Annotated in this window: 53 protein-coding genes, 7 pseudogenes and 1 other annotated feature (2 of these 61 running past the window's edge); of the genes and pseudogenes, 34 read left to right on the forward strand and 26 right to left on the reverse strand. The window is 67.0% G+C overall.

Going from position 1 to position 55,975, the window contains the following annotated elements:
- Positions 1–1,620 carry the 3' portion of a hypothetical protein gene (locus C8271_RS01685; protein ID WP_106505853.1) on the forward strand. It extends 312 nt beyond the left edge of the window, so 1,620 of the gene's 1,932 nt are visible here — the last part of the coding sequence; the start codon falls outside the window, past its left edge; the stop codon is at positions 1,618–1,620.
- Positions 1,621–1,645: 25 nt separating this feature from the next.
- On the opposite strand, the gene C8271_RS01690 is transcribed toward C8271_RS01685, so the two are convergent.
- The 3 genes from C8271_RS01690 to C8271_RS01700 all read right to left on the reverse strand — a co-directional run bounded on the left by C8271_RS01690 (position 1,646) and on the right by C8271_RS01700 (position 5,759).
- On the reverse strand, positions 1,646–3,001 hold the full coding sequence (locus C8271_RS01690; protein ID WP_106507798.1) for a pyridoxal phosphate-dependent decarboxylase family protein: 1,356 nt from the start codon (positions 2,999–3,001) through the stop codon (positions 1,646–1,648).
- Between the two features lie 244 nt (positions 3,002–3,245).
- Positions 3,246–5,057 (reverse strand): AMP-dependent synthetase/ligase, encoded by a 1,812-nt coding sequence (locus C8271_RS01695; RefSeq protein WP_106505854.1) that lies wholly within the window; start codon positions 5,055–5,057, stop codon positions 3,246–3,248.
- Between the two features lie 324 nt (positions 5,058–5,381).
- Positions 5,382–5,759, reverse strand: coding sequence for a hypothetical protein (locus tag C8271_RS01700; protein WP_106505855.1), 378 nt, complete (start codon positions 5,757–5,759; stop codon positions 5,382–5,384).
- A 1,127-nt stretch (positions 5,760–6,886) separates the two neighbouring features.
- Between C8271_RS01700 and C8271_RS01715 the strand changes: the two genes are divergently transcribed.
- The gene (locus C8271_RS01715; protein ID WP_106505858.1) at positions 6,887–8,194 is read left to right on the forward strand and encodes an ISL3 family transposase; all 1,308 of its coding nucleotides are present in this window, start codon (positions 6,887–6,889) and stop codon (positions 8,192–8,194) included.
- Positions 8,191–8,562: a transposase gene (locus C8271_RS01720; protein WP_106505859.1), complete on the forward strand. Its 372-nt coding sequence runs from the start codon at positions 8,191–8,193 to the stop codon at positions 8,560–8,562. Before C8271_RS01715 ends, C8271_RS01720 begins: the two co-directional genes overlap by 4 nt.
- A gap of 56 nt (positions 8,563–8,618) precedes the next feature.
- On the opposite strand, the gene C8271_RS01725 is transcribed toward C8271_RS01720, so the two are convergent.
- Positions 8,619–10,187, reverse strand: a complete 1,569-nt coding sequence (locus C8271_RS01725) for a peptide MFS transporter (protein ID WP_281260352.1) — start codon at positions 10,185–10,187, stop codon at positions 8,619–8,621.
- 76 nt (positions 10,188–10,263) lie between these two features.
- A complete protein-coding gene (locus tag C8271_RS01730) occupies positions 10,264–11,580 on the reverse strand; it encodes a calcium:cation antiporter (RefSeq protein WP_245920741.1) in 1,317 nt (438 codons plus the stop codon).
- Between the two features lie 211 nt (positions 11,581–11,791).
- Between C8271_RS01730 and dnaB the strand changes: the two genes are divergently transcribed.
- The gene (dnaB, locus tag C8271_RS01735; RefSeq protein WP_170957764.1) at positions 11,792–13,168 is read left to right on the forward strand and encodes a replicative DNA helicase; all 1,377 of its coding nucleotides are present in this window, start codon (positions 11,792–11,794) and stop codon (positions 13,166–13,168) included.
- A 28-nt stretch (positions 13,169–13,196) separates the two neighbouring features.
- Here the strand turns inward: dnaB and C8271_RS14260 are convergent, their stop codons facing one another.
- Positions 13,197–13,328 carry a hypothetical protein gene (locus tag C8271_RS14260; RefSeq protein WP_281260353.1) on the reverse strand — a complete coding sequence of 44 codons (132 nt, stop codon included), beginning with the start codon at positions 13,326–13,328 and terminating at the stop codon, positions 13,197–13,199.
- Between the two features lie 158 nt (positions 13,329–13,486).
- On the opposite strand from C8271_RS14260, the pseudogene C8271_RS01745 reads away from it, so the two are divergent.
- Positions 13,487–14,016, forward strand: a pseudogene (locus C8271_RS01745) (transposase); the annotation flags it as partial.
- 547 nt (positions 14,017–14,563) lie between these two features.
- Here the strand turns inward: C8271_RS01745 and C8271_RS01755 are convergent.
- The 4 genes from C8271_RS01755 to C8271_RS01775 form a co-directional block, all read right to left on the reverse strand.
- Complete coding sequence (locus C8271_RS01755) at positions 14,564–15,043, reverse strand: hypothetical protein (protein WP_106505863.1); 480 nt, start codon at positions 15,041–15,043, stop codon at positions 14,564–14,566.
- Positions 15,036–15,317 carry a hypothetical protein gene (locus tag C8271_RS01760; RefSeq protein WP_106505864.1) on the reverse strand — a complete coding sequence of 94 codons (282 nt, stop codon included), beginning with the start codon at positions 15,315–15,317 and terminating at the stop codon, positions 15,036–15,038. The genes C8271_RS01755 and C8271_RS01760 overlap by 8 nt, the downstream gene beginning before the upstream one ends.
- A gap of 1 nt (position 15,318) precedes the next feature.
- A complete protein-coding gene (locus C8271_RS01765) occupies positions 15,319–16,026 on the reverse strand; it encodes a C2 family cysteine protease (RefSeq protein WP_138774501.1) in 708 nt (235 codons plus the stop codon).
- Positions 16,027–16,785: 759 nt separating this feature from the next.
- Complete coding sequence (locus tag C8271_RS01775; protein WP_106505867.1) at positions 16,786–17,475, reverse strand: hypothetical protein; 690 nt, start codon at positions 17,473–17,475, stop codon at positions 16,786–16,788.
- 110 nt (positions 17,476–17,585) lie between these two features.
- On the opposite strand from C8271_RS01775, the pseudogene C8271_RS14400 reads away from it, so the two are divergent.
- The 7 genes and pseudogenes from C8271_RS14400 to C8271_RS01805 all read left to right on the forward strand — a co-directional run.
- Positions 17,586–17,711, forward strand: a pseudogene (locus C8271_RS14400) (MerR family transcriptional regulator); the annotation flags it as partial.
- A 42-nt stretch (positions 17,712–17,753) separates the two neighbouring features.
- Positions 17,754–17,911 (forward strand): annotated as a pseudogene (locus C8271_RS14405) (IS3-like element IS3501 family transposase); the annotation flags it as partial.
- Positions 17,810–17,912, forward strand: a sequence feature (AL1L pseudoknot). (Overlaps the previous pseudogene by 102 nt.)
- A 248-nt stretch (positions 17,913–18,160) precedes the next feature.
- Entirely contained in the window at positions 18,161–18,397 is a 237-nt protein-coding gene (locus tag C8271_RS01785; RefSeq protein WP_138774502.1) for a helix-turn-helix domain-containing protein, read from the forward strand.
- A 100-nt stretch (positions 18,398–18,497) separates the two neighbouring features.
- Positions 18,498–19,085: a YdhK family protein gene (locus tag C8271_RS01790; RefSeq protein ID WP_106505870.1), complete on the forward strand. Its 588-nt coding sequence runs from the start codon at positions 18,498–18,500 to the stop codon at positions 19,083–19,085.
- 86 nt (positions 19,086–19,171) lie between these two features.
- Positions 19,172–19,735, forward strand: coding sequence for a CueP family metal-binding protein (locus C8271_RS01795; RefSeq protein WP_106505871.1), 564 nt, complete (start codon positions 19,172–19,174; stop codon positions 19,733–19,735).
- Positions 19,736–20,032: 297 nt separating this feature from the next.
- Positions 20,033–20,284, forward strand: a complete 252-nt coding sequence (locus tag C8271_RS14050; protein ID WP_245920743.1) for a TlpA disulfide reductase family protein — start codon at positions 20,033–20,035, stop codon at positions 20,282–20,284.
- 123 nt (positions 20,285–20,407) lie between these two features.
- The gene (locus C8271_RS01805; protein WP_106505872.1) at positions 20,408–21,022 is read left to right on the forward strand and encodes a cytochrome c biogenesis CcdA family protein; all 615 of its coding nucleotides are present in this window, start codon (positions 20,408–20,410) and stop codon (positions 21,020–21,022) included.
- 18 nt (positions 21,023–21,040) lie between these two features.
- Here C8271_RS01805 and C8271_RS01810 read toward each other — a convergent pair whose 3' ends face one another.
- The 4 genes from C8271_RS01810 to C8271_RS01825 form a co-directional block, all read right to left on the reverse strand.
- Complete coding sequence (locus C8271_RS01810) at positions 21,041–22,057, reverse strand: sensor histidine kinase (RefSeq protein WP_245921160.1); 1,017 nt, start codon at positions 22,055–22,057, stop codon at positions 21,041–21,043.
- Between the two features lie 131 nt (positions 22,058–22,188).
- The gene (locus C8271_RS01815) at positions 22,189–22,902 is read right to left on the reverse strand and encodes a response regulator transcription factor (protein ID WP_106505873.1); all 714 of its coding nucleotides are present in this window, start codon (positions 22,900–22,902) and stop codon (positions 22,189–22,191) included.
- The gene (locus tag C8271_RS01820; protein WP_106505874.1) at positions 22,892–25,309 is read right to left on the reverse strand and encodes a heavy metal translocating P-type ATPase; all 2,418 of its coding nucleotides are present in this window, start codon (positions 25,307–25,309) and stop codon (positions 22,892–22,894) included. The genes C8271_RS01815 and C8271_RS01820 overlap by 11 nt, the downstream gene beginning before the upstream one ends.
- Before the next feature lie 50 nt (positions 25,310–25,359).
- Positions 25,360–25,683 (reverse strand): cation transporter, encoded by a 324-nt coding sequence (locus tag C8271_RS01825; RefSeq protein WP_017824292.1) that lies wholly within the window; start codon positions 25,681–25,683, stop codon positions 25,360–25,362.
- A gap of 539 nt (positions 25,684–26,222) precedes the next feature.
- Here C8271_RS01825 and C8271_RS01830 point away from each other — a divergent pair.
- From C8271_RS01830 to C8271_RS01875, 9 genes and pseudogenes are all read left to right on the forward strand, one after another.
- On the forward strand, positions 26,223–27,611 hold the full coding sequence (locus C8271_RS01830) for an IS256 family transposase (protein ID WP_245920746.1): 1,389 nt from the start codon (positions 26,223–26,225) through the stop codon (positions 27,609–27,611).
- Positions 27,612–27,663: 52 nt separating this feature from the next.
- Positions 27,664–27,879, forward strand: a pseudogene (locus tag C8271_RS01840) (metal ABC transporter solute-binding protein, Zn/Mn family); the annotation flags it as partial.
- Positions 27,880–27,883: 4 nt separating this feature from the next.
- Positions 27,884–28,630 (forward strand): metal ABC transporter ATP-binding protein, encoded by a 747-nt coding sequence (locus C8271_RS01845; RefSeq protein ID WP_106505876.1) that lies wholly within the window; start codon positions 27,884–27,886, stop codon positions 28,628–28,630.
- On the forward strand, positions 28,627–29,460 hold the full coding sequence (locus C8271_RS01850; protein ID WP_106505877.1) for a metal ABC transporter permease: 834 nt from the start codon (positions 28,627–28,629) through the stop codon (positions 29,458–29,460). Before C8271_RS01845 ends, C8271_RS01850 begins: the two co-directional genes overlap by 4 nt.
- A 141-nt stretch (positions 29,461–29,601) precedes the next feature.
- The gene (locus tag C8271_RS01855; protein ID WP_212591313.1) at positions 29,602–30,486 is read left to right on the forward strand and encodes a class I SAM-dependent methyltransferase; all 885 of its coding nucleotides are present in this window, start codon (positions 29,602–29,604) and stop codon (positions 30,484–30,486) included.
- Between the two features lie 3 nt (positions 30,487–30,489).
- Positions 30,490–32,049 carry an ABC transporter substrate-binding protein gene (locus C8271_RS01860; RefSeq protein ID WP_106505878.1) on the forward strand — a complete coding sequence of 520 codons (1,560 nt, stop codon included), beginning with the start codon at positions 30,490–30,492 and terminating at the stop codon, positions 32,047–32,049.
- Positions 32,046–32,960, forward strand: coding sequence for an ABC transporter permease (locus C8271_RS01865; protein WP_106505879.1), 915 nt, complete (start codon positions 32,046–32,048; stop codon positions 32,958–32,960). The genes C8271_RS01860 and C8271_RS01865 overlap by 4 nt, the downstream gene beginning before the upstream one ends.
- On the forward strand, positions 32,957–35,248 hold the full coding sequence (locus C8271_RS01870; protein WP_106505880.1) for an ATP-binding cassette domain-containing protein: 2,292 nt from the start codon (positions 32,957–32,959) through the stop codon (positions 35,246–35,248). The genes C8271_RS01865 and C8271_RS01870 overlap by 4 nt, the downstream gene beginning before the upstream one ends.
- On the forward strand, positions 35,235–35,921 hold the full coding sequence (locus tag C8271_RS01875) for a metal-dependent transcriptional regulator (RefSeq protein WP_106505881.1): 687 nt from the start codon (positions 35,235–35,237) through the stop codon (positions 35,919–35,921). Before C8271_RS01870 ends, C8271_RS01875 begins: the two co-directional genes overlap by 14 nt.
- On the opposite strand, the gene C8271_RS01880 is transcribed toward C8271_RS01875, so the two are convergent.
- Positions 35,918–36,841 (reverse strand): NAD-dependent epimerase/dehydratase family protein, encoded by a 924-nt coding sequence (locus tag C8271_RS01880; RefSeq protein WP_106505882.1) that lies wholly within the window; start codon positions 36,839–36,841, stop codon positions 35,918–35,920. The genes C8271_RS01875 and C8271_RS01880 overlap by 4 nt on opposite strands.
- Before the next feature lie 150 nt (positions 36,842–36,991).
- On the opposite strand from C8271_RS01880, the gene C8271_RS01885 reads away from it, so the two are divergent.
- Positions 36,992–37,714, forward strand: a complete 723-nt coding sequence (locus C8271_RS01885) for a TetR/AcrR family transcriptional regulator (RefSeq protein WP_106505883.1) — start codon at positions 36,992–36,994, stop codon at positions 37,712–37,714.
- Between the two features lie 2 nt (positions 37,715–37,716).
- Complete coding sequence (locus tag C8271_RS01890) at positions 37,717–38,244, forward strand: GNAT family N-acetyltransferase (protein WP_106505884.1); 528 nt, start codon at positions 37,717–37,719, stop codon at positions 38,242–38,244.
- Positions 38,245–38,613: 369 nt separating this feature from the next.
- Here C8271_RS01890 and C8271_RS01895 read toward each other — a convergent pair.
- A pseudogene (locus C8271_RS01895) lies at positions 38,614–39,114 on the reverse strand (transposase); the annotation flags it as partial.
- A 184-nt stretch (positions 39,115–39,298) separates the two neighbouring features.
- On the opposite strand from C8271_RS01895, the gene C8271_RS01900 reads away from it, so the two are divergent.
- Positions 39,299–39,787, forward strand: coding sequence for an EXLDI protein (locus C8271_RS01900; RefSeq protein ID WP_106505885.1), 489 nt, complete (start codon positions 39,299–39,301; stop codon positions 39,785–39,787).
- 26 nt (positions 39,788–39,813) lie between these two features.
- A complete protein-coding gene (locus tag C8271_RS01905) occupies positions 39,814–41,049 on the forward strand; it encodes an MFS transporter (RefSeq protein WP_106505886.1) in 1,236 nt (411 codons plus the stop codon).
- On the opposite strand, the gene C8271_RS01910 is transcribed toward C8271_RS01905, so the two are convergent.
- The 4 genes from C8271_RS01910 to C8271_RS01925 form a co-directional block, all read right to left on the reverse strand.
- Complete coding sequence (locus tag C8271_RS01910; protein ID WP_106505887.1) at positions 41,046–42,170, reverse strand: glycosyltransferase family 4 protein; 1,125 nt, start codon at positions 42,168–42,170, stop codon at positions 41,046–41,048. The two genes, C8271_RS01905 and C8271_RS01910, sit on opposite strands and share 4 nt — an antisense overlap.
- A gap of 6 nt (positions 42,171–42,176) precedes the next feature.
- Positions 42,177–43,502, reverse strand: coding sequence for a glycosyltransferase family 4 protein (locus C8271_RS01915; protein ID WP_170957765.1), 1,326 nt, complete (start codon positions 43,500–43,502; stop codon positions 42,177–42,179).
- Positions 43,503–43,612: 110 nt separating this feature from the next.
- Positions 43,613–44,224: a hypothetical protein gene (locus C8271_RS01920; RefSeq protein ID WP_106505889.1), complete on the reverse strand. Its 612-nt coding sequence runs from the start codon at positions 44,222–44,224 to the stop codon at positions 43,613–43,615.
- Position 44,225: 1 nt separating this feature from the next.
- Entirely contained in the window at positions 44,226–44,780 is a 555-nt protein-coding gene (locus C8271_RS01925) for a hypothetical protein (RefSeq protein WP_138774503.1), read from the reverse strand.
- A gap of 211 nt (positions 44,781–44,991) precedes the next feature.
- Here C8271_RS01925 and C8271_RS14410 point away from each other — a divergent pair.
- Positions 44,992–45,222 (forward strand): annotated as a pseudogene (locus tag C8271_RS14410) (transposase); the annotation flags it as partial.
- An 87-nt stretch (positions 45,223–45,309) separates the two neighbouring features.
- Here the strand turns inward: C8271_RS14410 and C8271_RS14055 are convergent.
- Positions 45,310–45,546 (reverse strand): annotated as a pseudogene (locus C8271_RS14055) (transposase); the annotation flags it as partial.
- Between the two features lie 68 nt (positions 45,547–45,614).
- Positions 45,615–45,854 carry a type II toxin-antitoxin system Phd/YefM family antitoxin gene (locus C8271_RS01940; protein WP_106507802.1) on the reverse strand — a complete coding sequence of 80 codons (240 nt, stop codon included), beginning with the start codon at positions 45,852–45,854 and terminating at the stop codon, positions 45,615–45,617.
- A 196-nt stretch (positions 45,855–46,050) separates the two neighbouring features.
- On the opposite strand from C8271_RS01940, the gene C8271_RS01945 reads away from it, so the two are divergent.
- Both C8271_RS01945 and C8271_RS01950 read left to right on the forward strand, forming a co-directional pair.
- Positions 46,051–46,245 carry a CsbD family protein gene (locus C8271_RS01945; protein WP_106505891.1) on the forward strand — a complete coding sequence of 65 codons (195 nt, stop codon included), beginning with the start codon at positions 46,051–46,053 and terminating at the stop codon, positions 46,243–46,245.
- A 62-nt stretch (positions 46,246–46,307) separates the two neighbouring features.
- Positions 46,308–46,946 carry a DUF421 domain-containing protein gene (locus C8271_RS01950; protein WP_106505892.1) on the forward strand — a complete coding sequence of 213 codons (639 nt, stop codon included), beginning with the start codon at positions 46,308–46,310 and terminating at the stop codon, positions 46,944–46,946.
- 14 nt (positions 46,947–46,960) lie between these two features.
- Here the strand turns inward: C8271_RS01950 and C8271_RS01955 are convergent, their stop codons facing one another.
- The 3 genes from C8271_RS01955 to C8271_RS01965 form a co-directional block, all read right to left on the reverse strand.
- Positions 46,961–47,689, reverse strand: coding sequence for an HNH endonuclease family protein (locus C8271_RS01955; RefSeq protein WP_106505893.1), 729 nt, complete (start codon positions 47,687–47,689; stop codon positions 46,961–46,963).
- A gap of 179 nt (positions 47,690–47,868) precedes the next feature.
- Entirely contained in the window at positions 47,869–48,792 is a 924-nt protein-coding gene (locus C8271_RS01960; RefSeq protein ID WP_106505894.1) for a hypothetical protein, read from the reverse strand.
- 108 nt (positions 48,793–48,900) lie between these two features.
- The gene (locus tag C8271_RS01965; protein WP_106505895.1) at positions 48,901–49,746 is read right to left on the reverse strand and encodes a hypothetical protein; all 846 of its coding nucleotides are present in this window, start codon (positions 49,744–49,746) and stop codon (positions 48,901–48,903) included.
- A 395-nt stretch (positions 49,747–50,141) separates the two neighbouring features.
- Between C8271_RS01965 and C8271_RS01970 the strand changes: the two genes are divergently transcribed.
- Both C8271_RS01970 and C8271_RS01975 read left to right on the forward strand, forming a co-directional pair.
- A complete protein-coding gene (locus C8271_RS01970; protein ID WP_138774504.1) occupies positions 50,142–51,140 on the forward strand; it encodes a peptidoglycan-binding protein in 999 nt (332 codons plus the stop codon).
- A gap of 143 nt (positions 51,141–51,283) precedes the next feature.
- Positions 51,284–52,099: a serine hydrolase gene (locus tag C8271_RS01975; protein WP_106505897.1), complete on the forward strand. Its 816-nt coding sequence runs from the start codon at positions 51,284–51,286 to the stop codon at positions 52,097–52,099.
- Here the strand turns inward: C8271_RS01975 and C8271_RS01980 are convergent.
- Positions 52,083–53,285: an NAD(P)/FAD-dependent oxidoreductase gene (locus tag C8271_RS01980; protein WP_106505898.1), complete on the reverse strand. Its 1,203-nt coding sequence runs from the start codon at positions 53,283–53,285 to the stop codon at positions 52,083–52,085. The genes C8271_RS01975 and C8271_RS01980 overlap by 17 nt on opposite strands.
- A gap of 152 nt (positions 53,286–53,437) precedes the next feature.
- Here C8271_RS01980 and C8271_RS01985 point away from each other — a divergent pair, with 152 nt between their 5' ends.
- The 4 genes from C8271_RS01985 to C8271_RS02000 all read left to right on the forward strand — a co-directional run.
- The gene (locus C8271_RS01985) at positions 53,438–54,253 is read left to right on the forward strand and encodes a GntR family transcriptional regulator (RefSeq protein ID WP_106505899.1); all 816 of its coding nucleotides are present in this window, start codon (positions 53,438–53,440) and stop codon (positions 54,251–54,253) included.
- 37 nt (positions 54,254–54,290) lie between these two features.
- Positions 54,291–54,668, forward strand: a complete 378-nt coding sequence (locus C8271_RS01990; protein ID WP_106505900.1) for a rhodanese-like domain-containing protein — start codon at positions 54,291–54,293, stop codon at positions 54,666–54,668.
- A complete protein-coding gene (locus C8271_RS01995; protein WP_106505901.1) occupies positions 54,668–55,561 on the forward strand; it encodes a sulfite exporter TauE/SafE family protein in 894 nt (297 codons plus the stop codon). The genes C8271_RS01990 and C8271_RS01995 overlap by 1 nt, the downstream gene beginning before the upstream one ends.
- Before the next feature lie 152 nt (positions 55,562–55,713).
- Positions 55,714–55,975, forward strand: the start of a protein-coding gene (locus C8271_RS02000) for an MBL fold metallo-hydrolase (RefSeq protein ID WP_106505902.1). The gene runs 1,190 nt beyond the window's last position; the window shows 262 of its 1,452 coding nt (coding positions 1–262); its start codon is at positions 55,714–55,716; its stop codon lies off the right edge, out of view.

Here is a 55,975-nt window from a genome sequence, read left to right on the forward strand (position 1 = left end):
GCAGCCCTGGTGAGCGCCCTCAAAGCAGCGGGATACCGGCAGCAGGCTGCCGCGAGCGCACACGTGCTGGGTGCGCTGCTGCTCGGCCCGTCGGCGCCATCTCCCGGCGGGCACCGACGGGAATCGTCCGCGATCTGCCCAGACTGCGAGGCTGTGGTCGCCGGCCTCGCAGTCGACCTGCCGCAGCCGGGCGCTGACCTGGCCGCGGACATACAGGTGCTCACGCAAGCACGTGAGGCCGCGCCCCGCGTCCGCGACGACCTCATCGAGGATCCGACAGCGCAGCTGCTTGTGCGGCGCGCCCAGCTGCTCGAGATCGCCGGCGCACCGCAGGCCGCCGTCACCGACGCCCTCGATGCGCTCGAGCTGGTGGAGGAAGCCCGGGCGGAACAGGGACTGGCGCCAGCGGATCAAGGAGCCACGGCTAACGGGCAGGTGAGGGCCGACGAACGCATGGACGATGAGGTGACCACGGCAGACGGAGAGCGCCTCGCGGTCAGCGCCCAGTGCGTGCTCGCCCGCACCCTGGTGGCCACCCATCCTGCGCTCGCGGCCCATCACGCCGTCGATGCTCTGCTCGGTCTGCGCCAGGTGGATGATCCGACGCTCCGCGTCGGCCTCATCACTGACCTGCTGCGGGCCCTCATGGCCGCGGGGCTCACCGAGCAGGCTACTTTCACGGCCGGTCGGCTGCTGTCCCTGCAGCGCAGAGTGCCGCGGGAAGCCCAACGGACCGCACCGTTGCTGGTCGTGGCCGCACAGCGCCGCGCCGTCGGCCGCTTCGACGCGGCCATGGTGCCGCTTGAACAGGCGCGACGAATCGCCCGATCGCACCGTGACCGGGAAGGCACGATGGAGGCGGCGCGGCTTGCAGCAGCGATCCACGAGGCCACCGGACACCGCGACGAGGCCATCACCGAGCTGCGTCAGGTGGCTGGTGATGCGCGCTGGCTCGCCGACGATCTCGCGACTCCTCCCGCTCGCCGCGCCGAGCTGGTGCGCGATGAGCTGAACGCTCAGGCGCTGCTCATGCGGTATGCGCTCGACCGAGCCGACCGTCCCTGTGCCGACGCCGCAGCCGCCGCGATCCTGCGGCGTACCCGTGACGACGGCGGGCGGCCGGTCGCGCCCGCGCAGGTGCTGTGGGATCACCGGGTCGATGCCCTCATCGGGCAGATGCTGGCGCTCACCCTCCGCCCGGAGCCAGCCGTCGGCCCCGATGCGCAGACCCGTTCGGATGCCGGCGCGGGTATCGATGGTGACGCATCTTCCAGCGCTGCTCACCCCTGCGCTGATGCCGACGTCACCGGTGACGCTGACAGCGACACTGCGGATGCGGCCGCGGGCATAGCCTGGCAGGAGTACACACAGCGACGCCGGGCCGTGCGCGAGGCGATCGCGCAGGTGCCCGACGGGCATGAGGACCGTGCCCGCTACTGGAGCGCGTACCTGGAGGACCACCACGCCCACCTGCTCGCAGAGCACGGCCAATACCGGCGTGCCCAGCGCGCTGCCGAACGAGCACGCCGCGCCCTCGACGAGCTCGACGGTGATCACACCGCCGAGCGCGCACGGCTGGACGCTTTGCTCGAGCGCCTCCGTGACGAGCAGGCCACCTGACGCACCAGACAACTGGTCCGGAGGCTCAGGAACCGTCGGCCGCCTGCATCGTCTCCTGCAGCACCGAGATCACCAGCTCCGGATCCGTATCCGGGTTCAGGAAAGCAAGGCGCAGCGCCGGGGCGCCATGCAGTGACGTGGGGACGCACAGGATCGTGCCGTCCTTCGCCAGACGCTGCGACCAGCGGGAGTAAGCGGCACCATCCCAGCCGGGTCTGCGGAACACCACCACGCTCAGCTCCGGCTCCAACAGCAGCTCGAGATGCTCGGCCGCATCGATCGCGCGGGCCACCTGCCGGGCGATCTCCAGGCAGCGCTCCACGGCATCGCGATAGCGGTCGGTGCCGTGCGTGGCCAAGGAGTACCACAGCGGTAGGCCGCGGGTGCGGCGCGAGAGATGCGAGGCCAGGTCCGACGGGTTCGACTCGCCGCGGTCGATCTGATCGAGATAGGCGGCATGCTGCGCGTGCGCCGCCATCGCAGGTCGCGGATCCCGGTACAGCAGGGCGCAGCAGTCATACGGCGCGAACAGCCACTTGTGCGGATCCACGATGAAGGAGTCTGCCTGCTCGATGCCGTCGAAGCGGTGCCGGGCCGACGGTGCAAGCAGCGCGGCACCACCATAGGCTCCGTCCACATGCACCCAGGCGTTGAACTCGTGAGCGGCCTCCACCACAGAGGCGATGTCGTCGACGATCCCCGCGTTGGTGGTGCCGCCGGAGGCCACCACGGCGCAGATCCGGCGATCAGCCTCCAGAGCTGGGCGCAGCGCCTCCCCGGTGAGATGCCCGTGCTCGTCGATCGGGATCGTCACCACGTCCATGTCCAGCATCCGCGCGGCGGAGGCCACCGAGGAGTGAGCAGTGGACGCGCAGGCCAGCGCCCATCCGCCCGTCGGCCGGCCGCCCTGTTCATGCCGGGCCCGCTCCCTCGCCGTGGCGAGCGCCGACAGGTTCCCGCTGGTTCCGCCCGCGACGAACACACCGGCAGCGTCGGCGGGCCAGCCCAGCAGATCAGCGAGCCAGCGCAGCACCTGGTTCTCCGCGAAGATTGCGCCAGCGCCGGTCTCCCACAGGCCGCCGAACACGTTCGCGGCACTGACCGCCGTGTCGAAGGCGACCGCCGCGCGAGTGGGGGCGCTGGGAATGTACGCAAGGTTCATCGGGTCATCGGCGGCGCGTGTGGCCGGCAGCAGTACCTGCTCGTACAGCTCCATAGCGCGCGCGGAGCCGATACCGCCCGGCGTGATCGTCTGCCCGACGTCACGGGCGAGGGCTTCCGCGCTGCGGGCGGTGGCCTTCGGGTCGGAGGCGATCGTGGTGTGCGCGGCGGCCCACTGTAGGGCGGCACTGACCGCGTCGGTCTCATCGCCCCAGATCATTGACGGGCTGCGGTGGCGCTGCAGGGCATCGGAGGCTTCGGTGAATGCCTCGCGCTCCTGCTGGGTGCGCTGCTGCTCATGCTCCGGCGCCGGGGTTCCGGAGCTCTGTGCGGGATCGTGCTCGGTGGTCTGATCGGACTGCTGAGGATGCTGCGTGCTCACCCCAGCATGGTGCCACGGCGCGCAGCTCGTCCCGCACCCAAAGCGGCCGACGGCCCCGCCGGGCAGTCACCGCGTGCGCGGTCTACTTCTTGCGTAGCTCGTCGATCCGCTTCCCGAGTGCGGTGCGTCGCAGCTTCTGGGTGGGCGTCATCAGGCCCGAGGACTGCGCCAGATCAGTCAGCATCACACGGAAGGAACGCACCTGCTCAGCGCTCGGCACGAGCGCATTGGCCGCCTCCACTGCCTCCGCGATCGAGGCACGCACGTCCTCCGACGTGACCTCCTGCAGCACGTCGCTGGGGCGTGGCACCTGCCAGTTCGGCGTCACCGCCTTCGCCCACTCCTCCACGCGCTCCGCATCGATGAGGATCACGGCCTCGGGGTGCGGCAGCCCATCGCCGAGCACCACGGCATGCCCCACCACCGGATGGCGCTCCACCACGCCTTCCCAGGCGGCCGGGTTGATCGTCTTCCCGCCGGAGGTGATGACGACGTCCTTGGAGCGGCCGGTGAGGACGATGCGGCCCTCGGCGTCGAGCTCGGCGAGATCGCCCGTGCGGAACCAGCCATCGGTGAACGCCTGCTCGTTCTCCTCGGGATCGGTGTAGCCGGCAAAGATACCGGGGCCGCGGGCCAGCAGCTCGCCCTCCTCATCGACGGCGACGCTCATGCCCGGCATGGGCAGGCCGACGGTTCCGGGCCGCAGGTCATCCAGGCGGTTGCCGCTCAACGGTGCGGTCGACTCGGTCAGCCCGTACCCCTCGACGAGCGGGATGCCGATGCCCAGGAAGAAGCGGGCGGTGTCCGGGTCGAGTCGGGCCGCACCACACATGAGGTACTCGAGGTTGCCACCGAGCACCGCCCGCAACCTGCGGTAGAACAGCAGCTCGTACACGGCGTGCATGACGCGCAGCCCCACAGTGCGCGGCCTGCCGCGTGTCCCCCAGGCGATCGCGACCTCGGCGGCTTGCCGCCACGGGCCGCCCAAACGCTTCTCTTCGGCGGCATCGCCACCGCTCTGGCGGATCTTCTCCAGCACCATCGGTACCACCATGAGGAAGGTGGGCTTCAGCTCGGTGAGCGCACCCACTGCATCCTTCGGGCGAGCGATGTGAGCAAAGCGCATGCCGCGGGCCAGACACATCCACTGCAGCGCGCGCGCCAGCACATGCCCGAGCGGCAGGAACAGCACGGTCGAACCGTTCTCGTGCAGCGCATCGCTGTAAGCCTCGCCCACGTTGAGGATCTGGTGCACCAGGTTCCGGTGGATGATGCGGGCGCCCTTGGGGCGGCCCGTCGTCCCGGAGGTGTAGACGATCGTGGCGAGGTCATCGAGATCCGCGGCCGAGCGGTGCTGTTCGAGGAGCGCGTCATCCACGTCGGCCCCGGCGGCGGCGAGTGCCGTGAGATCGCTGCCCTCATGTGTATCCATGCTCCACACCGCGGGGGCATCATCGCCGCGGTGCTCGGCAAGGAGCTCGCGCACGGTGGCTGCCAGCTCCACGGTGCCGACGACCGCTGCCCGCACGTCGGCGTCCGCGATGATTGCCCGCATCTGCGATGCAGGTGCTGAGTCGAACATCGGCACCACGACGGCACCGGCGTACAGGCTGGCGATATCGGCGAGCGTCCACTCGACCCGGGTGGGGCCCACGATCGCGATCCGGTCACCTGGCCGGATCCCGGCGGCGATCAGGCCCTTCGCAAGGGCGGTGGCCTGCGCGTGGAGCTCGCGGGCGGTCAGGGTGCGCCAGGCTCCATCCTCGATGACCTGCACGGCGGGATGGTTCGGCTTCGATACCACGCGCTGCTCGAACAGATCGGTGAGGTTGCGGTGGCGGCTGGCCGGGATGAGTTCGGGGATGGCGCTGATGGCGTCGGGGGAGGGCGGCATAGGACCAGGGTATGCGCTCGGGCGCCTGGCCAGCGGGGGTATCACCGAAGTCGCCGGTGCGTGGGGCGTACAACTGGGAAGACGGCAACGGCATCCAACACGACTGGGCCGGCCGAACACACTCCTGACCCCGCCACGACACACCCCGGCCATACACACATTTGGGCCAATAACCTGGATCGAACGGCGCAGGTAGACCCCCTCTGTCGATGGCAAGGGCGGAGCGCCTGCGACAGCCCTTCAACATCCAGAGAGTCGGGAGGGTCAGGCTGGCTCTCAACCAGCCCGACCCTCCCGACGTTTCCTATCTGCTGCAGATGGCAATCACTTAAACGGGTTGCAATACGCAACAGGAGGCCAATCTGGCATTTTGATGTCCATCGTTCCATCAGAGTTGGTACAAATCGCCGTCCCGGCCGCCACGAGAGTAAGAACCTGCCCAATCAGAGGGATAGCGGAGATTCCGATCCGCTTCGCAATGGCCTTGCCGGCGCTAAGCCCAGCCCCTCCACCAAGACCTGCCCACTTTTGCACCTGAGCGGTCGCGTAACTATCGAAATGATAGTTCTTGACGAATCCTCCGGTGACAACGATGTGCCCGTTCCACCACTTGGTCTCCATGGTCGTGGCGCCGTTGCTGGGTCCCGGGGGAGGCCCCTGCTCTTTCGCTGTTTCATAGGTCTTCTCGTAGGACAGCGACATGGGGTCAACCCCATCCTTTGCGCCCTTCGCGGCGCCTTCAGCGTTAAGCTCATCGACCGTCTCTGCAACGTATAACCGCAGTTCAGTGCTAACCTCTCCCCCCCTTCCAGCGCGTCGGGTCGTACGCTACTTTCTCAGCCCTCACGGAGACTGTCCCACGCACGTACTCTTCCAGCTCCTTGACGGACTGCTCCGCGCCAGAGCTGCCTGCCGACGCTACCGAGGCCGTCATGCTGCGGCTGGTGCTCTCGTCAGCTTGCGCAGCACCGACACCGGCCCACGTCGCAGCAAGCAGCGTGATAGGAACCAATGTGAACGTCATCTTTTTCTTCATTTCAACCACCCTGGATCACGAGAGATGAACCGTGGGTGTGATACCCTGCACCGAGTCGAAGGAGATGTAAAGCGACACCTTTTGGGGCTCTTTCTATAATGATCTGCATAATGGCCGCCTCGCAAGCTGCCTCTGCACGCATGGAGTCGGGGAGGGCGAAGGAGTTCATTTCCATGTACCTCCCCGCCTTGGTCGCCGCCATACTTAGCGCAATCCTGGGATTTTGGTGGGGTGTCCTACTTTCAGTCGCTGCCCTGGTTCTCGTAGCACTCGTACCGCGGCGCAACACCCCCTCTTCCTGATACCGCGTGCGCGCGTCATGGTCTGGCGCCACCGCCCTGCATCGCTTCCGGCGTTCCGACGAAAGAGGAACAACGCGCGCTGGAAGCAGGGGCCGAGGGGTGGCATGGTCGCGGCCGTCAAGGAGGGACGACGCGCGGCTGGGACGGGCCACGGCCATCGGCGCGCAGCGCCGATCTGAAGCGTCCTGGGTTTTGTCCGAGTCTCAGCTAGGAGAATCGGAGCATGCCCAAGAAGTTCAGTGGCTCTTCGCGAACGAGGGTGTAGTCGGGTGAGCGCGTGGGTGGCCGGGTAGGGGTCGAGGTCTCCCGGATGATGGAAGTTCTTCACGCTCGCCATCCCGAAAGACCTCGACGTGCTCCACTCTACTTTCGCGACCNTGGCTCTTCGCGAACGAGGGTGTAGTCGGGTGAGCGCGTGGGTGGCCGGGTAGGGGTCGAGGTCTCCCGGATGATGGAAGTTCTTCACGCTCGCCATCCCGAAAGACCTCGACGTGCTCCACTCTACTTTCGCGACCCCTGACCTGACGACGTTCTGCCGCCTGGATGAACTCGGACTCGAAGCGGTCGGCCAGCTGATCGAGCGGGACCGGGCGATGATCGAGTGTCGGCCGGTCGAGGTGGACCCCTGGTGTCGGAAGTGCGGGGCGGAGGGCGTGTCGCGGGACACGGTGACGCGTCGACTCGCGCATGAGCCGTTCGGGCATAGGCCGACAACGCTTCTGGTCCGGGTCCGCCGCTACCGGTGCGCGCATTGCCGACGGACGTGGCGGCAGGACATGACTCGCGCCGCCGCGCCGCGAGCGAAGATCTCCCGCCTTGGCGTGGAGTGGGCGCTGCGGGGCATCGTCAGCGACCACCTCTCCGTGACCCGTGTCGCCGCGGGTCTCGGGGTTTCCTGGAGCGCCGCGAACACTGCGGTGCTCGCGGAGGGCAAGCGTCGACTCATCGACGATCCTGGTCGGTTCGACGGGGTCACCACGATCGGCGTCGACGAGCACGTCTGGCGGCACACCCGCCTCGGTGACACGTACGTCACCGTGATCATCGACCTCACCCCGGCCCGCGACAAGACCGGCCCCGCGCGGCTGCTGGACATGGTCGAGGGTCGTTCGAAGGCGGTGTTCAAGCAATGGCTCGCGGCGCGCCCGCCCGAGTGGAGCAAGCGGATCGAAGTCGTCGCGATGGACGGGTTCGCAGGCTTCAAGACGGCCGCCGCCGAAGAACTCCCCGACGCCGTCCCGGTCATGGACCCCTTCCACGTTGTCCGCCTCGCCGGCGACACGTTGGACCAATGCCGACGCCGAGTGCAGCAGGACACGGTCGGGCATCGCGGCCGCGCCGGTGACCCGCTCTACAAAGCGCGCCGCACCCTGCACACCGGCGCGGACCTGCTCACCGAGAAACAGACCGCCCGCCTGGAGGCTGTGTTCGCGATCGAAGAGCACGTCGAAGTCGAAGCGACCTGGGGTATCTACCAGCGCATCGTCGCCGCCTACCGGGAACCCGACAAGAAGAAGGCCAAACAGATGATGCACGCCGCGATCGATGCGATCACCACCGGCGTCCCCGCCGCGCTCGTAGAGATCCGCCGGCTCGGCCGCACCATGGGCCAGCGTGCCACCGACATCCTCGCGTTCTTCGATCGCCCCGGCACATCGAACGGGCCAACAGAGGCGATCAACGGCCGACTCGAACACCTCCGCGGCTCCGCGCTCGGCTTCAGGAACCTCACGAACTACGTCGCGCGCAGCCTGCTCGAAGCCGGAGGCTTCAGACCCCACCTACACCCTCGTTCGTGAAGAGCCAGTTCAGTCCTCAGCTGCGTGAGCGTGCGGTGCGTATGGTCTACGACCGTCAGGCCCGCGAGGGCGGTCCGCGCGCAGCATCGATTCGTGCGGTCGCCCCGCAGCTCGGTGTCGGCACCGAGACGCTGCGGATCTGGTGCAACCGTTACGGCCCCACCGAACCAGCCGGCCCGGGGGAGCCGCTCGAGGAGGAGAACCGTCGCCTCAAGCGTGAGCTTGCCGAAGCCCGGCGCGCCTACTCAGGGCGATTGATCCGGCAATGGGCGACTGGTACGCCGGCATCAGTCGGATCCCCGAGGTCTACCGATAGAGACCGTGAGACTGGCGTGGAGGCGCTATCGCCGGAGTTCAGGAGGATCTGAGCGCTCACGGCTCCAGTCCTGCCTCACCACTCACAAGGCGGTAGCTGGGACCAGCCTCAGCGCACCCCGCGCATGCCCTTCGAGATGGGCTTCGCAATCAGCAGCATCAGCACGCCGATGCCGATCGTGACAGCGCCCAGGGTGCCGAAGTAGGCGGTCTCGGACTCCTCGGAGTAGAAGCCCGACAGCGTGCCAGACAGCGCGGTGCCCAGGGCAAGTGACAGGTTGAACAACGCCATCATCAGCACCGGGAATCGCTCCGGTGCGAGCCGGGTGGCCAGCGAAAGGCCGACGGGCGAGAGCGACAGCTCACCCCAGGTGGCCACCAGCATGATCAGCGCCACCCACAGCACCGGCACGGACGCGACCCCCGCCATCGGCAGGAACAGCAGGAAGGCCGAGCCCATCAAGATGATGCCGATGCCGAACTTGACCGGCGTGATCGGATTGCGTGACCCGAGCTTGGTCCACATCCAGGCGAACACAGGCGCGAACACGATGATGAAGAACGGGTTGAAAGACTGTGCCCAGCTCACCGGCATCTCCCACTGCACCAAGCCGAAGATGTTGATCACGCGGTCCAGACGCTGATCGGAGTAGACGGCGAGCACCGTGAACTGCTGCTGGAACAGTGCCATGAACGCGGCGGTGCCCAGGAACAGCGGGATGAAGGAGACCACGCGGGAGCGCTCGTCGCTGTCCACCTGCTTGTTGGTCAGCAGGAACACGAAGATCACCACGGCGGAGGCGATCGCGAGCAGCGCCACCACGTCGGCGAGATTGCCGGAGCTCACCACGCCGGTGACCACCAGCAGCGCGAACACGGCGATGGCCACGAGCAGTGCCAGTCCCCAGCGCAGCAGGGTGGAACGATCCACGGGGTTGGGCACACCGTGGGCGTGCTCAGGCAGGTTCTTGCGGGTGAGCATGTACTGCACGAGGCCGACGGCCATGCCGATCGCGGCCAGGCCGAAGCCGAAGTGGAAGCCCAGCTCCTTCTGCGCGACGCCGGTGAGAAGGGGGCCGAGCAGGCCGCCGATGTTCACACCCATGTAGAAGATGGAGAAACCCGCATCGCGACGCGGATCGTTGCGGTCGTACAGCGTGCCCACCAGGGTCGAGACCGTGGATTTCAAGCCACCGGAGCCGATCGCCACCAGGACCAGGCCCACGGCCAGGCCGGGCACGCCCGGTACGAGGGCTAGGGCAATGTGGCCCAGCATGATCAGCACGCCGGAGTAGAACGTGGTCTTCTCTGCGCCCAGAATGCGGTCGGAGACGATCGCGCCCAGGATCGAGAACAGGTACACCGAACCGCCGTAGCCGCCCACGATGCCGGTGGCGACGGTCCGGTCGATCCCCAGACCACCGTTGGTCATGGCGTAGTACATGTAGATCGCGAGGATGCCCTGCATCCCGTAGAAGCTGAAGCGCTCCCATGTCTCGACGAAGAACAGGTTCGCCAGTGGCGCCGGGTGGCCGAAGAACGTGCGGCCGGTGGGGTTGTGCTCGTCGGTCGGTTGCGTAGCGGACTGCGACGGGCTGGCGTCGTGGGAGGACGTGGCGGCGTCGGGCGACGGGGTGTTGTCGCTCGAGGCAGCGGGGGCGGGGTCGGCGCGGTTCACGCCGCCCCACTGTCCTCTTCTTCTCATGACGATGCAAAGGCTGTGCATGAATATGTGAGGGAGCTGTCGCTCTGACTCACGCGAACAGCGTCAGCGCATATGTAGCGAACAGTCCCAGATGCACCGCCCCGTGGACGGCGGTGGCGCGTGGCCCCAGGAAGGTCAGCGCCGAGACGGCGAGTGTCACCGCGAGCAGACTGAGGTTTACGGCGGACTCAGCGAACACAACATGCTGACCGGTCAGAGCAGAGATCAGCAGAACCACGGGAATGGTGGTGCCGGTGGTTCCCACCATGGCGCCGTGGCACAGGTTCACCACCCGTTGCGTCTCCCCGTCGAGGGCGGCGCGCAGCGAGGTCAGCGTCTCCGGTGTGAACACGATCATCGCCACGAGCACACCGGCGAGCGCCACGGGGGCACCTGAGCGTTCGAGCACGTCGTCGACAAGTGCCGCCATGGCATGCCCCATGAGGACGATCGGCAGCACGGTCGCGATCAGCACAGCGGTGCGCAGCAAGATCTCGGTGCGGTGTTCTGACCAGGGTTGCGGTAGTGCGTGGTCCGAGCTGGCCGTGGTCTCGGTGTCGCGGGCTCCTGCCCTGGTGCCAGCAGCCTCTGCCTCGGCGCTGCCGCCGCGTGCCTGTGCGCTGCGCATTCCCGCGCAGGCATGCCCGTCGGCCGATCCGACGGCGACTTCCTGGAAGTCGCTGGCCCGCGGCCCGAGCTGCTGCGACAGGAAGAACGCATACAGCCCCAGCGTCAGCACCACCACCACGATCTCCTGGGGTGGGGTATAGGCGCCGCCACTGCCCACCAGCCCCGGCAGGCCGAAAGCGAGTAGGCAGAACGTTGTTGCGAGCACCAGGTAGGTGGTCACGCCGGTGCGATTGGCGGCCAGCGCGCCGTACCGCAGCCCGCCCAGCAGCAGGCTGAGCCCCACCACCAGGTTCAGGATGATCATGGTGACCGCCATGATCGAGTCGCGTGCGATTGTCGTGTGATCCCCAGGGTCGAGCATCATGGCGGCGATCAGCGCCACTTCGATCGCACCGATGGAGATGGTGAGCACGAGCGTGCCGTACGGGTCGCCGAGTCGGGCGGCGAGCTGCTCGGCTTGGTGCACCACGCCGAAGGCGCACACCAGAATGATGCCGACGATCCCGGCCAATAGCGCAAGCACGAGCCCGATCGGCAGCGAGGACGTGTCGCGTGGCAGGAGCAGGGATAGCGCGAGTACCGCGCCCGAGCCGAGCGTGAGCCGGCCCAGCGCATCACGCGTGAGCACGGAGCGCACGCCGCCCGGAGCGGGGGCGGGGCTGGAAGCCGACGATCCGGCGGACGATGCTGACGCCGACGATGGAGCAGAGGGCGGGCCAGGCGTGGGGGACGGCACGGCAGTCTCCTGGAGCGGGGCCGTCCCCGGATGTGATGGCGCGTGCCGGGTCGTCCCGGAGCGGTGCCCGCGCTGCGGCACCAGACCAGGGTACCGGGCGCATTCGCTGGCCCCGATGAGCCTTCCCTGTCCCAGGGCGGGACCTCAGAGGCGCGGCGTTGGCTCCCTGGGCTCCGGCGCGTTTGTCGGCCCCTCTTCTTACACTGACCTGGTGACCACGAGCGACGCCTTTGAAGCCGGATCTGACCGCACACTGGAACGCACCCCGCCGCAGGACCTCAACGCGGAACGCGGCGTGCTGGGCGGCATGATGCTGTCCAAGGACGCCATCGCGGATGTGGTGGAGAAGGTGCGCGGCATCGACTTCTACCGTCCCGCCCACGAGCTCATCTATGAGGCGATCATCGACCTGTATGGCCGCGGTGAACCGGCCGACCTGGTGACGGTCTCCGATGAGCTCACCAAGCGCGGTGAGCTGCAGCGGGTGGGTGGCGGCGCCTATCTGGCGGACCTCATCGACATGGTCCCCACCGCCGCGAACGCCGGGTACTACGCAGACATCGTGGTCGAGCGCGCCACCCTGCGGCGCCTGGTGGAGGCCGGTACGCGTATCGTCCAGCTCGGCTATGCCGCCGACGGAGGTGAGATCGAGGAGGTCATCAACGAGGCACAGGCGCAGGTGTACGCCGTCACCGAGCGTGGGCAGGCTGAGGACTTCGTGCCGCTGGGCGAGGTGATCGAAGGCACGATCAACCAGATCGAGGCCACCCAGAATCGTGGCGGCCAGGTCACGGGAATCCCCACGGGCTTCGCGGAGTTCGACGAGCTCACCCAGGGTCTGCATCCAGGCCAGATGGTGATCTTCGCGGGCCGCCCCGCGATGGGCAAGACAACGCTCGGCATGGATGTGCTGCGCTCCGCGTCGGTGCACAACGGCCAGACCTCGGTCATCTTCTCTTTAGAGATGGACAAGCACGAGATCACGATGCGTCTGCTCGCAGCGGAAGCGAAGGTGCCGATGAACCGGATGCGTGACGGTTCCATGGATGACCGTGACTGGCAGGCGATGGCGCGGGCCATGTCCCGGATCGCCGATGCGCCGCTGTTCATGGATGACTCGGCGAATATGTCCCTGATGGAGATCCGCGCGAAGTGTCGGCGCCTGAAGCAGAAGCACGACCTAAAGCTCGTGGTGATCGACTACCTGCAGCTGATGAGCTCGGGCAAACGCGTCGAGTCCCGTCAGCAGGAGGTGTCCGAGTTCTCGCGTGCCCTGAAGCTGCTGGCCAAGGAGCTGGAGGTGCCGGTGATCGCCATTTCGCAGCTGAACCGTGGCAACGAGCAGCGCCAGGACAAGAAGCCGATGATGAGTGACCTGCGCGAGTCCGGCTCGATCGAGCAGGATGCTGACCTCATCGTGCTGATCCATCGCGAGGACTACTACGAGAAGGAGTCCGCCCGCGCGGGCGAGGCGGACCTGATCGTGGCCAAGCACCGCAACGGCGCCACCAAGACGATCCCCGTCGCGTTCGAAGGCCACTACTCGCGTTTCCAAGACATGGCGGGGACCGGTGGGTTCAGCGGGTGAGGCCCCGAGCTCACCTGCCACCCGGCGCTTACTTCGGCGCGTGATGCCCATCCCGGTCCTCGGTGCGTTTCGCGCGGTAGCGCTCTACCGCTACTCCGGCAATGAAGGCAAGAGAAAGGAACGGGATGGCCAGCGGAAGGCTGGTGAGAATCTCAGACATGAGAGCACTCCTTCGGACGAGCGTCAGTTGACAGAGACGCACACACGCTGAGGCCAACCACTCTGCTTCTCAGCCTGGGCTGACCCCGTTTCGTAGGTCCAGTCGTTATGAGAGTTGTCCCGTTGCCTGCGGTCGTGGGCAGGGAGACTGGTCAGATCATGTCGAACAGCAGGAAGCGTCACACTCTGGAGCAGGTTGTCCGTCAGCTTGGGTAGGCCGACAGGATGCTCGCCGACGGCAGCGACATCGCCGCGGTGTGTCGGGAGCTGGGGTGTGCGAGCAGACGTACTACCGGTGGCGGAACCAGTACGGCGGACTGAAGGCCGACGACGCAAAGCGCTTGAAGGAGTTGGAGAAGCACAACGTGACCCTGATGCGTCTGCTGGCGGAAGCGGAGCTGGCGAAGGCCGTGCTCAAGGAGCTGGCTGAGGGAAACTTCTCAGCCCGCACAGGCGCCGCGCCGCCGTTGATCACCTCTAGCGCAGGTGCGGGTGAGCGAACGGATGACGTGCCGTGCAAGCGCGTCGGGTCCTCGACCGTCGACGCGCCGAACGTGGTGTGGGCGGTGGACTTCCAGTTCGACGCCGATGCGCACGGATGATTGATCACGATCTGCTCGATCGTGGACGAACACGCCCGGGAGTGCATCGGCGGCTTCGTGGAGCGCTCGATGACCGTCGACCGACTCCGTCGAGCGCCACAGGTACCACGAGACGTTCGCGATGGCGATCAGCGCGAGCATCAACCCGCGGGCGATGTCGGGGGCGAGGGAGCGGGCCGGCACAGCAGGCGCGGCAGACACGGTGGCATCGGGCGTTCCTGCGGCGCCGGGGGTTGTGGCGGCGGCGTTGCTCGATGCGGCGGGCCGACGGCGGCGGTGTCGTCGGCGGGGCGGGAGCGGAAGCGAAGGTCACGGTGGGGGCCTTCCGGGATGGCGGTCGGGATGGTGATCGACGTCGGGGCCACGCTAGTGCGGTGCTCGCCGTGCGTCCCACGACGAAAGTCAGGGGCCCGGGGTCCGTTCAGCGAGGGAGTCTCGCAGGGACGAGCTATAGGGGTGCCGGCGCATGAATCGCACGCGTCTCGCGCGCAGAGGTAGAGCCTGCCCTCATCAGTCCGGTGCTCCGTGATGTCGGTCAGCCACAGTTCGTCGATGCTATCGGCGGAGAGGTCGCGCTTCACGAGATCGTCGTGGACTGCTGACCTGGGGCGATGCCCTGGTCAGCTGAGACCGCTCAGCCGCAGTCGCTGCCGTTCAGCCGCGCGCCGGTGATGCTGAAGATCCCCTGGTCGGCGAGTTCGAACTCGGCGCCGTGCTGGTCGGTGGCGTGTCGGACCAGCCAGGCGCCCTTGCGCTTCTCCCTGCCGAGCGGGGAGAAGCTCCATTCCTCGAGCACCGGATCGAGCGCTGCGGTCCAGGGCTCCCAGTCCATGCCCTGACCGGACTCCGGGTAGAGGCTGGAGTCCGCCTCCCAGCGGCCTGGGTGGTACTTCTCCGCACAGGGCTCGACGGGCTGCAGGGCGGTCGCGCCACCCTCCCAGTCCAGATCGCGCACGGTGTCCATCGCGGCCATGAGGGCGTCGACCACCTGGGTGTAGTGGGCCACGGCGTCGGCGGCGTCGATCGGCTCGGTGCGCAGGCCGCAGCCGGTGAGCGTGGCCAGGGGGAGCGCGGCGAGCAGGGTGCGGCGGGGGAGGCGGGCGCGGTCACTCATCGGCGGCGTCGATCTCCTCGATCTCCAGGACGACAGCGCCGCGTCGTACGCGGGTGGAGGCGATCACGTCGCGGGCGGCCATGCGGTGGGCGCCTCCGAGCATGCACCATTCGCCGATGCGCAGCTCCACGCGGCACATCTGCGGGGCGTCCGATGTGGTGAACCACAGTTCGGCGACGGGGCCGGAGCCGTCGTCGACGGTGCTGACCACCGTGATGGAGACGTCGTCGTCGACGAGGCGCCCTGCCTGCATGATCGGGTGGGTGCCGTGCATATCAACCCTCTCCGATACCGGTCATGAAGATGTCGAAGGGGAACCCCGGGTCGTCAGGCTTCACCCGAACCTCGTAGCCGGGGGCGGGTCTGTCACCGGGGCCCGGGCCGTGCGGGTTGGTCAGGATGATCTCGCCGGTGCTCTCGTCGTAGCCGGAGACGTGGTAGACGTGGGCGCTGACGAGCTCGCTGCTGTTGGGGCCGATCGGCTTGATCGGGTCGGTCATGACGGTGACGGGCCGGCCCTCGTCGATCGCCTGCTTGAACTCCTCGAAGGACGGCTGCCCGAGGGTGTCCGACTCACGGGCGCGCTGACCGGTGATGATCTCGAGACCTTTGGCGGGGGTGTCCGCGGAGACGGCGGATGCGCGGCCGTCCACGGAGTTGATCATGGCCTGCTCGTAGATGGACAGCACTCCCGGTTCGCCGTTTTTCGCATTCCGAGCGCCGTTGACCCCGAGGTCCGACGGGGCGACGGAGATGTCCCTCCACTCGCCGTCGACGTAGAGCCGTACGGTCCATCCGTCGGAACCTGGCGGGCTGCCTTTGGGGGTGATGTTGTCGGACAGCAGCTTCGGGTCGGTCTGTTGGACAGCCATCAGGCCTGCGAGGAACCAGCAGTCGCCGAGTGCCCCCCTGGTCCATGACCTCTTCCATGATCGCTTTCTTGGAAGTGTCGATGCTCGAGGGATCCCAGTCGGGATGCTCATCTGTGTACCGGGCACCCAGGATGTTCTCCGGGTTGCCGGCACGGACCGGGTCCCTCCAGAGATCGGAGATGCGTTCGCCCCCGTTGATGATGTCGCTCCAGTCGATGAACTCTCCGCCGACGAGACCGTCGTAGCGGCCGGAGTCGACGTGCCCGTTCGGGTCGGAGACGGCGTCCTGCTCGGCCGCGTTCGTCGCGAGGATCTCGGCGGAGCTGTGCAGCGCGTCCACGGCGGTGTTCCACTGCTCGCAGACACTCCGGAAGGCGTCCTGGAACTGGTCGGCGTCCGGGCCGCGCCAGGTGACACCGGCGACGAGTCCCTGCATGCGCTCCATCGTGCTGAGCGCCAGCTCACCGTTGCGCTGGGAGGCGCGGGCCTGCTCGATCAGTTGGTCGGTGTTCGCCCCATAGAACGTCATCGTCTCCCCCTCGTCGTCTCTTCACCATTCAAACAGGCGGTGGCCTGGACGACGATGGGGAGGTGTCCCCTGGAGGCAGGCGCCCGCTGTGCAGGGATGGTACGGCGTGCGCGGCCACGGGGCAGGTCTCGCCGATGGTCGTGCTCGTCTTCAGCATCGACTCGAAGGTGGTGAGCAGCAGCCCGCAGATCGCCGGGAGGATGATCGCCACCTACTGGCTGGATGTGGTGTTCAGCGAGGGAGAGGCCACCGAGAAGCATGCGCTGGTGCCGGCGGTGCGGCGGATGCGTCAGCGGGGCTTCGCCGTTGACTTCCGCGCCGGCGGGGTCCACCCCGCTCGGTCAGCGGGCGGCGCTGCCGCGGGCCTGCTCGGTGTCACGGTTGAGTGCGCTGTTCAGCGCCCACAGACCACCGTAGAGGACCGCGGAGACCGGCCACACCGCCCATGCCTGGCCCCAGCCGTTGAACCCCAGGCCCCAGATCAGGAAGACGGCGAGCGTGATGGACCACCACAGCGCGGCGACGACCCGGATGGCAGTGCTCCTGCTGTGGTCGAGGTCGTCCTGGGGGTCATGCGCGGGGTGCAGGTGCTCGGCGGCGCGTCCGCCGGCGTTCGGGGCGATCCAGCAGAACAGGCCCAGCGCGATCACGGCCAGGGTGCCGGCGGCCCCGAACAGGATCAGCTGATCCGCACCCAGCAGCGTCGGCCCTCCGGCGTCGGTCCGCGTCCTCTCCTCGGCCAGGAGTGCGGGCAGGAACACGCACAGCGGCGAGAGGATGAACAGCGCCAGTGCCGCTGCCTTGTTCCATGTGCTGCTACCGGCGGAGCGCAGCTGCCCGGCATACCGCCTCACGGCGCTGGTCGCCGTGACCTCGCCCTGCTCGATGTCCTCGAAGGCACGCATCCTCGCGCCGCGGAGCATGGCGATCAGCACGCCGGCCGCCACGATCGCGAGCAGGAGGGCCAGGCCGATGGCCACCGCGGTGTCCTCCGTCAGGAATCCGCCCTCGGCCGCTCCCAGCAGGAGCAAGCAGCACGGTGGGGGAGTGAGGCGTCCAGGGTTTCGTTCCGAGTCTCAGCAAGGAGAATCGGAGCATGCCCAAGAAGTTCAGTCCTCAGCTGCGTGACCGCGCCGTGCGGATGGTCTACGACCGTCAAGCCCGCGAGGGCGGTCCCCGTGCAGCATCGATCCGTGCGGTCGCCCCGCAGCTCGGTGTCGGCGAGGAGACGCTACGGATCTGGCGCAACCGCTACGGCCCCACCGAACCAGCCGGCCCGGGAGAGCCGCTCGAGGAGGAGAATCGTCGGCTCAAGCGTGAGCTTGCCGAAGCCCGGCGCGCTCACGAGATCCTGAAAGCCGCCTCTGCGTTTTTCGCAGCGGAACTCGACCGCCCCACAACGAAATGATCGCGTTCATCGATATGCATCGCGAGCAGTTCGGGGTCGAGGCCATCTGTCGCATCCTCGGTGCGACAGAATGTGGGTTCATCACCTCCCGCGGATACCGCGCCTCCAAGGTCAGGCCGGCCTCCGCGCGTAGCGTTCGGGACGAGATCCTCGTCGAGGTGGCCTGACCCCCTTTTGTAGGTCCAGTCATTGTGGGAGTTGTCCTGTTGCTCGAGGCTTCGGGCAGAGAGACTGTCGCGCGTCAGACTTAGTGGCAGGGCCGTTATGTAGGTCCTGAAGGAGAGTCAGACACGGGTAGACCACCCTCGATTCCGGCGGAGAAGACCCGGATAGTGCTGAGCGTGCTGGCCGGCGAGATGTCCATCGCCGAAGCGGCACGCAAGGAGAAAGTCAGTGAGCAGTCCATCGGACGGTGGAAGGCCGAGTTCCTGGAAGCCAGCAAGGCCGCCCTGGTGGACGGCAGGTCCGGACCATCCTCCCGAGAGGAACAGCTGGAGGCTGAGGTCGCCGAGCTGACCCACTCGTTTGGAGGCAATGCGGAATGACTGGTCAACGTTGTGCTCAAGAAGTCAAGATCTGACCTTGAGGAGACCTTGATCTAGGGGTCATAGGCTGGTACAAAGCATCCCCTGACTAGGAGAAATCATGCGTTCTCGTCGCTCTCTCGGCCGTCTCGCGGCCGTCGTCGTCACCGGTGCGATTGTGCTTGCCGGCTGCACCGACAGCGGGTCTGAGGAGAGTCAGACGCCGGGCGAGTCAGAAGCGTTGGAGGCGTCCGATGGAGGCAGCCACGGCGGCATGGAGCACCCGATGGATGGCGGCCCTGCGCCCGAAGGTATGGCGTCTGCGGAGGATCCCGAGTTCCCGGTCGGCACGGAGGTGACGCTCACGGCGGACCACATGGAGGGCATGGAGGGGGCGACGGCGACGATCTCGGGCGCCTTCGACACCACGACCTACTCGGTCAGCTTCACGCCGACCGATGGCGGTGAGCCGGTCACTGACCACAAGTGGGTGGTTCACGAGGAGCTCGAGGACCCGGGCGAGGCACCGCTGGCGGAGGGCACCGAGGTGGTGATCACCGCCGATCACATGGCGGGTATGGAGGGTGCTGAGGCCACCATCGACAGTGCCACCGAGGAGACCGTGTACATGGTCGATTACGAAGCCGACGGGATGATGATGACGAACCACAAGTGGGTCGTCGAGAGCGAGATCGAGGCCCTCCAGTGAACTCCCCGGCAAGACCGCATAGCGCGTTGGGTCCCTCCGGCGGTGGATCCCGCCGCGGGACCGGCCAGCTGCACCGACGATCACTCTTGATCGGTGTCGGACTGCTCCCGTTCGTGGTCGCTGGCTGTGGGACCCGCGGAGCTGAGGACGCTCCCGTCACGGGAGGTGAGGACCTGCTCCGGGAACATGGGTTCGCTGACGCCGACGCACAGGAGATCATCGACCAGCTTGAAGCGCTCCCGGTGGCTGAGCGACCGCAGAACCTGATCGCCAGCGTCACCGCGAGATCCCTTCAGCTCAGTGACGATGCAGGGCGCGAGGCCGAGTTGCCCCTTCCCGAGGACCAGTTCTACTTGTCGGTGGCCCCGTTTGTCGAGACCACCCACGAGTGCGCCTTCCACAGCCTGACCACGTGCCTTGGAGAACTGCGCAACCGCGAGATCTCCGTGAGCGTGGTCGACAGCAGCTCGGGCGAGGTCCTTGAGGACGGCACTCACACCACGCACGACAACGGGTTCCTCGGTCTCTGGCTACCGCGCGGGATCACCGCGGAGCTCACGTGCACCCTCGAGGACTACACGGGGACCGCGTCCATCTCGACCCAGGCGGAGGATGATCTGACCTGTCTGACTAGTCTCCAGCTGACGTGAGCAGGCGAAGCACCCGGTCCGCCTTCTGGCATTCGGTGGTCGGCCCAACTGGGCGGAGCGTGACATCACGCCTGAGTCGTCGGACCACGCTCCGACTGGGCAGGAGCCTGCTCGTCCTCGCGCCTCTTCTTGCGGCGTGCAGCAGTTCTTCGGACGCCGCGAGGCGAACGCCGGGTACGTCTCCGGCGATGGTGGCGTCGTCGAGATTCCCCGGAGGGACGCGCCGATCCTCTGGAGATTCGGGGAACCACCTACGACGGCGACGACTTCAACTCCACGGCGCTGCGCGGTGCACCCTTGCTGATCAACGTCTGGTATGCGTCGTGTCCGCCGTGCCGGGTCGAAGCACCGGCGCTGAAGGCCGTGCACTCCGAGTACAGCGCCCTGGGAGTGGAATTCGTGGGCGTGAACACGCGCGACAAGGCCGGGCCCGCCGCCGCGTTCGAGGAGACCTTCGGCATCACCTACCCCTCGATCCCCGACACCGACGGGGCGGTGATCGCGTCCATGGACGGCAGCGTCTCGCCCAACGCCGCCCCACGACTTTGATTCTCGATGCTGAAGGACGAGTAGCCGCCCGGATCGCGGGCGCAGCCGATCAGAGCACCCTAGAGAGCCTCTTGGATGCCGTGCTAGCGGAGGCCGCCTGATGGGTGAACTGTTCGCACCACCGTGCTGAGCGGATCCCTGGCCGCAGCCCTGCTGCTGTCGATGGTGGCCGGTCTGGTCGCGTTCCTCTCGCCGTGCGTGCTTCCGGTGGTCCCCGGCTACCTCGGATACATCACCGGGCTCACCGGAGGAAGCGCCGGGCTGCCCCGCACCGGCGATCCCGGGGAACGGCCATGGCGCCTGGTCACCGGCGCTGTGCTGTTCGTCGCCGGGTTCACTGCGGTATTCCTGGTCATCGGAGGATTCGTCGGTGAACTCGGGTCATTGGTGATCCAGTACACCAGCGCGATCAATCGGATCTCCGGAGTGCTGGTGATCCTCATGGGCCTGGTGTTCGTGGGAATCTTCCCCCGCCTGTCCGGTGAGAAACGGATCCGGAAGCGCCCCGATGCCGGACTTACCGGCGCCCCGCTGCTCGGGATCACGTTCATCCTCTTCGCCCTCGTGTTCCGGCGCGCCCTAGGAATCTCCAAGATGCTGTCCCGGCATCGCCGCACGCTTCAGATCGTCGGCGGGTCCGTCCTGATCACCATCGGGCTGCTGTTGGTCTCCGGGGTGTGGGAGCAGTGGATGGCGCTCCTGCAGGTCCAGATCGGCACCTTCACCACGATCGTCTAAGGGTGCTGCTCTCGAGGATCAGCGTTCAACGGTCGCTCGAGGAAGCCGGATGGTGAAGACGGCTCCCCGCCCGGGCCCCTCACTGGCGGCAGCCATGGTCCCGCCGTGCGCATCCACGAGGGCACGACTGATCGTCAAGCCGATTCCCGAGCCGGAGTTTTCGCGGGTGCGAGCGCTGTCGGCGCGGAAGAAGCGTTCGAACAGCCGCGCCTGGTCACGCGCGGTGAAACCCTCACCGTCGTCGGACACCGCGATCTCCACCACGTCGCCGGTGGTGAGCGCTGAGAGAGTGACGGCGCCCCCGGGCGAGGTGTGCCGCAGGGCATTGCTCAGGAGGTTTCCGAGTACCTGGGCGAGGCGGTCCGGGTCGGCGTGAATGATCGGGGAGCGGCGCATAACGAAATCTCGTCGCAATGCCACACCCGCTGCCTCAAACCTCTCCTCCCATTCCTGGAGTGTTGAGTCCAGCAGGTCGCGGACCGACGTGGGCCGCAGTTCCACCGGGAGCTGTCCCTCTTCGGCACGGGACACCTCGCTGATGTCGTCGGCCAGCCGGGACAGGCGTATGGTCTGACCGGCAAGGATGGGCATGGCCGCCTCCGGCTCGATGACACCATCAGCCATCGCCTCGTGATGTGCCGAGAGAGTAGCAATGGGAGTACGTAGCTCGTGGGCGAGGTCAGAGAGCAGCCGGCGGCGATTCTCTTCGACGGCATCTAGGCGTGCAGCCATGTCGTTGAGCGTGGCGGCCAGAGAGTCCAGCTCGGTTCCCGCGCCGAGGGCGGGCACCCGAGTGGAGTAGTGGCCTCGGGAGAGTTCGTCCACGGCCAGGGTGAGGCGGTGGAGTGTCTGCCGGAGTCGTCGCGCCAGTCTCCAGGAGACCAGGCCTGCCGCTAGGAGGGAGACCACCAGTCCGACCCCGAGGGCGAGGGCGAGGGCGTCACGGTAGGCGCGCTCGATATGCAGAATCTCAGCACTGCCCACCGGAAGAGCAGTCTGGAGCAGGTGATAGTGGAAGACGGCGGGTCCGATCATCACCGTCAGAGCGGTGATGCTGACGGCGCCGGCACACACACAGCACGATGAGCTGGCCGATCATCAAACGTGAGGCGAGGCTCGTGCCGGGGCGGATCGTTCTGGCCGATGAGCGGGGATCAGTCACGCCGTCACCCCTTCCCCATCCGGTACCCGATACCGCGGACCGTGGTGACATACCGTGCCGAACCCGCTGTCTCGTCCAGTTTTCGTCGCAGGTTGGCAATATGCACATCGACGAGATGGTCATCTCCGATCCAGGTATCACCCCAGACGGCTTCCATCAGCTGGTGGCGGCTGAAGACCTGGCCCGGCCGACGGGCCAGGGTCATAAGCAGTCCCCTTTCGGTGGGGGTCAGCGGGACTGGTTGGCCAGCGAGCCGCACCTCCTGGGCGGCCGTATCGAGCTCAAGCTCTCCGAATGCGCGCACGGTGCCCGAAGGAGCGGTCCCGGGCTCGCCGCGGGGCCGCCGCAGCACGGCCTGGACCCGGGCGACAAGTTCACGCACGCTGAACGGTTTGGTGAGGTAGTCATCCGCACCCACCGACAGGCCCACCAGGCGATCAACCTCCTCTGATCGCGCCGTCGTGATCAGCACGTAGCAGTCGGAGAAGGCGCGGATCCTCCTCATCACCTCCAAGCCATCGAGGCCAGGCAGGCCGAGATCGAGGATGATCACGTCCGGTGACAAGGCGCGGGCTACCTCCACCGCCTCCGGACCGCTTCGCGCGCTTCTCGTGGCGTAGCCGGCCTTCACGAGGTATGCCTGCACGACGTCCGAGAGCGCGACTTCGTCTTCGACAACGAGAACCGTCGCTGCAGCTCGAGCCGATTCACTCCTCATGGGCTCCAGTCTGATCTCCGTTCCTGGGCGCCGTGGAGGTCCTGCTCGAGTCCGACCGGGAGCTGGCCGAGCCCGCGCGGCTCGAAGACTGGGTCGTCGACACCGAGGTCGAGCTCTCGCGGCCGGCCAGGCGCGCCGCGCTCTTGGCAGGGGTCAGATCCAGTCGGCGCAGCATCTGCGCATTCAAGGCCACAACGACAGTGGACAACGACATCAGGATCGCGCCGACCGACATGGGCAGTACGAATCCGATCGGCGCCAGGACACCGGCGGCCAGCGGAACGGCGGCGATGTTGTACCCGGCAGCCCACCACAGGTTCTGCTTCATCTTGCGGTAACTGGCACGGGAGAGCTGGATCACCGAGAGTACCGAGCGGGGATCGTCGGAGGCCAGGATCACGCCGGCGGAGGCGATCGCGACGTCGGTGCCGGCACCGATCGCGATGCCGACGTCGGCCTGCGCGAGGGCGGGGGCATCGTTGACGCCGTCGCCGACCATCGCCACGGCTCGTCCGTCGTGCTGGAGCTCGAGGACCTTCTCGCTCTTGTGCTCCGGGCGCACCTGGGCGAAGACCTGGTCGATACCGAGCTCGCCGGCCACGGCGCGGGCAACGGGCTGGGCATCGCCCGTGATCATGACGACGCGGATTCCCAGCTCGTGCAGGGCATCGACGGCCTCACGGGATTCCTGGCGCACTTCGTCGGCCAGGCCGATCGCTCCCGTGACCTGCCCGTCGAGGAGGACATGGAGGACGATCGCTCCGTCCGCGGACCACGACCCGGTCGCCGGCAGCGGCTGGTGACCGTGCTCGGCCAGCAGGTTGGGACCGCCGACCTGGACGGTGCGCCCGTCCACGGTCGCGCTGACGCCGACCGCGGTGGTGGACTGGAACTCGGTAGCGCGCGGCACGTCGAGTCCGCGTTCTGCGGCAGCGGCGGTGATGGCGCGGGCGAGCGGGTGCTCGCTGTCGGCCTCGGCCGCGGCGGCCAGCGCGAGCAGCTCGTCCTCGCCCAGGGTGCCGACGGTGGTGACGTGGTTCAGGGCGGGCTCGCCCTTAGTCAGCGTGCCCGTCTTGTCGAACAGGACGGTGTCGATGGTGCGCATCCGCTCCAGGGCGGCACGCTCCTTGACCAGGACGCCGCCCTTCGCGGCCCGCTCGGTCGAGATGGACACCACCAGCGGGATCGCCAGACCCAGCGCATGAGGGCAGGCGATGACCAGAACGGTGATCGCGCGGACCAGCGCACTCTCGGGCACCCCGACGACTGTCCACACGATCGCGGTGACGATCGCCGCGATCAGCGCGTACCAGAACAGCCAGCCGGCGGCTCTGTCCGCGAGCAGCTGGGCCCGGGTCGTGGAGGATTGGGCGTTGGCGACCAGGCGCTGGATGCCCGACAGGGCGGTGTCCTCACCGATCGCGGTGACGCGCACGCGCAGCGCGTTGTCCGTGGCCACCGTGCCGGCGACGACCTGATCACCGATCTCGCGACGCACGGGGCTGGACTCGCCGGTGATCATCGACTCGTCGACGTCGGCGCCACCATCGACGACTTCCCCGTCGGCCGGGACCCGGCCACCGGGTCGCACGATCACGACGTCTCCGAGCTGCAGCTCGGCCGGGGAAACCGCGACGATGTCCTCGCCCTCGATCTTCTCGGCCTGGTCGGGCAGGAGCGCGGCCAGGGAATCCAGCGCGGAGGAGGTCTGCGCGAGGGAGCGCATCTCGAGCCAGTGGCCCAGCAGCATGATCACGATCAGGAGGGCGAGCTCCCACCAGAAATCGAGCTCGTGGGAGAGCAGTCCGAGGCTGGCGCCGAGCGAGGAGACGAAGGCGACCGTGATCGCCATCCCGATCAGGAGCATCATGCCGGGCTTGCGGTCCCGGATCTCCTCGATCGCTCCGGTCAGGAACGGTCGACCACCCCACAGGTACATGACCGTGCCCAGGACCGGCGAGACCCACGGCACCCAGGCCGCGTCCGGCAGCGCATAGCCGAGCAGGTCAGCGAACATCCCGTTCAGCAGTACCGTCGGGATAGCAAGGACGAGCATGATCCAGAACAGCCGACGGAACATCCCCACGTGATCACCATGACCCGCATGGCCCCCGTGACCCGACATGTCGTGCCCCGCGTGCGGGTCGTGGTGCTCGTGGCCCGCCATGTCGTGCTCACCGTGCCCGGTCATGTCATGGCCGGTGTGCGTGGCGGTCGGCAGGGCATGCCCCTCGTGCGCCATCTGCTCGGCGTCGTAGCCGCCATGACGGTCCCCGCCCGGCGGAGCGTCCGACGGGCCGTGTGGGCCCGTGCCGCGGTGATGCCCGTGCTGGGCCATGTCGTGCCCGGCGTGGTCGGGTTCGGGGGTAACCGGGTGGTCGTGGCGGTGGTGGTGGGGGGTGCTCATGGTGTCCCTTCCGCAAGGCCCCGGACGGGGCTGGGTGTTGCCGGGGTGGGTCAGGCGTCGGCCACGGTGTAGCCGGCCTCCGCGACGGCGGCGCGGACGGCGGCCGGTGCGGCAGCTCCGGCCACGGTCACGGTGGAGATCCCACCGGGCGCCAGGTCGATCCGTACTTCCTCCACGCCCTCGAGAACGGTGATTGCCGTGGTCACGCTGTCGGCGCAGTGACCACAGGTCATGCCCCGCACCGGATACGTCGTGGTCTCGGCCGCGGACGTCGCAGTCGCCTCAGCAGCGGCGCGGTCCTCCACCGGGGCGGTGGCGCAGCAGGAACAGCCGGTGGAAGCCATCGGCAGGGGTCGAAGTGTCTCGGGGCTCATGAGGTACTCCTCGGATTAGAGGGTGCAGCAGCGGCGGAAACTATCGTTGCTCGCCTCAGTTCTATACCCCCCGGGGGTATTTGGCAAGTGATTCACTGCGGGAGCATGGGGTCGACCGGTCGCTCGGTGCCGGCTGCGCGGCTCTCGTCGGACACGCTCTCGTCCGCGATCGAAGAACGGCCGAGCCTGCCCGTCCTGCTGCTCGCAGTTGCGTGCGGCGCCGCCATTAGCAGGAACCCCCGAGATCACGCCCGCGGCCCGGGCAGCCGCTTTTGAGCTATTAAGGTCCCGGCCCCAACGGGCGCTAGCCGGAAAGACCAGCTATCGGATAGGCATGCGAAAGGCCCGAGATCCAGTCGTCCGGCTGGGGTTCTCAGGCCCCACCAGACAGGAATGGGACGCACTCGATCCCCGGGTGCAAGTTGAGTCCCGCATAGTGGTGTAGCGCGGTGGCCCTGTGATCGTCCCGGACGGGGACGCGGTCACCGTGTGATCCTTCGAGTCAACCTTCCACAGAATCCTCGAACGGAGTCATCACGATGACCGCTCCCCATATTGTCGACCCTCACGGCCTGCTCGGTGAAGCCCTGGCCGAAGCGTCCCCGGATCTGATGCGCAGCCTGCTGCAGGACGTGATCAACGCCCTACTCTCCGCGGACGCTGATGCCGTCACCGGCGCCGAGTACGGCCGACCCAGCCCGGACCGGACCGCTCAGCGCAACGGCTACCGTCACCGCGACCTCGACACCCGCGTCGGCACGATCAACGTCGCCGTCCCCAAGCTCCGCACCGGCACCTACTTCCCCGAGTGGCTGCTCGAGCGGCGCAAACGCGCCGAATCAGCCCTGATCACAGTCGTCGCGGACTGCTACCTCGCCGGTGTCTCCACCCGCCGCATGGACAAGCTCGTCAAGACCCTCGGCATCAACAGCCTCTCGAAGTCGCAGGTCAGCAGGATGGCGGCGTCGTTGGACGAGCACGTCGAACAGTTCCGCCACCGCCCCCTGGACGAGGCCGGCCCCTTCACCTTCGTCTCCGCCGACGCGCTGACGATGAAAGTCCGCGAAGGTGGGCGCGTGATCAATGCCGTCGTCCTGCTCGCGACCGGCGTGAACGGCGATGGGCACCGCGAGGTCCTCGGCATGCGGGTGGCCACCTCCGAGACCGCAGCTGCATGGAACGGGTTCTTCGCCGACCTCGTCGCCCGCGGCCTTTCCGGGGTCCGCCTGGTCACCAGCGACGCCCATGCCGGGCTGGTTGAGGCGATCGCTGCGCATCTGCCTGGCGCAGCCTGGCAGCGATGCCGCACCCACTACGCCGCGAACCTCATGGCCGTCACGCCCAAGAGCATGTGGCCTGCGGTGAAGGCGATGCTGCACAGCGTCTATGACCAGCCCGATGCAGCAGCGGTCAACGCCCAGTTCGACAGGCTGCTGGACTACGTCGGCGAGAAGCTCCCGGCCGTGGCAGAGCACCTCGATGCCGCGCGTGCTGATCTGCTCGCGTTCACGGCGTTCCCCAAGGACGTGTGGGTGCAGATCTGGTCAAACAACCCCACCGAGCGACTGAACAAAGAGATCCGACGCCGCACCGACTCCGTCGGTATCTTCCCCACCCGCGAGGCGATCGTCCGCCTCGTCGGCGCGGTCCTGGCCGAACAGACCGACGAATGGGCCGAAGGGCGACGCTATCTCGGACTCGACGTCCTCGCCCGCTGCCGCCTCAACCTCGTCCCCGACACCAGCACCGAGGAGGNCGAGGCGATCGTCCGCCTCGTCGGCGCGGTCCTGGCCGAACAGACCGACGAATGGGCCGAAGGGCGACGCTATCTCGGACTCGACGTCCTCGCCCGCTGCCGCCTCAACCTCGTCCCCGACACCAGCACCGAGGAGGTCACCGCAAGCTCCCTGCCCGCACTGACAGCCTGACCCCTCCCAGCGAAGGATCGCTACACCACTTCCAGGGACTTGACCCACCACCTTCGTGAAGGAGAACAAGGTGCCAGCCGTGTTCTGCGAGTCCACCGTCTCGGACAAGCCGATGCAGCAGGTGGCACATGACAGCGGTGCGCGCTTCGGCGGAACCCTGTATGTGGACTCCCTGTCCGATGCCGGCGGTCCGGTCCCGACCTACCTCGATCTCATCCGCCACGACGCCGATGTCATCGTCGCCGGTCTCACCGGGAAGGAGTCCTGAATCCATGCCCTCCGCCCCGGCGATCGCGGCGCGCGGGGTCACCGTCCGCTACGGCGACGTGCTGGCCCTGGAGTCCGCCTCACTCTCCATCGCTCCTGGGCGGGTGACCGGTCTGGTCGGGATGAACGGCTCCGGGAAATCCACCCTCCTCAAGGCCCTCACCGGCATGGTCAGGCCTGATGAGGGGGAGATCGAGCTGCTCGGGCACTCCGTCTCGGCGGCCCGCGCGCACGGTCTCATCGGCTATATGCCGCAGAGCGAGGACATCGACCCGACGTTCCCGATTAGCGTGCGCGACGTCGTGATGATGGGGCGCTACGGGGCCCTTGGCCTCACGCGACGACCGCGGGCGGCGGACCGCGCCGCTGTGGCCGAGGCGCTCGAGCGGGTGGAGCTGTCCGATCTGGCCGGCCGGCAGATTGGTCAGCTCTCCGGTGGTCAGCGCAAGCGTGCCTTCCTCGCCCGTGCCATCGCCCAGGGGGCGAGCCTTCTGCTGCTGGACGAGCCTTTCGCCGGGGTCGACAAACGCAGTGAGGCCACGATCGTGCGTCTGCTGCGGGAGCTGGCCTCATCTGGCCGGAGCATCCTGATCTCCACGCACGATCTGCATGCGCTGCCGCAGCTGGCCGATGATGCCGTCCTCCTGCTGCGCACCGTCCTGTTCCATGGGTCGGTGCACGAGGCGCTCGAGCCTGAACGTCTCGCGACCGCGTTCGGGCTGGACGTGCTGACCGGGGGCGGCGCCGCATGACCGCGCTGACCTGGCACACTGAGCCGCTGATGTACGACTTCATGGTGCGTGCACTGGTCACGACCTGCATCGCCGCGGCAGCGTGTGCGCTGCTGTCCTGCTGGCTGGTTCTCATCGGATGGTCCCTCATGGGGGACGCCGTCTCCCACGCTGTCCTCCCCGGGGTGGTGATCGCCTATATCGTCGGCGCCCCCTTCGCGGTAGGGGCCATCATCGCTGGGTTCTTCGCCGTCGGTCTGATCGGATGTGTCCAGGGCACGAACCGAGTCAAAGAGGATGCCGCCATCGGCATCGTGTTCACCACCCTGTTCTCGATCGGGCTCGTCCTCATCTCCATCACCCCGAGCCAGACGAACCTCACGCACATCGTCTTCGGCAACGTCCTGGGGGTCTCCTCCCTCGACCTGCTACAGGTGGTGGTGCTGGCGGCCGTCGTGATCGGTGTGCTGCTCCTGCGTCGACGTGACCTCGTGCTGTATGCCTTCGATCCCGGGCACGCCCACGCCATCGGGCTGTCGCCCAGACGCCTCGGCGCACTGCTGCTTGCGCTGCTCGCCCTGACGTCCGTGGTCGCTCTGCAGGTCGTCGGTGTGGTGCTCATCGTGGCGATGCTGATCATCCCCGGCGCCACAGCGCGTCTGCTCACTGACAGCTTCGGCAGGATACTGGTGATCGCGCCGCTGCTGGCGATCGCCTGCTCGGCTCTCGGGCTCTACATCAGCTTCTGGGCCGACGCATCACCCGGCGGGCTCGTGGTCCTGTGTCAGGCAGGAGCGTTCGTGCTGGCGCTGCTGGCGGGGCTGCGTCGTCGGAGGAGCAGGCGGGTCTGAGGGGCGACGGGTGGGTGCGGCAGGATGCCCCTCATTTACGCATGAACGAAGTTGCGTAAATGAGGGGCATCGGCTTAGGTTTGCCTAACCTTAGTAGGGACGGGTCTGGTGGACCCGTCAAGCGATCGAGTCCGGAGCGCCATGACCCCCTCGCCGAACGACCCCACGCCACAACACCCCACGCCGCTCACCGTCGGCCCCGCCGGCCTGCCGCCGATCCCTCCCCGGATCGCCCGCCGCTGGCGCGCTCGGTGGGATGCGCAGCAGCAGCGGTACCTGCCGCGGCGCACGGAACGCTTCGAGGTGATCACTGATGCACTCACCCTCGACATCAAGCGTCCCGATCCGTTGATCGTCGACCTCGGCGTCGGCCCCGGGTCCCTCGCCCTGCACCTGCTCGATCGGATCCCCGGGGTGCGGATCATCGGCGTCGACGCTGATCCGTTCCTGCTCGGGCTGGCCGACGCCGCTCGTGAGGAGGCAGGGCTCGCGCCGGACCGGCTGCGGCTGGTCCAGGCCGACCTCCGGGCCCCGGACGTGCTCGACCGCCCCGAGCTTCCCGAACCCGTCCACGCCTGGGTCTCCACCACCGCCCTGCACTGGATGCAGCACCCTGACCTGCAGCGGCTTCTGCGGTCCCTCGGCGCGTACACCGCGCCGGGCGGGCTCGTCCTCGACGGCGACCACATCTACCACGAGTCCAAGCAGGCCCTGTTCGACGCCTTCACCATCCGCCTCGCGGGCCTGGACGCCGAACGCTGCGGCGTGCACGAGAACGAGGACTGGCAGCAGTGGTGGGAGGCCGTGGCCGAGGTCCCCGAGTTCGCCGCCCACCTGGCCGCTCGCGACGGCGTGCTCGAGGACCGCCACGGCGAGCACGGCCCTGCGCGTCTGCACCACTACGAGCAGGCGCTGCGCGAGGCGGGCTTCGCCGATGTCGGCACCATCTGGCAGTACGGAGACGACCGGGTGCTCGCCGCCCGACGCTTCGGCGCCGCCCCGTCGGCCCCCGGATCGAGGGGCTGACCGATGCGCGCACGAGCCGACCTCGCTCTCACGAGGCGCACCCTGCTGGGCGGCACCGCCCTCGCCTCCTTCAGTGCGCTGAGCTCCTGCGGCCGTTCTGCACGGGACCGTGAGCGCTCCGCCGCCTCCGACGGGCCCGTCCAGCGCGGCGGCGTCCTGCGCGTGGGCGCCATCGGAGACCGCTCCAAGCTCATGCAGGACCCGCACGGCCTGCTCGGCAACGACTCCGACTTCCTCATCATGTCGCTGGCCTTCGACCCCCTGACGATCCCCGGTGAGGACACCAATGTGCAGCCACGCCAGGCCGCATCCTGGACCACCCCGGACGGTGGGAAGACCTGGGTGTTCTCCCTCCAGGAGAAGGCGGCCTTCTGGGACGGAACCCCGGTGACGGCCGACGACCTCGTCTTCTCGCTGCAGCGTCTGCGCAAGGACCCGGCCAATGCCTTCAAGGTCCCGGTGCCTGTCGAGGGCATCACCGCGCTGGACCGGCACACCGTGCAGCTGGTCGGTGAGGCGCCCAACGCCGACCTGCCGCTGCTCCTGCGCATGATGACGTTCACGGTCAAGGCCAAGGCCGCCTCCGAGGGCGAGTTCATCGGGTCCGGGCCGTTCCGCCTGGTCTCCTCCTCGCAGGGCAACGCCAGACTCGAACGCAATGAGCACTGGTGGGGACCGACGCCGCCGCTGGATGCCATCGAGGTGGTCCTGTTCACCACGACGGACGCGATGGGGCGGGCGCTCATGGCCGGACAGATCGATCTGGCCTCCAACGCCGGGGCCCTTGTCGCTCGCACCGTGAAGGGCCGGGAGGATATCCTCGAGCTGCGCCGTCCCGACGATCTGGCTCTGCCGATCATCATGCGCGTGGCCGACGGACCGTTCGCCGATCCCCGTGTGCGCACCGCCATGAAGCTGATCGCCGACCGCGAGGCCCTGGTGTCCCGGGCGCTCAGCGGATACGGCGCGGTCGCCAACGATGTGCTGGGCACCGCCGACCCGTTGTACGACGCCGCTGCGATCCCGCAGCGTGTCCAGGATCTGACCCGGGCCCGCGCCCTGCTCCGGGAGGCGGGCTTCGACACCTCCCGTACCTACACCCTGCACACCCTGGACCGGGCGTACGGGCAGGTCTCGTCGGCGCAGGTCTTCGCGGAGCAGGCCGCCGAGGCCGGGGTGAGGATCCAGGTGCAGGTCGAGGACACCCAGACCTTCTACGACACCGTGTGGTGCAAGGAGGACCTCTACAACTTCTCCTGGGGCACCAACGACTCGGTGAGCTTCTACGCCCAGAAGGTGCTTTCCTCGGCGTCCTCCACCAATGAGACCGGATGGGCGAACCCACGATTCGAGGAGGCCTACGCCCGCTACGAGAAGGACACTGCTCCCCAGCAGCGCGCGCACTGGTCCCAGGCGATGCAGAAGGAGATCCACGAGGACTCCGGGTATCTGCTGTGGGGGGTGGCCGACGGAGTCGACCTGCACCACCGGTCCGTGCATGGCCTGCCACGACGGCCCGGATACGGCCGGGTCTACCTCGAGCAGGTCTGGATCCAGCGGTGATTCGCGCAGCACTGCGCCGCCTGGCCATGGTGATCCTCCTCGGCGCGGGGCTGTTCCTGCTGGTCGCAGCCCTGCCGGGGGAGCGCCTGCGCGCCCAGCTGGGGCCCGACGCCTCCGCGGAGGAGCTCGCCCGGGCCGCGCACGAGCGCGGACTGGACAGGCCCCTGCTCGAGCAGCTCGTGCGCTGGGCGGCCGACGTGGCCACCGGCGACTGGGGACGCACCCTCCAGGGGACGCCGATCCGCCCCCTGATCCTGGGGGTGCTCCCCTCCACGCTGCTGCTGGCGGGGGTGACCCTCATCCTCGGCACCACCATCGCCTGGGCGCTGGCGTGCCTGGCGCACCAGCGGCCTCGGTCTCTGCCGGCCCGGGCGCTCGGGCCGCTGACCGCGCTGACCATCGCGATCCCCGAATTCGTCCACGCCACGGTGCTGGTGGCGATCTTCGGGGTGACGCTGGGGTGGCTGCCGACGGGATGGACAGGCTCCTCCGATCCGCTCGTCTACGTGCTGCCGGTGGCGGTGCTGTCGCTGCATGCGGCGCTGTGGAACGCCACGGTGGCGCGTGCCGCACTGGATCATGCCGCGCAGGCCCCGCACGTTCAGGCGGCGAGACTGAACGGCGAGACGCTCTCCCATGTGCTCGTCTCCCATGTGCTGCCGGCCGCGATGCCGACGATGGTCGCCTCGGTGGTCTCGACCCTGGGTGTGCTCGTCTCGGGGGCCGTCGTGGTCGAGACGGTGTTCAACCTGCCCGGGCTCGGCGCGGTTCTGACCAGCGCGATCGCAGCGCGTGACGCGCCCGTGGTCAGCACGGTCGCGGTCGTGGCGGCGGTGCCGCTGGCGGTGCTGCTCACCGGGTCGGATGTGCTCGCCGCCAGGGCGGGCCGGGCGGCAGGAGTGCAGGCATGAGCATGACGATGATCCCGCCGGGGACGGAGCACGTGCGCGTCGCGCAGTCCTCGAACGCGGTTCCGGGGCCGTCCCTCACGACGGGCCGAGGGCCGCGACGGTGGGGAGAGGCCCTCGCCGCGGTCGTGCTCGCGATCGTGCTCCTCGGTTCCCTGGTGCCGCGCGGGTGGCTGCCGCAGGGGTCAGACGGAGCCGGTGGTCTGCCCTTCGATGCGCCATCGGCAACGCACCTGCTCGGCACCGACATCACCGGCCGTGACGTGCTCGCCCAGACGGTGACCGGAGGCGGCCTGGTCGTCCTGATCGCAGCGGCGGTCAGCGGTGCTGTCGTCGGACTCTGCGCGGTGCTCGCCGCCGCGGCGACGCTGTCGGCCCGGGTCCGATCCGTCGTCCGCTTCGGGGTGGAGACGATGCTGCTCGTCCCGTCACTGCTGCTGCTGGTGACCGTGATGGTCTCGCTGTCCTCCTGGGGCGTGGGCGCGGTTCTACTGGCCTGCATCCTCGCGGGGGTCCCGTACTGCGCCCAGGTGCTGCTGGCCGCGGCCGTGCCCCTGTCCCGTGCAGGCTTCGTGCAGGTGGCCCTGGCCAGCGGCGATACCCGTTGGCAGGTCGCGGTGCGGGAGGTCATCCCGGCGCTCGGATCCGAGCTCGCGGCGCAGCTGCGGCTGCGCTTCCTCGAGGCAGTGCTCGTCCTGAGCACTGCGGTGTTCCTCGGCGTCTCCACCCCGCTGGCGGCGGACAGCTGGGCGGCGATGATCCGTCAGAACGCGCCGGGGCTGGCTCTGAACCCGTGGGCGGTGCTGGCCCCGGCCCTCTGCCTCGCCGCTGTGGGGGCTGCCATCGCCGCGACCGTTGGGCGGCGCACCGCGGGCGGGGACGCCCCGGACGCAGAGGCCTCCGATCCTGTGCACCGGTCCTGCGCGCCCTGGGCCTTCCCGGAGCCGGCCCCCGGTCGGGTGCTGATCCTGCGCGGGCCGTCAGGCAGCGGCAAGACCACGGCGCTGCATGCCCTGGCCGGTGAGGACCCGGTAGGGGGGCTCCAGCATCTGCGCGACCTGGTCGTGCTGGGTGAGCAGCCCCAGAGGCTCTCCCCGGCCGCGCTGCACCGTTGGCGGCGCCGGACCGTCTCCTACCTGGCGCAGGATGCCGCCGCCAGTCTCCACCCAGGGCTCACCGCCGCGCAGATCCTCCAGGAGGCCAGCGCTGCCACACCGGATGGACCCCGCCGGCCGGCCGCGCGCACCCCCGGCGAGCTGCTGGAGGCATTGGGCGTGGCAGAACTGGCGACAGCACGTGCCGGGACGATGTCCGGCGGTCAGGCGCGACGGGTGGGTCTCGCCGCCGCGGTGGCCCGTCAACGACCGCTGCTGCTGCTCGATGAGCCGCTGTCCGGTCTCGACCGGCTCAACCGCCGGCGGGTCAAGGAGCTCATCGCCGAGCAGGCCCGCGCCGGCGCCGCGGTCGTCATGACCGATCATCACGCCGATGCGCTCGAGGACTGGGGAGATGCAGCCGTCGAGGAGCTGACGGTCGGTGCGGACTGTCCGTACCGGGCGTCTGACTCGTATCGTGCATCTGACGACGGTCAGCCCTGCTCCGAGCGGACATCGCAGCGCGCTCGGTCCTGCTGCGAGCAGCCACCGCAGCGCGCACAGCCCTGCTGCGGGGCTGCGGAGCCCGTGCTGGCGCTGGCCGGACTGGTGGTCGGCCATCCGCATGGCCCGAGCATCGACTCCCCGGATGTCGTGCTGCAGCCGGGCGAGGGGGTGGTCCTCGTCGGACGCTCAGGAGCGGGGAAGACGACGCTCCTGCATGCGCTCGCCGGCATCGCTGAGCGCCGGGCGGGCACTGTGACCGGGCGGGCGGTTGATCAGCGACGCGCCCTGCAGCTGGTCCCGCAGGATCCTCGCAGCACACTGCATCCTGCGCGGAGCGTACGGCGCCAGATCGAGCAGGCTCTGCGCCGTGCCGGAGTACCTCGCGGGCAGCGTGCGCAGCGAGCTGAGGAGCTGCTGGCGAGCGTCGGGCTGGAGGCGGAGCTGCTGTGCCGTCGGCCCCACCGGCTCTCCGGCGGGCAGCGGCAACGGGTGGCGGTCGCGCGGGCGCTGGCGGCGCAGCCCGAGGTGCTGCTCGCGGACGAGATCACAGCACATCTCGATGCGGCGACGGCAGGGCAGATCGTGGTGATGCTCGGACGGCTCCAGGAACAGACCGGCCTGGCGGTGCTGTGCGCGAGCCACGACGTGGACGTGTGGAGACCTTTAGGCTGGAGGCATGCCCCGCTCTGACCTGACCACCAGCGCCGAGAATTACCTCAAAGCCATCTGGAGCCTGTCCGAATGGTCCGATGAACCGGTCACGGTCTCGCGTATCGCCGAGCACACGGGGCTGCGGCTCTCCTCCGTGTCGGACGGTATCCGCCGCCTGGTCGCCAAGGAGCTGCTCCACCATGCCCCCTACGGGTCGATCGAACTCACCGACACCGGGCGCGCCCACGCGCTCGACGTGGTGCGGCGACACCGGCTGCTGGAGACCTTCCTGGTCAGCACCCTCGGCTACACCTGGGATGAGGTGCACGATGAGGCGGAGGACCTCGAGCATGCTGTCTCAGATCGGCTCATCGACCGGATTGACGCGTTGCTGGGGCGTCCCGAGCGGGACCCGCACGGGGACCCGATCCCGTCGGCCGATGGGACGATCCGGCTGCCGGACGCCCGCCCACTGAGCGCCGACGGCGTGGCCGGGCGGGTCGTCGTGGAACGGATCTCCGATCGCGACCCCGAACTGCTCAAGCACCTCGCGGAGTACGGGATCACCGTGGGCACCGAGCTCGAGGTCACGCCCGGCGCGCCGTTCTCCGACTCCCTGGTGGTGGTTCCCCGCTGCGACTGCCATGACGAACCGATCAGTCTGGGCCGGGCCGCGGCCGATGCCCTGTTCGTCTCGAGCGTCGACGGCTAGGCGTCGACGCGGGCGACCATCGCCCGCAGCGCGTCCTCCCAGGGCGTCGGGCTGAGCTCGCCCTCGAGCATGAGCCGACCGGGCTGAAGCACGCAGGGCTCGCGCCAGAGGTACTGCTGTCGGTCCAGTTCGCGCAGCATCGGATGGAACGGTCGGGCCAGACGCAGAGCTGCGCGGGGCACTGTGGCGGTGCGAGCGGGGCGGCAGAGGATCTGCGCAGTGTCCTCGGCGAGCTCGCGCAGGCTGCGTGGGGCTGCGGTGGGGCAGTGGAGGACTGCGTCGCCGGCGGGTGCGAGTCGGTCCGCATGGAGCGCGCAGTGGATCATCGCACGACTCAGATCGGGGATCGACGTCCAGCTGTGCGGGGCATCCGGTGCTCCGAGCAGCCAGGCCCTTCGCCCTGCGGCGAGCGGCCCGACGACCGTGAGGGCTGCGACGGAGCCGGCGCCGGCGCTCGGACCGATGAGATCCGACCCGACCACGCTGAGCGTGGCGGCGGGGTGCGCCGCGCGCGCCCGGAGGAGATCGGCGCGGACCTCGCCCAGCGGGCTGATCGGTGCGGGCGGCGCGCCTTCGTGCAGGTCGTGAGCATGGGTGCCGAATGCGTACATCGACTCGGGGAAGATGACGGGGATGCTGTACCGCACGGCGACATCCATCACCGCCTGCTCGCGGGGCGGCAGATCGCGTGCCCAGACCCGCGAGTCATACGGCGCATGCATGCAGTGGAAGATCGCGGCGGCGCCTTCTGCGGCGGGAGCCCATGCGGCAACGTCGATCACGTCGGCGGCGATGGTGCGGATCGAGGTAGCCGACGCGGTAGTCGAACGGCGCACGACGGTGACGTCATGGCCTGCTCGGACCAGGTCGCCAGCAAGCTGGGTGCCGATCTGGCCAGCACCGATGATCAGGTAATGCATTGTTCCTCCAGGTATCCATGTACGCCCATCTCGAAAGGGAGAGCAGTGCTCACAATTCATGTGATGACCGTAGCGGGACTACGGAAGGGAAGCAAGAGCGGTGCTCTCGATGTGTTTCGGGCGTGCGCGGAGCTGCGCCATACTGGAGATGTGACCGCACGCCGCAGCCGCGCTGAGAACCGCGCCGAGATGGAGGCTCGCATCCTCCAGCTCGGCCGAGAGCATCTGGCGCGTCATGGAGCCGCGGCTCTCTCCCTGCGTGCGATCGCTCGCGATCTGGGTGTGGCCAGCTCAGCCGTCTATCGCTACGTCGACAGCCGCGACGCCCTGCTCACGCTGTTACTCGTGGATGCGTACACGAGCCTCGCGGACGCCGTCGACCACGCGGTGGTGCAGGAGGACGCCCCGTCGGACGAGGCGGGCCTGATCGAGGGCGCCCCACTGGAGCGCCTCGCCCTGGCCATGCGTGACTGGGCCATCGCCCATCCGGCGCAGTGGGGCCTCGTCTACGGAGCCCCCGTGCCCGGCTACCGAGCACCCGCCGAGCGCACCACCGGTCCCGGCACCCGCGTCATGCGGCGTCTGCTGGAGGTGATCGCCGCGGACCCCTCTGCGGAGGCTGCAGCCTCCAGCGCCCAGAATCCTGACGTGCGTCCCGCCGAATATGAGGCATTCCTTGCCGCCAGTGCTGAGGAACTCGGCGTGGAGGCAACGCCCGTGCAGGCGGCCGCAGCAGTGCGCGCCTGGAGCGCGATCGTCGGCACCATCAGCATGGAGCTGCACGGCCAGCTCGGTCCCGAACCGGCCGCCTCGCCAGCCCTCGGCCGCGCCATCCTGCTCGACGCCGTCGCCGCGCTGACGCCGGAGCGGTGAACATGCCCGGGCCCATCCTCACCATCAGCCCGCTGCGCCAGGCCGATGCCGCCGTGCTCGGTCCCTTGCACGTGCAGCTCTGGCATGCCGCCTACACCGGCCTGCTCTCGCAGGCACGACTGGACGGCATCGACCCCGAGCACCGTACTCGCGCATGGGAACAGTACGGGCAGCAGCATGAGGCGAACGGCCGCACTGTCGACGGATCGGTGGTCCAGGTCGCCCGCAACGCGAACGGCACGCCGATCGGCTGGGCCGCCGTCGGCCCTCCCCGCGATGCAGACGCACCGAGCGAGACCGAACTGTGGTCGCTGTACGTCGCGCAGGAGCACTGGGGCAGTGGCGTCGCGCATACCCTGATCACCACCGTATTGGGCGAGCGGCCCGCCTACCTGTATGTGCTGCAGGGCAATGAGCGGGCGATCAGGTTCTACCGGCGGCACGGCTTCACGCTCGACGGCGCCACGAAACTGCTCGACCCCGACGACGGGCCCCGCGGTGGTATCGAACTGCGCATGGTGCGGGGCTGAGCGCGAGGAGTGCGCCTCGGCTGCGTGTGCCCTCCCAAGGGTTGAGCAGGCGCGCTCCCGTCTCCAGTTCCATGATGGTGATCGTGGAGAGGAAGAAGGAGCGCCTCGGGTATGCCGCTGCCCAGGAGTGCACTGTGGGGGAGATGGCCGAGGGCGGTTTACAGAGCTCGCTGATCACATTCGTCTCGAGCAGGAACCTCATAGGTCAATCTCGCGAGGGAGTGTCCCTATGTTTCGAGTCAAGCCGCGAGTGCGGCTGGGACGGGGGTTGGGGGGCTGGTAGTAGGTGCCGTCCCTGGGAGGTAGGCGACCGAACAGCCCACGTCCCTGGCGACGGGACTGCCGCACCGTTAGGTGACAGTTGGGGTGTTAGGCCGCGAGGCTCACGGCTGGGTTCATGATGGTCTCGTATTCGATGGGGGTCAATCGGCCCAGGCGGGCCTGTCGACGGCGGCGGTGATAGGTCCGTTCGATCCAGGTGGGGGCACCTCCCGCTTGCGGGGGAATGATCGCGATCCGGAGCTCGTCGCGGGTTCGCCACCTCTTGCGGTCCAGGACGTTCTTCTGGAGCAGGGCGAAGAAGGACTCCATCGCGGCGTTGTCGCCGGCGGCGCCGACCCGGCCCATCGATCCGACGAGGTGATGGCGGTTCAATGCGTGGACGAGTTGTCGTGATCTGAACTGGCCCCCGCGGTCCGAATGCACGATGCAGCCGGCCGTGTCCCCACGTCGAGATGCCGCGCTGTCCAGGGCGTTCACTGCGAGACGAGCCTTCATCCGGTCGCTGATGGAGTAGCCGACGACCCGTCCGGAGAATGCGTCCTTGATGGCGCAGAGGTAGAGCTTGCCCTCGTCGGTCCAGTGCTCGGTGGGGATACCTCCCGCTGGCGATAGCTCAGCAGGAGGGGTCGACCGCATGGCCGACCCCTCCGCTCGCGGCAGGTCGCTTCAATCGACTCGGGATCAACCCTCCGGCGAGCTGGGCGCAGCAGCAACACCGCTCGCGAACCACAGCTTGGTTGCACTCATATATACATATATGTAGAGTTGGCCCATGAACAAGATGATCTACGTCGCCGACCGAGATGCCTACATCTTCGACCGAGCCCAGGAGCTCAGCCAGACGAGCCTGTCCTCCACCGTCGTCCAGGCCCTTCGGCTGTATATCGAGCGCGAAGACGCCAAAAGCGCAGACCTGAAAGAGATCCGGCTTCGCATGTACAAGAATGGCAGCTTCCAAGTGAATCGCTTCTACGGTCGGCGGCTCATGCGTTATCGGTACAACCACACTCCGACCGAGTTGTGCGAATTATCCGTCTACATCACAGCAAAAGGCCGCTACGCTGCGTACCGCCGACTCGAGCCCGACTGGAGCACTGACAACACCGCCCAAGGCCCGGGTCACGAGGTCACCTATGAAATCACCTCGACGCTAGACACCTACAACACCCTCGACACACTCGCCGAATCCCTTCCGGAAGCTGCTGCACAGCGACTCCGTGACGTTGTCGCCATGGACGCCGTCGTCGATCTCGATATCTAAACCGTCGCAACACCGACGCGCACCTCATGACGACCAATAGCAACGCCGAGAACTCAAACAGACGCCCACGCCTACTCGACCGTCGTGGCTTTCCGCTGCTTTGGGTTGGATCCGCAACCTCAAGCCTGGGAGACCGAGTCTATGAAGTAGGACTCATGTGGTTTGTCCTCCAGCAGACTGGCTCCGTTCTACAAACGGGTGCCGTGCCCGCATTCAGCCTGATTGGACGAAGCACCTTGGGGCTACTCGGTGGCGCTCTCGCCGACAGACTTCCACGCAAACACATCCTCATCGTCGCAGATATTGCCCGTGGATGCATTGTCGCCTTGACCGCTATTCTCGCAATGCAGGGCGATGTGCCGATGTCTTACATATACGCATCGGCATTCCTGCTCAGCGCATTCAGTATGCTGTACGATCCAGCATCAGTCGCCGCCCTACCGGACATCGTCGGTGAACACAATCTCGTTCGTGCGAACGCTTACTTATCCACTACTTCCCGGCTCGTACAGATTCTAGGCCGAGCCGCCGGCGGGGTCGCCATTGCAGCTTTTGGAGAAGCCTCAGCCATGGCCGCCAACGCTATAAGCTTCTTTGTGTCCGCACTAATGGTTCTATTGGTGACCTTCCCGCCGCCTGACTATATTTCTGGCGGACCGTTGTCGATCCGCACCCTCGTCGCGGATACCGTCTCGGGCCTGAAATATTTCCTTGTCAACAGGGCATTGCTAGCAGTCGTCCTAGTCGCACTGTTCGCGAACTTCAGTGGAGGACTTACGGCCGGCTTGATACCAGCATTTGCCGAAATGCACTTATCTGGCGGAGTCGCCCTATATAGCGCCTTGCTAGCAGCCCTCTCAATCGGCGAGTTCATAGGAATGCTCGTGATGGGCGCGCTAGGAGCGCGCCTTCCGCTAAGGAGAAGCCTGTCCTTCTCGATACTCGCTAGCGGATTAATATATCTCGCCCTCTCAATAAATGTCGCTCCCGGTGGTGCGCTTTTCCTCTTTGGTATACAAGGAATTGCGTTGGCAATAAGCAACCTCCCCATCCGCACGCTCCTTCAGACCACCGCTTCGACGGAAATGCGCGGACGGGTATTCGCCGCGTTCATTGCGGCGGTCAACGCACTCTCCCCGGCCGCCACGGCGATCGGCGCCGTTTTAGCAGCATGGCTAGGAATACCGGCCGTCCTCGCGATCTCCGGGGTGCTCCTCATGGCCTCTGGAGCCGTAGCTCTTCGAATAATCTCCGAACGCTAGATACCGCGACCACTGGCCGCTGCTTCAAGGGCATTCGCCGTCCTCATGCCTACGTCATACCATGAATACTTTGCAACAATCTCGCGACCCCGCTCAACCCGGCCCTTCACTGCCCCCGTCGAGTCGCCAGATATGGACAACACCTTCCGCGCAAGATCATGGGGACTTTGCGGGTCACAAAACAGTGCTCCGTCTTCAAGGATTTCACGAAAGACTGGAATGTCAGACACAATAACAGGCGTTCCAACAGACATTGCCTCGACAGGGGGGAGACCGAATCCCTCTAGAAGCGACGGATACACGAGGCACTCGGCAGCCGAATATACTGCGGGCATCAGGTCACGCGCGCAGTATCCCGTGAACTGAAGGCGCTCCTCGAGAGGGGTGCCTTCTGCGATCTTCCGCAGTGTCGGGTCATCTTGTCCAACAATGACTAAGCCTAACTCCTCTACTTGCTCGCAGACCAACACCATTGCACGAAGAACGGTTTCAATATTCTTACGACGCGTCAGCCCTCCCACATGTAGAACAAACGGGTGAGACCAGCCGAGCAGTTCGGCTACTACATTGCGCGAATAAGGAACGTCGACATCTCCGAGGGGTAAAGACGGAGCTAGATGAGTCACCGATATGGCGGCCTCAGGCACGCCCCAGAGATTGCCAATCTCCCACTTAGTAAACCCGGACGGACAAAGTATCTGAGTAGCATCTCTTGCACACCGCCGCGCCCAAAACGAGTAGTAGGCTTCGTTTTCTGGCGGGTTCAGCCCTGAGTGCTCAAACGCAAGGTCGTGTACCGTTACCACCTTTGGACCTCGCCACTCTATAGGCGCCATGAAGGCGGGCCCTAGGTAGACGTCGGGATCGAGCGATACAGCATGTCGTTGCATCACACTTTGATGCCACACACTGCGCGAGTCCAAACTCTCTGCGGTGAAGAATGGAAATGGTTCGATATGCACATTGACGTTAGCTCTGTTGGTAATATCTGGCCGAGGCCCGGGTGCAACTACATCCACTGTGAACCCTGCCTGACCCAGGCCGAGGATTACTTCGACAGAGTAAGCGCCAATCCCCCCGCACTCATAAGACGCAAAGGCCCCATCAACAAGAACATCCATTGCAGATTATTCGACGGAGGCCTTGGCTAGCTTGCGGAATGAACTTGCCATCTTAAGTGGGCTACCGGCAGACCCGCCCTCGAGATCACTACTGTCGCACTCGTCGCGAGCCTCGAGCATTATGTCTACCACACGCACTGCAGTGCTGCGTACATCGAACTTCTGCTCGGCAACTAGTCGAGCCTCACGCCCAAGTCGACCACGCAACTCTGGGTTGCGAACAAGCGTGACAAGCTTGGCCGCCCGGTCATCGTATTGAATTGCTACATTGGCTGACGTCCGCGCCGTAGTATTAAACCCCACATTGGTGAGATAGGCGAGCTCATCAGCTGGCGTCGGGTCGTTGAATACGATGTCAATTTCTAGCCCGGTAACTCCGTCCTCGACAACATCAAGGTACCCTCCCCACCCAGAGCACAAAACCGCGCATTCTCTCTGCATGGCTTCCACAATCGACAAGCCGAACATCTCAGAGACTGTCTGCGATGGAGAGAGGAAAATGTCGCTCGCGTCGAGTAGCATTTCTTTGTGCGAGTCAGTAATATTGGGCATCACGCGGAGAGTCCCGTCCGGAAGTTGTCTACCAACCTCTATCACCCGACGCTCGGCGGCCTCACTCGCGGCTCCCGCAAAGACGACTGTAAAATCACATGATTTACGGGCCTTTGCCAGCGCATCCATGGTTCGTTCAAATTCAATCTTGTCACCATCGACCATTCGGCCGACAAACGTCACCAAGGTCCCCTCGATGGGGAGATCGAGGTTACGCTTCGCTTCTGTCTTATGTGTGCGCGAAGACACCGGTCCCACCCCGTATGGGATCACTTCTACTCTTGGCGCAGCTTCCGATCGATCCCGACCAAGATAGTTGCAAACCTGGTCCAACTGCTCCTCGAGAAGCGCGGCGGCCCGTGGTCCGGGTGCGACTATCACGTCATAGGGCCGTGCGCCTACCGACACGCACGTCATTAGTGGCACTAGTTGTTCCGGATATCCAAGGCTGTGTAGCATAGTGACAATCGGGAAGTTGTGTCCGACCGTGTCCCTTATAATCGCGGATCGCCACCAATAGTGACGACCTGGCTCGAACCAGGCCGCGTCGGCTCCAGAGGCCCAATGGGCCACATCGCTGTGCGGGAGGGACGAGATGCCCTCGCTATTGATTGGGTTGTCGCCAATCACGCGAAACGCGTTGATACGACTATCGTTCGACACAAGTTCTGCCGTCGTCTTCGCCATGACAAGGCGTCCATTGTAGGCAGGACCGATTGGAGTGTCGCGGAACTGGAAGGGAAGCAGGTCTTCAAGAAGGTACGAAGCGATATCGAGCAAGATTGTTTTGTCTTTCTCCGTAGATGAAGGAAGCCCCCTCGGTGCACGCATCTAGGCGTGCAACCGAAGGGGACCATACAACTCTCGTCTCATGAACGAGATCCCTCGTGTCAGCTGTCGGCGCTAGTCATGTCGAGGGCATTCATGATCGCAATCGACTGTCCGACCTGCATAGTCTCGTGCAGGACAGTTTGGAGCTTCCAGAACTCCTTCGGGATCAGGGACGGAGAGACTTCGACGGTGAAGTCGTCATGAACTAGGCCTTGCAGTCCATCGAGGACCTCACCCAGTTCTTTCACACGAGGAAGGAACTCATTGAGGTAGGCCCCCTTGGGATCCGCCGACCCGGCGTTATACGCAGATACGACACCCCAGATGTGTTCCGATCCGGATGGCAGTGATCGACTCTCCACGCACTCGGCGAGAAGAGCGGCAAAGTCATACTCCTCAAGCCAGTTCCTGTAGCGCTCCGCCATGTCGGCTTCGACAACGAGACTGGCTACCCGGTTGTAGTGCGTGCTTGCAGTGTCCAGGTGGGATATTGCGATATCGAGCTGATTACTGATCTCGTTTCGCGACCCGTCCTCAACGGCAGAGAGGGCAAGCATTGACGCTGAAGCCGCCCTGAAGAGCGCGGCGGAGCCGAGCTCGATTTCGCGATTTTTCAGGGCCTCGGTGGCAGGATTCTCGAACTCTAGGAATCCGTTGCAAATCTGAGACATCTTAGACGAGCACCCCTTCGGCGTCGGTATCGGTACTAGCAGGGGAAAGCAGGCTGCCGTCGCTGAAGTCATCCCTCTGGAAGAGGGCGGCTGCAGCCTGTCCGTACATCAACGTCTCGGTCATCGGCGTGGTGATCTTCCACAGGAGACGAGAGTCCTCGACAAGTCCGTCCTCCGTCCTATGAGAAAGAACGGACTCGACTGCGCGGGAGCATTCGATCAGGCCAGCTAGGAACTGCTCGAGAATGCCTGACGGGTCTTCGGCTTGCTCGAGCACGCGCTCCCACGCGTCCTGCTTGAGCATGCCAGTTTCCACATAGCCCACGTCCGCCGCCTTTGGGTCGGAGGGGGATGTCACTCGAGTAGCGGTTACCTTCTTCGACTCATCGACCGCAGCCCGATACGAGTCAATAGCGGCGCTAAGGTGTGCCGCAACAATATCGAGACGCTCGATATCGATGCTGGGACCCCGAAGTTCGGCAACCGCCGTCCTCGTCATGATCTCTGCAAAAGCCGATGCGAAGTGGGCTGATCCGAGGGCGATCTTCTTCTCCACGCTCAACCCATATAGTGGGGAACCCTCTGTGAGTCGGAAAATGGAATTGCATGCTTGCGTCACGGCAAACTCCTCTTCAATGAGGTGGTAGGCGACTGAACTGCGAATCCTTTTCCGACGCTACCGGTGGCTTCGACGGAGTGTCAAGAGGTACTGCCGCATGGATAGGTGACATCTGATCTGGCTTGCCCGCAGGGCGGGCTGGAAGGATGTGCACCATGCCCGCTCCCTACTCCAGGAGTTCCGCGACGACGTCGTGCGGGTGGCCCGGTCCCGTGAGGACGGCGTCACCATCGCACAGATCGCGAATGACTTCGGGATCCACGAGATGACGCTGTATACGTGGATCCGTCAAGCCGACATCGACGACGGCAACCGTCCCGGCACGTCTCGGGAGGAGTCGACCGAGCTGCGGGAGGCCCGCAAGCAGATCCGTCTGCTTCAGCAGGAGAACGAGGTCCTGCGCCGCGCCGCTGCTTACCTGTCTCAGGCGCACCTGCCGGGAAAAGGACGCTTCTATGCCTCCGTGTCAAGCCATCCGAGTCCGAGGTTCTCGGAACAGAGACCTGCAGACGTAGCGCTTGAGGCACCGTCGAATCTCGCGCTTGGAGAGCCCTTCGGCACGCCGGCGCTCAACGTATTCGCAGGTGACGGGGTCGTAGTTCATCCGCGTGCGGACGACGACATCGACGGCACGGTTGAGTTGCCGGTCGCCCGAGCGGGAGAGTCGGTGGCGACTGGTGTTGCCCGAGGAGGCCGGCAACGGGTGTTGCCACCCGGACCATTGATGGCAGGGCAAAAGAGCCATGCCCGGCCGAGCGACCAGACCCCCGGCTATCGGAGATGCTCACAAGGTAACGGGTCGGTGAGTCGAGGCGGTTCGAAGTCGATGTCCTCGTTCATGGAAATGACGTCGGTCAGAGGGCGGTCGTCGGTGAGCGCCTCGTAGTCCTGAGGGGTGAGCAGGACGAAGGCGGCCCGTCCGCGGTCGGTGATCGTCACGGGACCGGCTTGTGCAGCGCGCTTGGCGGCGCTCACGTCTCGATTGAAATCGCGTGCGCTGATCGTGGTCACCTGCACTCCTCTCCATAGGAGGTACGTGCCTACGTCAGAGGCTGCTTCGTGGGCAGACCAGGGCAACGTGCCCGCTGCTGAACCGCTCGGTCGACCCACATCCCTCCGGCTGAGTGCGTCCCAGGTCACAGCTCGCTAGGCTCGAAGCAGTGCGCCCGGCGACCGTCGGGCGGTCATTGACCGAAAGAAGACACTCATGAACCTCGGCGACAAGATCAAGAACAAGGCCCAGGAATTCTCCGGGAAGGCCAAGGAGGCCCTCGGCGACGCCACCGACGACCACTCCCTCGAGGCAGAGGGCACGGCGGATCGCGCTGAGGCCGGCACGAAGCAGGCGGGCGAGCACGTCAAGGACGCCGTGAAGGACATCAAGGACGGCTTCTCGAAGTGAGTCGTCGCTGACAAGAATGTCAGCCCCGGCGCATCGGCCGGAGGATGCGGGATGATCGAGCCATGCATCCTCCGGCCGACGTCCATCCCCTCTGGTTCCAGATCGGCATCTCCTGGTGGGGTGCTCTCGGCGTCGTCATCGCCACCGTCGTGCTCTACCTGGTGTACACGGGGTTGATGCGGCTGCTCGGGCCGCGCCTCATGGCCGCCCCGTCGGCCCTCAGCTTCACCCTGGTCGCCCTGTTCGGCGCTATCGCCGCCCGCGCCATGATGGGCAACAGCCCGACCCTGCTCGGCGCCCTGATCGCCATCGGCACCCTGCTGTGCATGGAAGTCATGATGGGCAGGATCAGTGACGCCGTCGGACGATTCCGCCGGCATCACGGCCCGAGGCCCGTCGTCGTCATGGTCAGCGGTCAGGTCATCGAGGCGAACCTGCGCAAACGTCACCTCACCGGCGGGCACCTCATGGACATGCTGCGCCGGGCCGGGATCCACCGCCTCGTCGACGTGGAGCTCGCCATCCTCGAGAACCGCGGCACCCTCACCATCGTGCGTGCCGGTGATCAGGTCGACGACGCCTTGCTCGCCGGCATCGAAGGGGAGCAGCTCATCCCGGCTTCCCTGTTGCGTCATGGCCGACGGTCAGGCGGCGACCATCGACCCGGCGGCGCAGCGTCATCAGACGCAGAACAGGGCTGACCGGCCCGGCAGCGTCAGCGGCACTGCTCCGCCAGAGCGGTGAGAGTCTCGTGGTCGGCGGGCGAGATCGACAGGTCGTACGTGGCGGCGACCTCCACCCAGGAGGCGCCGTACTGGCAGGCCACCGCCTCATTCGTCGGCTCCCACTCAGAGATGGTCTGATCAGACTTCGAGCGGTTCGCCCCGGCATCCACGGCCAGCAGCACGAGCGGATCGTTCGCGTACTGCAGGCGCTTCGCGTCGGTCCACTCTGAGGCTCCGGCCTCCCAAGCCGCCCCGAGCGGGATCATGTGGTCGATGTCGATCTGGCTTCCGCCCTTGGAGCGCTCGAAGTCAATGACCTCGCCGGTGTAAGGATCCTTCAGGGTTCCGCTGAGCAGTGTGCAGCCATCCGCATCCAGCTCATCGCGGGACAGGTCGCGCTGGAGAATGTCATTGCGGGTGTCGCACCCGTTGTTGTCCACGTCCTCCCAGGCCGGGCCGAAGGCATCCCGGTCATAGGCGCGCTGTGCGCCCGGTTCACGAACCTCGAGGGTTGCCAGTTGCGCCGTGTCAATGACACTCGGTGTTGAGGCCGACCACGAGCCGCTGGGGGAGCGGGGATCAGCGGCCGACGCCGGGGCAACCACCCCGAGCAGCATCACCAGCAGCAGCGCCACTAGGGCCGAGGCCCGGCGTGACAGCGGCACGGTGACCTCGTGCCAGCGGAAGACGGTCAGGGGGCGGGAAATACAGACACGCATGGGGAGATCCTGAGGTCGAGCGGCACGGCCGCGAGTAACCTAACCGGCCCGTGACCAGCGGGGAAGATGATGCCGCAAGGTCTGAACGAAGGTGCCGTGCCCCGTCGGCCAGACACCCAGGTCGCCACATCATGCCCGCACGAAAGTGCTACCCGTGCCGCCGCCGTGCGGCGTCGGACTCAGACCAGATCCTGTGCCGATGTCGCGCGTTGCTGCGCCGCGCTCACCCGATCGTGCAGATCAAGCACCAGCTGCTCTGCCTCACTGACCTGGCCAGGGCGATGCTCCCGCAGAGCACACACCTGGGTGCCTGCCGCCACCCCTTCGTAGGTGGTCACCCAACGCTGCACGCGCTGCTGCTCCTGGTCGGAGGCTGCAGGCCAGGAGATTCTTGGCGTTTCCACGCCACGTAGGCGCCACGGCTTCGCGGTCAACCGTGCTCGATAGGTGCCCTGGTTCCGGCACAGCCGCGCGTACAGGGGATCCACAGCCATCGCGGTGAAGAGCTCGGACGTGGCGTCTTCGCGCGGCTGCAGATCGCTGCCGCAGATCACCACGCGCAACCCCGCGCGGGTGCGATAAATGCGCACGTCCCACTGCGGGTGCGGTGCCACTGCCGTGAGGACCCGCTCGATTGCTGCAGCCTCGGCCGGGTCCGTTGCGGGCGCCGCAGCAGGTTCCGGCTGCGGCGCTGGGCGCCCCAGTAGACGGTCCATGAAGGAACGCTTGGGGGAGGCGCCGCGCTGGGCCGACGGTTCGTCGGGCAGATCCACGTCGGCGATGAACACGGCATCGGTGACCAGGCAGCGCGCCCCGTAACGGTTGCGCGTCACCTCCGCAAGCAAGGTCCCGTCGGCCGCCCGCACCTGGTCCAGCACCTGCTCCCGCACCGGCATATCCGGGTAGTAGGCCTCGCTGGCACGGATCTCGCCTGAGCGCCACCGCTGAACGAGCCGGGTCAGACGCTCCTGTGCCCGGGTGCGTGCCTGCGCCGGGTCGTCCTGCGACCAGCCCCAGGCCGTGAGGTCAGCAGCGCGTCCCCCAGGACCTTGCGCGGGGAGAGACGTGCGTTCGTACGCCCAATGCGTCGGTGTTGGCTCCATCGAGACGTCCTTTCCCTCACCTCAGCTGCTTCAGGAGGACTGCTTCCTTCGGGCGGAGCCGATGCTCCGCTGCCGACAGGATTCACTCCACAGGTTCACTCCACGCGGTCAGTCCATGACGCGATCGAGGACCTCGCCGAGCAGCTCAGCGAACGTGTCGAAGCAGTCCTCATCATCGTCGAGGTCGAGGTCCGCTTCCACGATCGACCAGCACTCATCGCGCGCATCGTAGATGAGCACCTCGTCCGCGAGCGTGCCCACGAGCAGCACGTCATCGGGCGCGTCCTTCTGCTGGATCACCATGTCCCCTGCGCCGTACACCGTCAGCTCGTCGACCTCGATGCCGTCACGTTGCGTCAGAAACGCCAGGTAGTCGGCGGGCATCGGCGCCTCTGCCAGGTCCAGGAATGCCTCGGCGGCGCCCTCGGTGTCATAGGGGGCGTCGGACTGTGGTGACTCATCCTCGTCGAGCTCCGCCAGACGCTCCGGCAGACGCCCCGAGGGAAGGTCGTGGGCGGAGCTGGAGGCGGCGCGCGATGCGGCGGCGGCAAAGCCCGGCACGTAGTGGGCCAGCGCCTCATGCAGCAGCGCGAGGTCACTGGGGTAGGTCTCCTCGATGACCGAGCCGATCGGATCGAAGCGGCACCACACGCGCTCGGTGGTGTGCCAGCCGTACCCGTGCGACGCGGAGCCGATCAGGGCGATGAGCGGCGTGTAATAGTCCAACGGCTCGGTGATCGCATCGATCGGACCCTCATCGTCCACGCCGTACAGAGTGGCACCGGGCAGATCCAGGCCATTGGTGCGCCCCAGCAGGGCGCGGTAGGCCTGAGCTGGAGGCAGATCCAGGTTGCCCAGCACGGAGGCGATCTTCGCCGGGTCGGCGCCCGGGGCCTCATCGACCAGGGGCAGAAGAGTCTCGATCAGGGCGTCGGCGGTGGTCGCAGCGGTCATGTGCCTATCGTCTGCGACCGGGGCCCCGGCGGCAAGAGCACCGGCTCCGGTGTGACACGCACGAATAAGGGGTGTGGTTGTCGCACTCAGCGGGGGTGTGGACGTAGCACTATCGGACTGATTTTCGGTGTCGGCTGTGAGCCCAGGTGCCGCGTGCCCCGTCGGCGGCCCGTGCTTCCGTGCCGGTGACAGCGCCGTGCGCGGCCTCAAGCGCCCGCAGCACCGACGGGGTCCTTTCGGACGAGGGGAGAACTGCCCATTGAATTCCTCACCTCGGGCACGACAGCGTCGAGGTGCGGGCCGACCCCGGCCCCCGGGCGGAACCGGCGCCCGTGCTGCACCACGGCAGCAGCACTGTGCCGGCGCGTCCGGCCCCGATCCTCGAGGAGGACACCATGGCCACCACCCGTCGCACTTTTGACCGCCGCAGCCTGCTGGCCGGCACCGGACTGCTTGCCGCAGCCGCCGCCACTGGGCTGACCGTCTCCGGACTCACTGTCCCCGCCGCACACGCCGCCGAGCTTGACCGGCGCGGCACCCAGCTGGGCCTGTGGGGTCTGGCCTACTACGACGGCCGCACCGACGGCACAGACGACCCCGCACTGAAGGACGCGGTCAGTGCTTTCCAGAAGGACCGTGCGCTCACCGTGGACGGTAACGCCGGTGCCGAAACCACAGCTGAGCTCGCCGCCGTCGTGTCGCACGTCCAGCGCCGCACCGGCGAAGCGCAGGATGGCTGGTACGGGGAGAAGACCGTCGCCAGCGTCCAGGATTTCCAGAGGCGGTGGGGCGGTCTGCGCACTGACGGGCGCGCCGACGCCGCCACCATGACCGCCCTCGAGGTGCCCCGCGTCAAGGACCCCGACACCTCTGAGCCGCCGGAGGATCCCGGCAAGCCCTCGGACGACGACTTCGGCGGTGACTTCAACACCCCCATCACCCGCAAGCAGGTCATCAACCGCGCCATGGTGTGGGTCAACAACAAGCGGCCCTACTCGATGGAGAAGGCCGATGTGGGCCCCGAGAATGATCCGAAGATCCTGTGGCGCACCGATTGCTCGGGCTTCGTATCGATGGCCCTGAACCTGCGCTTCGATGACAACCCGACCGGCCTGACCACCAGCACGCTGCATCCCGACGGTGGCTACGGCGTCTCCCGCGCCATCAGCAAGGATGAGCTGAAGCCCGGCGACTTCCTGGACATGCTCGGCCGGGACTCGCCCTCCGGGATCGGTCACGTGGTCCTGTTCAACGGCTGGGCCGACGAGTCCCGCACCAGCTACCACGTGCTCGAACAGGCCGCTGGTTCCGGCGGCACCACGGCCCGCATCGTGAAGTACCCCTACGACAGCGGTCTGTACAAGCCGTTCCGTTACACGAAGATCGCCGATTGACGGCCGACGGGGCGTCGATACGAGCGGTCCTCAGGCGCTGAGGTGTGATTCGGCGCCGGGCGCCGGCTCGACACGAGCTGCCGTGAATGGCGACCGTGTGGACGGCTACGGGCGGGGCTGCGGAATGGACGTAGGGTCAGACCATGGCTCTGCCCACCGCTGCCCCGCCCGTTGACCGCCGGATCGCATGGCGTCTGCTCGCCGCCGACGGCACGCTGCTGGAGTCCGAGGACGCAGCGCGACCGGTGTATGCGGCCAGCACCATCAAGCTGCACGTCCTGGCCGCCGTTCTGCGCGCCGCCGATGCCGGTCGCCTCGACCTGACGCGCACCGTCCCTGCCAGCCGGACCTTCACCGGGACCACCGGTGCCGCGTTCACGCTGGGCGGCGACCACCTCGACCCCACGCACCCGGCGGACGGTCATCCAGTCAGCCTCGACGAGCTCGCCATCCGCATGATCGACCGCTCCAGCAATGAGGCCACGGATCACCTGCTGGAGATCGTGGGTCTGGAAGCCGTCGCCCACGAGATCGACCGGCTGGGCCTCACGGCGACGCGCGTCGACCGGCTGATCGGGGACGCCGCCGCGATCGAGCAGGGTCTGACGAACGAGTCGAGCCCCGCCGACCTCGTCTCCACGCTGCGTTCTCTCATGCAGGGCGAAGGGCTCAGCCTGCGCTCACGCGACCTGGCCCGTCACGCGCTGCGCGCCCAGCGCATCCCGATCATCGCCACCGCCCTGCGGCCGGGCGTCCCCTGGGGATCGAAGTCCGGGTGGGTTGACGGCTACCGCCATGACGTCGCCGCCATCGGGAATCCCGAGAACGGCGACGAACGGTACCTCGCGGTCATGACCTCCGGGATGGAGCTGACCGCGGCCGACGAGCAGATCCGCGCCCTGACCCGTCGGCTGCTGCCGCGCTGGGCCGCTGCTGCGGGGGTCAAGCCCGGCCTGTGAGCATGAGGTTCCAGTACATCAGCGGTAGACCGTGCCGTTTGAGGTACCACATGTCCTTGCGGGAGACGGTCGTGTCGATGACGGGGAAACTCGGAGTGGGCTTCATCGTGTAATCGAACTCCGCCAGCAACATCTTGTCGCGTGCGGTGGTCAGCGGGCAGGAGGCATAGCCGGAGTAGCTGCCGGTTAACGGCTTGCCCTGCAAAGACGCCACCACATTCTGGGCCACGACGGGAGCCTGCTTGCGGATCGCAGCGCCCGTCTTCGAGTTCGGGGTGGAGCCCGCATCACCGAGCGCAAAGACATCCGGGTAGCGCATATGCTGCAGAGTGTGCTTGTCGACCTCGACGTAATGGCCCGGTACATCGGCGCCGGCCAGCGGGGTGTTCTTCAGCCAGTCCGGGGCGGACTGCGGAGGCACGATGTGCAGCATGTCGAAGTCCAGGCGCGAGGTGGTGCCGGCCGCGTTGTCTGTGATGGTGACACAGCGGCCGGGCGCGTCGATCTCGGTGACTTCGGAGGTGAAGCGGACGTCGATGCCGTAGTCCGCGACTACTCGCTCCAGCTCCTTGGCGAACTCCGGGACGCCGAACATTCCCGGGGTGGGAAGCACCAGGACCACGTGGATGTCTTGCAGGACGCCCTGCTGCCGCCAGTAATCGGCAGCTAGATACGCGATCTTCTGCGGGGCGCCAGCGCACTTGATCGGTCCCGACGGCATGGCGAACACAGCCGTGCCTCGACGGGTCTTCTGAATCAGGTCCCAGGTCTTGGGGGCGAGCTCGAGATCGTAGTTGGAGGACACAGACGGGGTCGCGAGCGCCTCCGCGGTGCCGGGGATGCGTTCCCAGTCCAGCTGAATCCCGGGGCAGACCACGAGCCGGTCGTACGAGATCCGGGTCCCGGTCGCCGTGGTGACGACTTTCTGCTCCGGGTCGATATCGGTGGCGGCATCCTTGATCCAGGCCACGCCCTTGGGGATCACCGAGGCCTCGGAGCGGACGGTCTCCTGCGCAGAGGCCAGACCAGCGCCGACCAGGGTCCACAGCGGCTGGTAGTAGTGCTTCTCGCTCGGTTCGATGAGGCCCACGTCCTCGCAGCCCTTGCGACGCAGACGAGCGGCAACGGAGATGCCAGCGCTGCCACCTCCGATGATCAGAATCTGATGGTGGATGGTGTTCGGCATCGGGCAGGCACCTTTCGGGGTGATCCGAAGCGGTCGCCCGCGGGCCCGTTGCTCCGGGTTACGGAGGACGCTCCGCTGTGTGCGGGCGGGCGGCATTGCCCGCCATCGAGAATGTACGTACCTTATGGTGATCCGGAGGGAGGAGGCAAGCAATGTCCGCGAGCAGGCTCGAACGTCGCGGACCCGTTGCGCTGTGGCAGCAGGTGCGTGATGACGTGCGTCGACGTATCGACGCCGGTGAGTTTCCCGGAGCTTTTCCCGGTGAGAAAGCGCTCGCCGCTGAGTACGGCGTGAGCCGCCAGACCATGCGCCAGGCCTTGCGGCCGCTGCGCGAAGCCGGTGTAGTGAGCGCATCGCGTGGCCGAACTCCGCGGGTGCGCACCGACGTCATAGAACAGCCGATCGGCGCCTTGTACAGCCTGTTCACCTCCGTCGAGGCGGCCGGGATGGAACAACGCAGCCACGTGCTCGCCCTCGAGCAGCGTGCTGACGCAGAAGCCGCCGGTCGGCTGGGACTTCCCCCCGACGCCCCGTTGATCTATCTCGCACGACTGCGGTTGGCAGGCCCTGAACCGTTGGCCCTGGACCGCGTGTGGCTACCAGCAGAGATTGCCGCCCCACTGCTCGACGTCGACTTCACGCGCACCGCACTGTACGCAGAGATGGCGGCACGATGCGGGGACCAGCCCCGCGCCGGTCACGAGGTCATTCGCACCGTCAGCCTCAGGCCCGACACGGCGCGCCTTCTGGGCACTCGCAGCGGAGAGGCCGCCTTTCATATTGAGCGTATGGGGCGTTCCGCAGACCGCGTCCTGGAATGGCGTACGACGATCGTGAGGGGAGACCGCTTCCGCGTGACCAGTAGTTTCTCCCCATCTGACGGTTTCCAGTGGGCCTTCGACGCCAGCACGGAGGCGACCGGTCCCGCTGCGACGGCGCCACCCGCCCCGACTGCTCTGCCCCATTGAACCTGCCGCCAAACCCGCCCATGCAAGGAGCGCACGCATGACCACACTGGACCCCACCACCTCGCAGCTCGAGGTCGATGTGTGTACCGCCGCGGAGCTTGCCTCCACGACCGGTCACGTTCTGCTCGATGTGCGCGAAGACGAGGAATGGGAGCGCGGTCACGCCCCCGACGCCAGACATCGCTGTCTCGGGCTGATCCTGCCCGAGACGGGCGGCGACCCCGACGCCCTCCCCGGCATCGCCCGCGACGCCACCATCCTTGTGGTCTGCCGCTCCGGCCGGCGTTCCCAACGGGCCTGCGCCGCGTTGACCGCAGCCGGCTGGGCGGTGCGCAATGTGACCGGCGGGATGCTCGCCTGGGCCGAGGCTGACCTGCCTGTCCTCGACATTGACGGGCAGCCGGGTGTCGTCTGATGGCGTGGGGGATCGCAGTCGTTGGCGGACTGCTCATCGGGCTACTGCTCGGTGCGCTGGGCGGCGGTGGTGCGATCCTGGCGGTTCCGGTGCTGGTCTACCTGCTGGGGCAGACGCCGCAGGAGGCCACCGCGTCGTCCCTGGTGATTGTCGGGGTGACCGCGGCCATCTCCACTGTGCACCATGCGCGCAGCGGCACCGTGCGGTGGGTGGTCGGGATCGGGTTCGCGACGGCCGGTATGCCAGCCTCGCTGCTCGGCGCAGCCCTGAACGAGCGAACCGATGCAGTCGTGGTCCTGGTCAGCTTCGCCCTGGTCATGCTGGCTTCTGCCGGCGCTATGCTGTGGCGCACTCGACCCCGGTCCGCGTCGTCCCCCGACGCTGCCGAGCGTGGCCCGATCGCATCCTCCCCGGACGCTGGCGAGCGCGGCCCGATCGCATCCTCCCCGGACGCCACCGAGCGTGCATCGACCACATCCTCCCCGGGAGCCGTCTCCCGGGGCCGCCGCGGAGCATTCCCGAATGCTGGCCTGATCGGGAAGGTCCTCGGTGTTGGCCTCGTCATCGGATTCCTCACGGGGTTCCTCGGCGTCGGCGGCGGTTTCATCATCGTGCCTGCGCTGGTTGCCGTGCTCGATATGCCGATGTCTCGGGCCGTCGGCACCTCCCTGTTCATCATGGCCCTCAACGCCGGGGTGTCGTTGCTGCCGCGGATGAGCGGCGACCACCTCGACTGGGCGCTCATCGTGCCTTTCACCGCCGCCGCAGTCCTCGGCTCGCTGGTCGGCACGTCTGTCGCAGACCGCCTGCCAGCCACGATCCTTACCCGAGCCTTCGCGGCTCTGCTCATCGCCATCGGCATCGGCGTGATTGCCCTCGAGGTGATCAACTGAGTGTTGCCCTCACGATCAGCAGTGTCATCGTTCGCGACCTCATATCGCCACCGCTCACCATCTGACCGCAGCCACTGACCACGTACGTCTCCACCGCATTCCAACCACGGACGAACACCCGCCAACGACCACCCCACCCACCAGGAGGAATCATGCTTCTCGAACGGATCTATGACGAGGACCTCTCGCAAGCCAGCTACGCCATTGGGTGCCAAGCCGAGGGCGAGATGCTCGTGGTCGACCCCCGCCGTGACATTCAGGTGTACCTCGACCTGGCTGCTCACCACGGCATGAGGATCGTGGCGGTCGCCGAGACTCACATCCACGCCGACTTCCTCTCGGGAACCCGCGAGCTGGCCGCAGCCACAGGGGCCACCGCCTACGTCTCCGCCGAGGGTGGCGAGGACTGGACCT

Source organism: Brachybacterium timonense (assembly GCF_900258505.1).
Classification (GTDB): domain Bacteria; phylum Actinomycetota; class Actinomycetes; order Actinomycetales; family Dermabacteraceae; genus Brachybacterium; species Brachybacterium timonense.

What these genes read in the sequence shown, in the direction of transcription:
- C8271_RS01690 (WP_106507798.1), bottom strand. Translation starts at nt 3,001, where the DNA reads ATGATCTGGGGCGATGAGACCGACGCGGTCAGTGCCGCCCTACAGTGG.
- C8271_RS01695 (WP_106505854.1), bottom strand. Translation starts at nt 5,057, where the DNA reads ATGCCGCCCTCCCCCGACGCCATCAGCGCCATCCCCGAACTCATCCCG.
- C8271_RS01700 (WP_106505855.1), bottom strand. Translation starts at nt 5,759, where the DNA reads ATGTCGCTGTCCTACGAGAAGACCTATGAAACAGCGAAAGAGCAGGGG.
- C8271_RS14260 (WP_281260353.1), bottom strand. Translation starts at nt 13,328, where the DNA reads ATGTCTGAGATTCTCACCAGCCTTCCGCTGGCCATCCCGTTCCTTTCT.
- C8271_RS01755 (WP_106505863.1), bottom strand. Translation starts at nt 15,043, where the DNA reads ATGAGTGACCGCGCCCGCCTCCCCCGCCGCACCCTGCTCGCCGCGCTC.
- C8271_RS01760 (WP_106505864.1), bottom strand. Translation starts at nt 15,317, where the DNA reads ATGCACGGCACCCACCCGATCATGCAGGCAGGGCGCCTCGTCGACGAC.
- C8271_RS01765 (WP_138774501.1), bottom strand. Translation starts at nt 16,026, where the DNA reads ATGAGCATCCCGACTGGGATCCCTCGAGCATCGACACTTCCAAGAAAG.
- C8271_RS01790 (WP_106505870.1), top strand. Translation starts at nt 18,498, where the DNA reads ATGCGTTCTCGTCGCTCTCTCGGCCGTCTCGCGGCCGTCGTCGTCACC.
- C8271_RS01810 (WP_245921160.1), bottom strand. Translation starts at nt 22,057, where the DNA reads ATGATCGGACCCGCCGTCTTCCACTATCACCTGCTCCAGACTGCTCTT.
- C8271_RS01815 (WP_106505873.1), bottom strand. Translation starts at nt 22,902, where the DNA reads ATGAGGAGTGAATCGGCTCGAGCTGCAGCGACGGTTCTCGTTGTCGAA.
- C8271_RS01820 (WP_106505874.1), bottom strand. Translation starts at nt 25,309, where the DNA reads ATGAGCACCCCCCACCACCACCGCCACGACCACCCGGTTACCCCCGAA.
- C8271_RS01825 (WP_017824292.1), bottom strand. Translation starts at nt 25,683, where the DNA reads ATGAGCCCCGAGACACTTCGACCCCTGCCGATGGCTTCCACCGGCTGT.
- C8271_RS01845 (WP_106505876.1), top strand. Translation starts at nt 27,884, where the DNA reads ATGCCCTCCGCCCCGGCGATCGCGGCGCGCGGGGTCACCGTCCGCTAC.
- C8271_RS01850 (WP_106505877.1), top strand. Translation starts at nt 28,627, where the DNA reads ATGACCGCGCTGACCTGGCACACTGAGCCGCTGATGTACGACTTCATG.
- C8271_RS01855 (WP_212591313.1), top strand. Translation starts at nt 29,602, where the DNA reads ATGACCCCCTCGCCGAACGACCCCACGCCACAACACCCCACGCCGCTC.
- C8271_RS01860 (WP_106505878.1), top strand. Translation starts at nt 30,490, where the DNA reads ATGCGCGCACGAGCCGACCTCGCTCTCACGAGGCGCACCCTGCTGGGC.
- C8271_RS01870 (WP_106505880.1), top strand. Translation starts at nt 32,957, where the DNA reads ATGAGCATGACGATGATCCCGCCGGGGACGGAGCACGTGCGCGTCGCG.
- C8271_RS01875 (WP_106505881.1), top strand. Translation starts at nt 35,235, where the DNA reads ATGCCCCGCTCTGACCTGACCACCAGCGCCGAGAATTACCTCAAAGCC.
- C8271_RS01880 (WP_106505882.1), bottom strand. Translation starts at nt 36,841, where the DNA reads ATGCATTACCTGATCATCGGTGCTGGCCAGATCGGCACCCAGCTTGCT.
- C8271_RS01890 (WP_106505884.1), top strand. Translation starts at nt 37,717, where the DNA reads ATGCCCGGGCCCATCCTCACCATCAGCCCGCTGCGCCAGGCCGATGCC.
- C8271_RS01900 (WP_106505885.1), top strand. Translation starts at nt 39,299, where the DNA reads ATGAACAAGATGATCTACGTCGCCGACCGAGATGCCTACATCTTCGAC.
- C8271_RS01905 (WP_106505886.1), top strand. Translation starts at nt 39,814, where the DNA reads ATGACGACCAATAGCAACGCCGAGAACTCAAACAGACGCCCACGCCTA.
- C8271_RS01910 (WP_106505887.1), bottom strand. Translation starts at nt 42,170, where the DNA reads ATGGATGTTCTTGTTGATGGGGCCTTTGCGTCTTATGAGTGCGGGGGG.
- C8271_RS01920 (WP_106505889.1), bottom strand. Translation starts at nt 44,224, where the DNA reads ATGTCTCAGATTTGCAACGGATTCCTAGAGTTCGAGAATCCTGCCACC.
- C8271_RS01945 (WP_106505891.1), top strand. Translation starts at nt 46,051, where the DNA reads ATGAACCTCGGCGACAAGATCAAGAACAAGGCCCAGGAATTCTCCGGG.
- C8271_RS01950 (WP_106505892.1), top strand. Translation starts at nt 46,308, where the DNA reads ATGCATCCTCCGGCCGACGTCCATCCCCTCTGGTTCCAGATCGGCATC.
- C8271_RS01955 (WP_106505893.1), bottom strand. Translation starts at nt 47,689, where the DNA reads ATGCGTGTCTGTATTTCCCGCCCCCTGACCGTCTTCCGCTGGCACGAG.
- C8271_RS01960 (WP_106505894.1), bottom strand. Translation starts at nt 48,792, where the DNA reads ATGGAGCCAACACCGACGCATTGGGCGTACGAACGCACGTCTCTCCCC.
- C8271_RS01965 (WP_106505895.1), bottom strand. Translation starts at nt 49,746, where the DNA reads ATGACCGCTGCGACCACCGCCGACGCCCTGATCGAGACTCTTCTGCCC.
- C8271_RS01970 (WP_138774504.1), top strand. Translation starts at nt 50,142, where the DNA reads ATGGCCACCACCCGTCGCACTTTTGACCGCCGCAGCCTGCTGGCCGGC.
- C8271_RS01975 (WP_106505897.1), top strand. Translation starts at nt 51,284, where the DNA reads ATGGCTCTGCCCACCGCTGCCCCGCCCGTTGACCGCCGGATCGCATGG.
- C8271_RS01980 (WP_106505898.1), bottom strand. Translation starts at nt 53,285, where the DNA reads ATGCCGAACACCATCCACCATCAGATTCTGATCATCGGAGGTGGCAGC.
- C8271_RS01985 (WP_106505899.1), top strand. Translation starts at nt 53,438, where the DNA reads ATGTCCGCGAGCAGGCTCGAACGTCGCGGACCCGTTGCGCTGTGGCAG.
- C8271_RS01990 (WP_106505900.1), top strand. Translation starts at nt 54,291, where the DNA reads ATGACCACACTGGACCCCACCACCTCGCAGCTCGAGGTCGATGTGTGT.
- C8271_RS01995 (WP_106505901.1), top strand. Translation starts at nt 54,668, where the DNA reads ATGGCGTGGGGGATCGCAGTCGTTGGCGGACTGCTCATCGGGCTACTG.